At 63.1% G+C, this 57,671-nt stretch carries 54 protein-coding genes (2 of these 54 running past the window's edge); 29 read left to right on the forward strand and 25 right to left on the reverse strand.

Annotated elements, in window-relative coordinates; all coding sequences use genetic code 11:
* Positions 1-486: the 5' portion of an Lrp/AsnC family transcriptional regulator gene (locus tag ABIE52_RS21150; RefSeq protein ID WP_047272740.1), read on the reverse strand. Its footprint begins 549 nt before the window's first position; the window shows 486 of its 1,035 coding nt (coding positions 1-486); it begins with the start codon at positions 484-486; its stop codon lies beyond the left edge, outside the window.
* Positions 487-585: 99 nt separating this feature from the next.
* On the opposite strand from ABIE52_RS21150, the gene ABIE52_RS21155 reads away from it, so the two are divergent.
* From ABIE52_RS21155 to ABIE52_RS21165, 3 genes are read left to right on the forward strand one after another with little or no spacing between them, the layout of a single operon-like run.
* On the forward strand, positions 586-1,794 hold the full coding sequence (locus ABIE52_RS21155; RefSeq protein WP_192712852.1) for an MFS transporter: 1,209 nt from the start codon (positions 586-588) through the stop codon (positions 1,792-1,794).
* A 13-nt stretch (positions 1,795-1,807) separates the two neighbouring features.
* Positions 1,808-3,070 carry an amidohydrolase gene (locus ABIE52_RS21160; RefSeq protein ID WP_054188675.1) on the forward strand — a complete coding sequence of 421 codons (1,263 nt, stop codon included), beginning with the start codon at positions 1,808-1,810 and terminating at the stop codon, positions 3,068-3,070.
* A gap of 33 nt (positions 3,071-3,103) precedes the next feature.
* Positions 3,104-4,555 carry an amidase gene (locus tag ABIE52_RS21165; protein ID WP_192712851.1) on the forward strand — a complete coding sequence of 484 codons (1,452 nt, stop codon included), beginning with the start codon at positions 3,104-3,106 and terminating at the stop codon, positions 4,553-4,555.
* 12 nt (positions 4,556-4,567) lie between these two features.
* On the opposite strand, the gene ABIE52_RS21170 is transcribed toward ABIE52_RS21165, so the two are convergent.
* Both ABIE52_RS21170 and ABIE52_RS21175 read right to left on the reverse strand, forming a co-directional pair.
* Positions 4,568-5,581 carry an ABC transporter substrate-binding protein gene (locus tag ABIE52_RS21170; protein ID WP_047272737.1) on the reverse strand — a complete coding sequence of 338 codons (1,014 nt, stop codon included), beginning with the start codon at positions 5,579-5,581 and terminating at the stop codon, positions 4,568-4,570.
* A complete protein-coding gene (locus tag ABIE52_RS21175) occupies positions 5,578-6,600 on the reverse strand; it encodes an ABC transporter substrate-binding protein (RefSeq protein WP_192712850.1) in 1,023 nt (340 codons plus the stop codon). Before ABIE52_RS21175 ends, ABIE52_RS21170 begins: the two co-directional genes overlap by 4 nt.
* A 166-nt stretch (positions 6,601-6,766) precedes the next feature.
* Here ABIE52_RS21175 and ABIE52_RS21180 point away from each other — a divergent pair, with 166 nt between their 5' ends.
* The 4 genes from ABIE52_RS21180 (at position 6,767) to ABIE52_RS21195 (ending at position 9,942) form a co-directional block, all read left to right on the forward strand.
* On the forward strand, positions 6,767-7,489 hold the full coding sequence (locus ABIE52_RS21180) for a FadR/GntR family transcriptional regulator (protein WP_042920615.1): 723 nt from the start codon (positions 6,767-6,769) through the stop codon (positions 7,487-7,489).
* On the forward strand, positions 7,486-8,136 hold the full coding sequence (locus tag ABIE52_RS21185; RefSeq protein ID WP_192712849.1) for a sterol desaturase family protein: 651 nt from the start codon (positions 7,486-7,488) through the stop codon (positions 8,134-8,136). Before ABIE52_RS21180 ends, ABIE52_RS21185 begins: the two co-directional genes overlap by 4 nt.
* A 144-nt stretch (positions 8,137-8,280) precedes the next feature.
* Positions 8,281-8,439 carry a hypothetical protein gene (locus ABIE52_RS21190; protein ID WP_003944172.1) on the forward strand — a complete coding sequence of 53 codons (159 nt, stop codon included), beginning with the start codon at positions 8,281-8,283 and terminating at the stop codon, positions 8,437-8,439.
* A 90-nt stretch (positions 8,440-8,529) separates the two neighbouring features.
* Positions 8,530-9,942 carry an amidase gene (locus ABIE52_RS21195; RefSeq protein ID WP_192712848.1) on the forward strand — a complete coding sequence of 471 codons (1,413 nt, stop codon included), beginning with the start codon at positions 8,530-8,532 and terminating at the stop codon, positions 9,940-9,942.
* A gap of 20 nt (positions 9,943-9,962) precedes the next feature.
* Here the strand turns inward: ABIE52_RS21195 and ABIE52_RS21200 are convergent, their stop codons facing one another.
* Genes ABIE52_RS21200 through ABIE52_RS21220 form a run of 5 tightly spaced genes read right to left on the reverse strand, consistent with a single transcriptional unit; the run spans position 9,963 to position 15,621 of the window.
* Positions 9,963-12,161: an acyl-CoA dehydrogenase family protein gene (locus ABIE52_RS21200; RefSeq protein ID WP_192712847.1), complete on the reverse strand. Its 2,199-nt coding sequence runs from the start codon at positions 12,159-12,161 to the stop codon at positions 9,963-9,965.
* Positions 12,162-12,165: 4 nt separating this feature from the next.
* The gene (locus tag ABIE52_RS21205) at positions 12,166-13,032 is read right to left on the reverse strand and encodes an SDR family oxidoreductase (protein ID WP_007735961.1); all 867 of its coding nucleotides are present in this window, start codon (positions 13,030-13,032) and stop codon (positions 12,166-12,168) included.
* 41 nt (positions 13,033-13,073) lie between these two features.
* The gene (locus ABIE52_RS21210) at positions 13,074-13,949 is read right to left on the reverse strand and encodes a MaoC/PaaZ C-terminal domain-containing protein (protein WP_030535857.1); all 876 of its coding nucleotides are present in this window, start codon (positions 13,947-13,949) and stop codon (positions 13,074-13,076) included.
* A 7-nt stretch (positions 13,950-13,956) separates the two neighbouring features.
* Positions 13,957-14,388: a type II toxin-antitoxin system Rv0910 family toxin gene (locus tag ABIE52_RS21215; protein ID WP_030535858.1), complete on the reverse strand. Its 432-nt coding sequence runs from the start codon at positions 14,386-14,388 to the stop codon at positions 13,957-13,959.
* 42 nt (positions 14,389-14,430) lie between these two features.
* A complete protein-coding gene (locus tag ABIE52_RS21220; RefSeq protein ID WP_007735955.1) occupies positions 14,431-15,621 on the reverse strand; it encodes a lipid-transfer protein in 1,191 nt (396 codons plus the stop codon).
* Between the two features lie 102 nt (positions 15,622-15,723).
* Here ABIE52_RS21220 and ABIE52_RS21225 point away from each other — a divergent pair, with 102 nt between their 5' ends.
* Both ABIE52_RS21225 and ABIE52_RS21230 read left to right on the forward strand, forming a co-directional pair.
* Positions 15,724-16,407 (forward strand): TetR/AcrR family transcriptional regulator, encoded by a 684-nt coding sequence (locus ABIE52_RS21225; protein WP_007735953.1) that lies wholly within the window; start codon positions 15,724-15,726, stop codon positions 16,405-16,407.
* Positions 16,404-16,970, forward strand: coding sequence for a GNAT family N-acetyltransferase (locus tag ABIE52_RS21230; protein WP_192712846.1), 567 nt, complete (start codon positions 16,404-16,406; stop codon positions 16,968-16,970). The genes ABIE52_RS21225 and ABIE52_RS21230 overlap by 4 nt, the downstream gene beginning before the upstream one ends.
* Here the strand turns inward: ABIE52_RS21230 and ABIE52_RS21235 are convergent.
* From ABIE52_RS21235 to ABIE52_RS21250, 4 genes are read right to left on the reverse strand one after another with little or no spacing between them, the layout of a single operon-like run.
* The gene (locus tag ABIE52_RS21235) at positions 16,933-17,922 is read right to left on the reverse strand and encodes an FAD-dependent monooxygenase (RefSeq protein ID WP_192712845.1); all 990 of its coding nucleotides are present in this window, start codon (positions 17,920-17,922) and stop codon (positions 16,933-16,935) included. The two genes, ABIE52_RS21230 and ABIE52_RS21235, sit on opposite strands and share 38 nt — an antisense overlap.
* 3 nt (positions 17,923-17,925) lie before the next feature.
* The gene (locus tag ABIE52_RS21240; protein WP_192712844.1) at positions 17,926-19,383 is read right to left on the reverse strand and encodes an HNH endonuclease signature motif containing protein; all 1,458 of its coding nucleotides are present in this window, start codon (positions 19,381-19,383) and stop codon (positions 17,926-17,928) included.
* Positions 19,384-19,418: 35 nt separating this feature from the next.
* Positions 19,419-20,069: a DUF6308 family protein gene (locus tag ABIE52_RS21245; protein ID WP_192712843.1), complete on the reverse strand. Its 651-nt coding sequence runs from the start codon at positions 20,067-20,069 to the stop codon at positions 19,419-19,421.
* Positions 20,062-20,652 (reverse strand): hypothetical protein, encoded by a 591-nt coding sequence (locus ABIE52_RS21250; RefSeq protein WP_054188683.1) that lies wholly within the window; start codon positions 20,650-20,652, stop codon positions 20,062-20,064. The genes ABIE52_RS21245 and ABIE52_RS21250 overlap by 8 nt, the downstream gene beginning before the upstream one ends.
* A gap of 158 nt (positions 20,653-20,810) precedes the next feature.
* Here ABIE52_RS21250 and ABIE52_RS21255 point away from each other — a divergent pair, with 158 nt between their 5' ends.
* On the forward strand, positions 20,811-21,578 hold the full coding sequence (locus tag ABIE52_RS21255) for an SDR family NAD(P)-dependent oxidoreductase (RefSeq protein ID WP_003944195.1): 768 nt from the start codon (positions 20,811-20,813) through the stop codon (positions 21,576-21,578).
* 55 nt (positions 21,579-21,633) lie between these two features.
* Here the strand turns inward: ABIE52_RS21255 and ABIE52_RS21260 are convergent, their stop codons facing one another.
* The gene (locus ABIE52_RS21260; protein ID WP_073513189.1) at positions 21,634-23,961 is read right to left on the reverse strand and encodes a putative bifunctional diguanylate cyclase/phosphodiesterase; all 2,328 of its coding nucleotides are present in this window, start codon (positions 23,959-23,961) and stop codon (positions 21,634-21,636) included.
* Between the two features lie 138 nt (positions 23,962-24,099).
* Complete coding sequence (locus ABIE52_RS21265) at positions 24,100-25,656, reverse strand: TM0106 family RecB-like putative nuclease (protein WP_073513208.1); 1,557 nt, start codon at positions 25,654-25,656, stop codon at positions 24,100-24,102.
* Between the two features lie 124 nt (positions 25,657-25,780).
* Between ABIE52_RS21265 and ABIE52_RS21270 the strand changes: the two genes are divergently transcribed.
* The 8 genes from ABIE52_RS21270 (at position 25,781) to cysC (ending at position 32,872) form a co-directional block, all read left to right on the forward strand.
* A complete protein-coding gene (locus ABIE52_RS21270) occupies positions 25,781-26,434 on the forward strand; it encodes a DUF6474 family protein (protein ID WP_003944178.1) in 654 nt (217 codons plus the stop codon).
* 14 nt (positions 26,435-26,448) lie between these two features.
* Entirely contained in the window at positions 26,449-26,964 is a 516-nt protein-coding gene (locus ABIE52_RS21275) for a hypothetical protein (protein ID WP_003944165.1), read from the forward strand.
* Between the two features lie 52 nt (positions 26,965-27,016).
* Entirely contained in the window at positions 27,017-27,685 is a 669-nt protein-coding gene (locus ABIE52_RS21280) for a YcnI family copper-binding membrane protein (protein ID WP_042453253.1), read from the forward strand.
* On the forward strand, positions 27,685-28,203 hold the full coding sequence (locus ABIE52_RS21285) for a copper resistance CopC family protein (RefSeq protein WP_003944137.1): 519 nt from the start codon (positions 27,685-27,687) through the stop codon (positions 28,201-28,203). The genes ABIE52_RS21280 and ABIE52_RS21285 overlap by 1 nt, the downstream gene beginning before the upstream one ends.
* A gap of 4 nt (positions 28,204-28,207) precedes the next feature.
* Positions 28,208-29,149: a CopD family protein gene (locus ABIE52_RS21290; protein ID WP_003944164.1), complete on the forward strand. Its 942-nt coding sequence runs from the start codon at positions 28,208-28,210 to the stop codon at positions 29,147-29,149.
* Between the two features lie 122 nt (positions 29,150-29,271).
* Positions 29,272-30,081: a trehalose 2-sulfotransferase gene (gene stf0 / locus ABIE52_RS21295; RefSeq protein ID WP_007735934.1), complete on the forward strand. Its 810-nt coding sequence runs from the start codon at positions 29,272-29,274 to the stop codon at positions 30,079-30,081.
* Positions 30,078-30,992 (forward strand): sulfate adenylyltransferase subunit CysD, encoded by a 915-nt coding sequence (gene cysD, locus ABIE52_RS21300; protein ID WP_030535867.1) that lies wholly within the window; start codon positions 30,078-30,080, stop codon positions 30,990-30,992. Before stf0 ends, cysD begins: the two co-directional genes overlap by 4 nt.
* Positions 30,992-32,872, forward strand: a complete 1,881-nt coding sequence (cysC, locus tag ABIE52_RS21305; RefSeq protein ID WP_058038087.1) for an adenylyl-sulfate kinase — start codon at positions 30,992-30,994, stop codon at positions 32,870-32,872. Before cysD ends, cysC begins: the two co-directional genes overlap by 1 nt.
* On the opposite strand, the gene ABIE52_RS21310 is transcribed toward cysC, so the two are convergent.
* From ABIE52_RS21310 to ABIE52_RS21325, 4 genes are read right to left on the reverse strand one after another with little or no spacing between them, the layout of a single operon-like run.
* The gene (locus ABIE52_RS21310) at positions 32,869-34,239 is read right to left on the reverse strand and encodes a sulfatase family protein (protein ID WP_003944134.1); all 1,371 of its coding nucleotides are present in this window, start codon (positions 34,237-34,239) and stop codon (positions 32,869-32,871) included. The genes cysC and ABIE52_RS21310 overlap by 4 nt on opposite strands.
* 56 nt (positions 34,240-34,295) lie before the next feature.
* A complete protein-coding gene (locus tag ABIE52_RS21315) occupies positions 34,296-37,493 on the reverse strand; it encodes a carboxyl transferase domain-containing protein (RefSeq protein WP_192712842.1) in 3,198 nt (1,065 codons plus the stop codon).
* The gene (locus ABIE52_RS21320; RefSeq protein WP_192712841.1) at positions 37,490-39,187 is read right to left on the reverse strand and encodes an AMP-binding protein; all 1,698 of its coding nucleotides are present in this window, start codon (positions 39,185-39,187) and stop codon (positions 37,490-37,492) included. Before ABIE52_RS21320 ends, ABIE52_RS21315 begins: the two co-directional genes overlap by 4 nt.
* 24 nt (positions 39,188-39,211) lie before the next feature.
* A complete protein-coding gene (locus ABIE52_RS21325) occupies positions 39,212-39,847 on the reverse strand; it encodes a TetR/AcrR family transcriptional regulator (RefSeq protein WP_054828442.1) in 636 nt (211 codons plus the stop codon).
* A gap of 150 nt (positions 39,848-39,997) precedes the next feature.
* Between ABIE52_RS21325 and ABIE52_RS21330 the strand changes: the two genes are divergently transcribed.
* Both ABIE52_RS21330 and ABIE52_RS21335 read left to right on the forward strand, forming a co-directional pair.
* The gene (locus tag ABIE52_RS21330) at positions 39,998-41,374 is read left to right on the forward strand and encodes a M20/M25/M40 family metallo-hydrolase (RefSeq protein WP_192712840.1); all 1,377 of its coding nucleotides are present in this window, start codon (positions 39,998-40,000) and stop codon (positions 41,372-41,374) included.
* On the forward strand, positions 41,371-42,933 hold the full coding sequence (locus ABIE52_RS21335; RefSeq protein WP_054828443.1) for a YfcC family protein: 1,563 nt from the start codon (positions 41,371-41,373) through the stop codon (positions 42,931-42,933). Before ABIE52_RS21330 ends, ABIE52_RS21335 begins: the two co-directional genes overlap by 4 nt.
* Before the next feature lies 1 nt (position 42,934).
* Here the strand turns inward: ABIE52_RS21335 and ABIE52_RS21340 are convergent, their stop codons facing one another.
* Entirely contained in the window at positions 42,935-43,522 is a 588-nt protein-coding gene (locus ABIE52_RS21340; protein ID WP_192712839.1) for a DinB family protein, read from the reverse strand.
* An 18-nt stretch (positions 43,523-43,540) separates the two neighbouring features.
* Here ABIE52_RS21340 and ABIE52_RS21345 point away from each other — a divergent pair, with 18 nt between their 5' ends.
* The 4 genes from ABIE52_RS21345 to ABIE52_RS21360 all read left to right on the forward strand — a co-directional run bounded on the left by ABIE52_RS21345 (position 43,541) and on the right by ABIE52_RS21360 (position 47,240).
* On the forward strand, positions 43,541-44,788 hold the full coding sequence (locus ABIE52_RS21345; RefSeq protein ID WP_192712838.1) for a hypothetical protein: 1,248 nt from the start codon (positions 43,541-43,543) through the stop codon (positions 44,786-44,788).
* 68 nt (positions 44,789-44,856) lie between these two features.
* Positions 44,857-46,503: an MFS transporter gene (locus tag ABIE52_RS21350; RefSeq protein WP_192712837.1), complete on the forward strand. Its 1,647-nt coding sequence runs from the start codon at positions 44,857-44,859 to the stop codon at positions 46,501-46,503.
* A 3-nt stretch (positions 46,504-46,506) separates the two neighbouring features.
* Positions 46,507-46,959 carry a DUF6325 family protein gene (locus ABIE52_RS21355; RefSeq protein ID WP_007735911.1) on the forward strand — a complete coding sequence of 151 codons (453 nt, stop codon included), beginning with the start codon at positions 46,507-46,509 and terminating at the stop codon, positions 46,957-46,959.
* Positions 46,956-47,240 carry an SHOCT domain-containing protein gene (locus ABIE52_RS21360; protein WP_192712836.1) on the forward strand — a complete coding sequence of 95 codons (285 nt, stop codon included), beginning with the start codon at positions 46,956-46,958 and terminating at the stop codon, positions 47,238-47,240. Before ABIE52_RS21355 ends, ABIE52_RS21360 begins: the two co-directional genes overlap by 4 nt.
* Before the next feature lies 1 nt (position 47,241).
* On the opposite strand, the gene ABIE52_RS21365 is transcribed toward ABIE52_RS21360, so the two are convergent.
* The 5 genes from ABIE52_RS21365 to ABIE52_RS21385 form a co-directional block, all read right to left on the reverse strand.
* Positions 47,242-47,925, reverse strand: a complete 684-nt coding sequence (locus ABIE52_RS21365; protein ID WP_192712835.1) for a SagB family peptide dehydrogenase — start codon at positions 47,923-47,925, stop codon at positions 47,242-47,244.
* Positions 47,922-48,902, reverse strand: a complete 981-nt coding sequence (locus ABIE52_RS21370) for an ABC transporter substrate-binding protein (RefSeq protein ID WP_064073624.1) — start codon at positions 48,900-48,902, stop codon at positions 47,922-47,924. The genes ABIE52_RS21365 and ABIE52_RS21370 overlap by 4 nt, the downstream gene beginning before the upstream one ends.
* Entirely contained in the window at positions 48,899-49,693 is a 795-nt protein-coding gene (locus ABIE52_RS21375; RefSeq protein WP_192712834.1) for an ABC transporter ATP-binding protein, read from the reverse strand. Before ABIE52_RS21375 ends, ABIE52_RS21370 begins: the two co-directional genes overlap by 4 nt.
* Complete coding sequence (locus ABIE52_RS21380) at positions 49,690-50,757, reverse strand: FecCD family ABC transporter permease (protein WP_192712833.1); 1,068 nt, start codon at positions 50,755-50,757, stop codon at positions 49,690-49,692. Before ABIE52_RS21380 ends, ABIE52_RS21375 begins: the two co-directional genes overlap by 4 nt.
* 84 nt (positions 50,758-50,841) lie before the next feature.
* Entirely contained in the window at positions 50,842-52,101 is a 1,260-nt protein-coding gene (locus ABIE52_RS21385; protein WP_042920631.1) for an MFS transporter, read from the reverse strand.
* A gap of 92 nt (positions 52,102-52,193) precedes the next feature.
* Here ABIE52_RS21385 and ABIE52_RS21390 point away from each other — a divergent pair, with 92 nt between their 5' ends.
* From ABIE52_RS21390 to ABIE52_RS21410, 5 genes are all read left to right on the forward strand, one after another.
* Complete coding sequence (locus ABIE52_RS21390; RefSeq protein ID WP_003943543.1) at positions 52,194-52,382, forward strand: streptamidine-related RiPP repeat protein; 189 nt, start codon at positions 52,194-52,196, stop codon at positions 52,380-52,382.
* Between the two features lie 94 nt (positions 52,383-52,476).
* A complete protein-coding gene (locus tag ABIE52_RS21395; RefSeq protein ID WP_192712832.1) occupies positions 52,477-53,289 on the forward strand; it encodes a hypothetical protein in 813 nt (270 codons plus the stop codon).
* Entirely contained in the window at positions 53,286-54,716 is a 1,431-nt protein-coding gene (locus ABIE52_RS21400) for a CocE/NonD family hydrolase (protein ID WP_192712831.1), read from the forward strand. The genes ABIE52_RS21395 and ABIE52_RS21400 overlap by 4 nt, the downstream gene beginning before the upstream one ends.
* Positions 54,709-56,049, forward strand: a complete 1,341-nt coding sequence (locus ABIE52_RS21405; protein WP_192712830.1) for a YcaO-like family protein — start codon at positions 54,709-54,711, stop codon at positions 56,047-56,049. The genes ABIE52_RS21400 and ABIE52_RS21405 overlap by 8 nt, the downstream gene beginning before the upstream one ends.
* Positions 56,046-57,338, forward strand: coding sequence for a YcaO-like family protein (locus ABIE52_RS21410; RefSeq protein ID WP_192712829.1), 1,293 nt, complete (start codon positions 56,046-56,048; stop codon positions 57,336-57,338). Before ABIE52_RS21405 ends, ABIE52_RS21410 begins: the two co-directional genes overlap by 4 nt.
* On the opposite strand, the gene ABIE52_RS21415 is transcribed toward ABIE52_RS21410, so the two are convergent.
* Positions 57,285-57,671, reverse strand: partial view of a saccharopine dehydrogenase family protein gene (locus tag ABIE52_RS21415; RefSeq protein WP_037130941.1) — the 3' end only. Its footprint extends 585 nt past the window's final position; the window shows 387 of its 972 coding nt (coding positions 586-972); the start codon falls outside the window, past its right edge — the gene reads right to left on this strand; the stop codon is at positions 57,285-57,287. The genes ABIE52_RS21410 and ABIE52_RS21415 overlap by 54 nt on opposite strands.

Consider the following 57,671-nt stretch of genomic DNA (forward strand, 5'->3'; position numbering starts at 1 on the left):
CTGAGCCCGACCCGCTTGCCCCAGAGCGCCCGGCTCCCAGCTGAACCCGTCCCGGTACACCTTCACCCCGACCCGGCTTCTGATCGACAGAATTCCAGGGTCGGCGGCAAGGTGCTCACACACCAAAGCGTCCAAACTCTTGTGGTCGGCGGCCACGACTCCGACGAAGTACTCGTACTCGCCTTCCGTCCTGGCCAACAGATAGGCACAGGAGAGTTGACGTAACAGCTCCCCCACGTCGGCAACGGAATCCTGTGTGGTCCTGATCAGGAGATAGCCGAATATGTGGGTTCGACCGATTGCGACCGCGTTGACCCACGAATGACCGTTCGAGACGAGGCGACGCCACCGGCGGGCGATCGTCGTCGAATCCATGTCGAGCACTGACGACAACTGCGTCCACGACGCGCGGGGGTTGAGCTGAAGTGCATTGATGATCTCCAGATCAGATTCCGCGATGACAAATGCGTCGGATTCCGGCTTCATCGGCACAGTATTGCCGGATTACTGCATTCTGGTCGGTGATCCCTGCCTGTTTGCCAAAGATGTGTGAATCACTTCACAGGTTCACCACTTGGAGGCCCAGTGCTTCGCTCCACCAAAGTCACGGTCGCGTTGCTGTTCGTCGCGTACGCGATCGACTACATAGATCGGCTGGCGATCAACCTCGCTCTCCCCTTGCTCGGTGAGGAGTTCGATCTCGACTACTCCCAGCGTGGATTGATCATCTCCACGTTCTTCATTGCATACACGCTGGCCCAACTGCCTGGTGGACTGCTCGCCGATCGATACGGCGCAGTCCGGATGGCTCTGATCGGGTTGGTGGCGTGGAGTGTCTTCACCGGCCTCACTGCCCTTGCCTGGTCGTTCGGGACGCTTCTGGTTGTTCGCTTTCTCTTCGGTCTCGCGCAGGGCGTGTTTCCGGCAGCTGCAGTAAAGCTCGTTGCCGAGCGGAGCATCCCGGAGCAACGTGCCACTGCCACAGGATGGATGAACAGTTCCAACGCCGTCGGTACGCTTCTTGCCATCGTTGTTGCGGCAGCACTTCTCCCGTTGATCGGCTGGCGTGGAATGTTTCTGGCCGTCGCGGCGCTCGGCGTACTCTCGCTTGTCAGCATCAAGTTGTGGCTCCCGCCGGCACTTCCGGCGGAGAACGACCACGGTCCGGATTCCTCCTGGGACAACATGCGCACCGTACTTCGCTCCCGCGCGATGTGGCTCTTCGCCTTGATGTTCTTCGGATACGACTTCGTGATCTGGGGGATGTCGTCGTGGGTTCCGTCCTACCTCCATGACGAACGTGGAATCGCCCTCTCGAGCGCAAGCCTCCTTCTGATTCCGGCTACCGTGGTGGCCGCCGTGACCACCGTCATCGGCGGGCGAATCTCCGATCGGCTGGCTGGCAACAGTCGTGTCGTCGTGGTGCCGTCCATGCTCGCGTGCATCGTGATGCTCGCTTCGATTCCTTTCGTCTCCAACACGGCCTTGTTCGTCGTTCTCGTCACCCTCGGATCTGCCGCTGCCTCTTTCGCTTTCATGCCGTGTTTTGCACTGCCCCTGCGGGCTCTGCCTTCTTCGGTGGTCGGGGCCGCCTCGTCGATGATCATTTTCGGCGGCATGGTCGCCGGAATAGTCGCACCGCTTGTATTCGGATTCATCGTGGACCATCTCTCCTGGTCAGCGGCGTTCGTATCGCTCGCACTCGGGCCCGTCGTGGCGATCGTCGCGGTCATGGCAGCACCACAAACCCGAGAAAAGATGCTGAACCTGGTGCAACTGAAAACCGCCAACTGAAAGAAGATCAACCATGAATCAACTGCTTTCGAATCTCGAGTTCGGAGACCCGTCGCGGTTGCGAACCGTCGAGCCGCACTGGTTCGAGCTCTACCGCGACCTACACGCACACCCCGAGTTGTCCGGCGACGAAACTCGCACCGCCGCAATTGTTGCCGAGGAACTTCGGCGAATCGGCGGCTGGGACGTCACGGTCGGGGTCGGCGGTACGGGTGTCGTCGGTGTTCTCGAAGGGAGCAGCGGTCCGGTGATTCTGCTACGCGCCGACATGGACGCGTTGCCGGTGGCAGAAGACACCGGGCTGTCCTACGCCTCCAGAACTGATGGAGTCATGCATGCGTGTGGCCACGATGTCCACGTAACCGCGCTACTTGCCACGTGCGCAGCACTTTCCGCGGATCCGACATCGATCACCGGGACTGTTGTCGCGGTCTTCCAGCCTGCTGAGGAGACCGGCTCCGGCGCTCGTGCGATGGTCGACGACGGAATCTTCGACCGCTTCCCACGACCGGACCTCTGCCTGGGACAGCACGTGGGCCCGACTCCTGCGGGGATGTTGGTCAGCAAACCCGACATCTTGATGGCAGCATCCGACACGATACGAGTGGTCTTTCACGGCCGTGGTGGACACGCGTCCTCACCGTACGCATGCATCGACCCTTTGTTGATGGCAGCGTCTTTCGCGCTGCGCATTCAAAGTCTGGTCGCTCATGAAGCGGCAACCCCGACAGCACCTGTGCTCACGGTGGGAGCCTTGCACGCCGGCACGGCTGCGAACATCATCGCCGATGAAGCCGAACTACTGCTCAGCCTGAGGACTTTCAGCGCAACGTCACGAGAAAACATGCTCGAATCGGTGCGCCGGATAGCCCGCGCAGAAGCGGACGGAGCCGGCGCCGTCGAGACGCCGGACGTTCATGCGTACAACGGCTTTCCGGCCACGGTCAACACTCCGGACGCCACGTCCACAGTGATGTCCGACCTGCGACAGGCCGGCTTGGGAATGCACACTCTGTCACAACCACTTTCAGGTAGCGAGGACTTCGGAATCTTCGGCACCGCCGCCCAATGCCCCTCCGTGTTCTGGCATTTCGGCGGAACGGCACTGCAGAGTTTCGACGGAACCGCCCTTGCCGCGCTCGCTGAGGGACGGATACCACCCGGCACGCCGTCCAATCATTCACCGCGCTTCGCCCCCGATCCCGCCGCTGCCCTACCCGAAGGTGTCACGGCCATGACCGCAGCTGCACTGGGAGCCCTTGCGCGGAGCGCGTGATTCTCACACAGACTTACCCAGGGAGATAACGTCATGTCAGACGAACTGCACTACCTCAGCGCCACCGAAGCCATTGCTCACTTTCGCGCGCGAGAATTGTCTCCGGTCGAACTGCTACAGGCAATCATCGACCGGACACAGAATTTCGAACCTCACATCAATGCCTTCACCGAAGAGATGTTCGACGAGGCCCTCGCTGGCGCACGGGAAGCCGAGAGCCGATACCTCGGCCACGGACCCGAACCTCGACCGTTGGAGGGAATTCCGGTAGCTGCCAAGGAAAAACATGCCATTGCGGGAAAGTCTCTGACCGAAGGTTCGCTGGCGGGACGCGGCAACATCGCCCGCGAGAACGCACCGGTGATCGACCGAGTTCTGGCAGCAGGCGGCCTGATTCACGCACGCACGACGACACCGGAATTCTGCGTCGCGGCGTTCACACACTCTCCTTTGTGGGGCGTGACCCGCAATCCCTGGAACCTCGATTACAGTCCCGGCGGCTCCTCCGGCGGAGCCGGCGCCGCACTGGCCGCCGGAACTACTACTCTGGCAACAGCATCCGACATCGGCGGGTCGACACGAGGCCCGGCAGGCTTTACCGGCACCGTCGGTCTCAAGGCCTCGTACGGGCGTATCGCCGGGGTCGCCCCGCTGTCCATGGATTCCTACCGTGGCGACGGTCCGATGGCCCGAACTGTCGACGACGCAATTCTTTTGGCCAACGTTCTGATCGGGCCGGATCCGCGTGACCATTCTTCCCTGAGGCCGGCGATCACGCTGCCACACGAGTACCCGTCGGTCGAGGGAATGCGAATTGCCCTGTGCCTGCGGCTCGGTGACTTCCCCATCGAGCCTGACATCGAGGCGAACACCCGGGCTCTCGCACAGTCGTTGGTCGATGCCGGCGCGATCGTCGAGGAGATCGAACTGCCGTGGACTCGTGATTCGATGGCAGCAGCGGTGAAAGTCCATTTCGGAACGATCATGGGTGCATCCGTCGCGGAAGTTGCTCGCGTCCACGGTGATCTTCTTGCCGACTACACGCTCGACAACGTCGCGATCACGTCGAAGGGCGCTGCGGAAATGTCATTTCTGGACGGCCTTCGCAAGGAAACCCAAATGCAACGAGAGCTCGCCGAGGCGATGACTCCCTTCGATGCGCTGATCTGCCCGACTTCGGGCACCATCGCCTTCCCGGCAGGCGAGTCTTTGCTCGACGGCCTCACTGTGGCGGGTCAGCACGTGAACACCACCGCCGAAGCACTTCTCACATTGCCGTTCAACGTCGCCAATCGGTGCCCCGTATTGGCGGTGCCGAGTGGACACGCACACGACGGTGTTCCCACGGGCGTCCAGATCGTCGGCCATACGTACGACGAACCGACCGTGTTCCGGATCGGCAAAGCACTGGAGAAGATCCGCCCGTGGGCATACACCGACCAGCATCAACCGAAGCTGAATGTGGTGGCGCCGGCTTCCTCGTGATCGCTGAGGAGATCAGAGCTTGGCCCTGATCTCCTCAGCGATCGGCTGGAACTGCTCGAGGAATGTCAGGGCCCAACCGAAGGACGCGACGCCCTCGTAGTCGAACGAGTACACCTGATCATTCTTGACGGCGCGCAGACGCTGGAAGATGGTGTCGTTCGCCAACTTCTCGTTGATGGGGCCCTTGCCACTGTTGGTGATGATGACGTCGGCCTCGTCGAGTAGCTCCAACTGCTCCTTCGGGAACCACTCGTTGCTGCCGGCGGGAATTGCGAGCGAACGGTCGTTGAACTGGAACCCGGCCTCGCTGATGACCGTCGTCTGATACTTGGTCGGCGAGTACAGCGAGAAACCACTCTCCTCGAAGTACGTGGTGTAGACGACCTTCACCTTGCTCAGCACATCAGCGTTGTCGCTGCGGAACTTGGCGATCCGCGCCTCGTACCGATCTGCCAACTCTTGAACCTTCGCGCTCTGGTTCAGCGCGTCCGCGACTCCGAAGGCGCGCTCCTTCCATGCGTACTGCCCGTCTTCGGCAAAAACCGCGGTCGGTGCGATCGACCGGATCTGCTCGTAAAGATCCGGGTTGTTCTCCGACAGCAGGTTGGTCATCACGATCAGGTCGGGAGACAAAGCCGCTATCGCCTCGGCGTTGGGCTCGTACCAGCGTCCCACCTTCGGGAGAGACCGCAGAGCGGACGCATAGGGTTCCGGGACGCCGTCGGCGTTCTCGTAGTCGACCGGCAATCCGACCGGTGTGAACCCGGCGTCGAACATCGCGGGGCCCGTGTAGTAATCGGCGCTGACCACCCGTTGCGGGTTGGTGGGCACTTCCACCTGCCCCAGAGCCGTGTTGATGGTGCGCATCGAACCCTCGGCCGATTCACCGGAGCTGGTTCCACAGGCCGTGAGCAATCCGATCCCCGCCAAGGCACCGGCTCCGAGGAAACCGCGTCGGGTAAGTGCTGCGGTGATGCGAGCGAATTCGGCATCGGTGTCAGCGCTGGGCAATAGAAGTGATGTCATGAAAGTGCCTCCAAAGCGCCGGTTTCGAGTTCGTTGAGCCAATTGATTGCAGTGCCGTAGTCGGTGACCTGAGTGCTGATTCCGAATACCCGGCCCGAAGCTGCTGCCGGAATGCGGCTCCACAGCGGGCTGGCGAAGACGGATTTCATTCCTGCAGAATCAGTTCCGTTCGGCTGCTTCGGGTAGATGACGACGGTGACGTCCCGCAGCATTTCGAGTTGTTCGAGCGGGAAGGCTTCGAAGCCGGTGGCTGGGCGCAGGTCCGGGATGAATTCGCCGCGGGTCACGTTCAGGTCGGCGAGCATCGCGCCGGTCACTCCGGTTGGATACAGGATGGAGAAGAGCCCTTCCGAACCACCGATAGCAACCTGGGCCCACCGATTCTCGCCAAGCTGCGCGGCGTATTCGGTGCGGATTCGCTCTTGCATCGCCTGATACTTCTCGCGATTCGACGTCAATGCCGAACCCTTGTTGACCGCGTCTGCGACACCCTCGGCGACAGCGCGCCAATCCGATCGGTTCGTGCCCGAATACACCGCTGTCGGAGCAATTTTCGAGAGCTCGCGGAACATGTCCTCGTCGATCTCGTACGCATCGCCAACAATGAGATCAGGCGCGGCAGCCACGACGGCTTCGCGGTTGACCTCGAGGAAAACCCCCACCGTGGACAAGCCGTCGATGAACTTCTGCTGTGTCGGGATGAACTGGTCGATGTACGCGCTGTAGTCGAGCGTCGCGACGGGTCGGGCGCCGACGGCTTGCAACTGCCACGGGGTGTTGTATGAGACGGCGACGATGCGCTGCGGATCGACGGGAACATCCACGGATCCGTAGTGCGTCTGCACAGTACGAGTTGCGCCGTCCGCACCGTCACCGCCCTCCCCACTACTGCATCCGACGAGAGCAAGTGTGGACAGCGCGGCGGCACTTCCGCCGAGAAAGCCGCGTCGAGTCAGGGCAGCGGTGATGCGAGCGAACTCTGCATCGGTATCTGGAGTCGGTAACAGGAGTGATGTCATGGGTTTCCTGACGGTTATCCGAATTAGGGCTACCTAAAATTACTCTCACCTGCGTCGTTACGGTGAAGCCTCTTGGCCAAGACGTATCTCTTTCGCGCCAAGCCGCCAATCGTTGAACTGGTATTACCACTTGACCTCTTACCGATAAGCGCGTTACGGTCGGTACATGTTTCAACCCGTTGCACGTACCTCGGCCTCCGGCGCAGTCTTCGACCAGATTTCGGTGAAAGTGCTGGCCGGAGAGCTGGCTGCGGGTGAGGCACTACCCAGCGAGCGCAAGCTCGCCGAGGCATTCGGCGTCTCGCGGCCCGCAGTCCGCGAGGCAATTCAGAAGCTCGCCCAGGCCGGGCTCGTCGAGGTCCGCCAGGGCGAGTCCACGTCGGTGCGCGATTTTCGACGCCAGGCCGGACCCGAACTTCTCCCCCAGCTGCTGGTGCGCGACGGCGTCCCCGACCTGAGCGTGGTGCGCAGCGTGCTGGAAACTCGCGAGTTGATGGGACCGCAGATCGCTGTGCTGGCCGCCCGTCGCATCTCCGCGGAATCCGCCCGAGAACTCGACACGGCCGTTGATCAACTAGGCGCCACCGAAGATCCAGTGGAGTTGCAAGACCGCGCTCTGGCGTTCTGGGACGTCGTCGTCGACAGCGCAGATTCCATTGCCTTCCGTTTGATCTTCAACAGCCTTCGGGCTGCATACGAGCCGGCTATGACTGCACTTGCATCCGTCATGGTCGCCGAAGTCGGCCAGACCGACCTGTATCGAAAACTGGCCTCCGCCATCACTTCACACGACGAGCCAACTGCCGAGACGTCAGCCGCACAGCTCCTTCACACCGGCACGACGGCAATCGGCGACGCTCTCACCTTCCTGGAAGGACTGAAACCATGAGCAAGCCTCTCACTCTCGCCGATGCCGCACGGACGTTCCGCAAGTCACCGACGCCGTGGATGATCGGCACCATGCTGCTGGCCGCCGCGGCGGCGCGCATCGCAGTGGGCAACTGGCAGATCACCGACGCCCTCGTTCCGCTCGTGATGCTTGCCGCATTCCCCTTCGTGGAGTGGATCATTCACGTCTTCATTCTTCATTGGAAGCCACGAACCATTGCCGGCGTCACACTCGATTCACGGCTGGCGCGCAGCCATCGGGAACACCACTTTGCGCCGCGAACCGTCTCACTCATCTTCATCCCGTGGCAGACGCTCCTGATCGTGATTCCCGTTCTGACAGCCGTCGCCCTCCTGGCATTTCCCCGCGTCGAACTCGGTCTGACGTTCCTGACCTGCATTTCCGTGCTCGGCCTCGGTTACGAGTGGACACATTTCCTCATCCACAGTGACTACAAGCCGAAAACTGCTCTCTACCGGTCAGTTTGGCGCAACCACCGCAACCACCACTTCAAGAACGAGCACTACTGGTTCACCGTCACCACCGCGGGAACTGCCGATCGAGTACTGGGCACGTACCCCGATCCCAAATCCGTCGAGACCTCCCCGACAGCCAAGAACCTGCACGGCGCAGCGTCCAAGCTGTGAAGGAAGGCCGATTTCTGGCCCCCAGCTGGCAATGAACTTGAACTTGGCTGTGTATCAGCAATTTTCGTTGAAACTCGTCAGAACCGTGCTTAGTGTCGATGGAGTCAGAAGTTCGAAAAACGCTGTAACCGAAGGACACAACACATGTTCAACGATGTATTCAACAACGTCATCCACCCGATGGTCACGAACTTCCAGCAGTTGGGCCCCCAGCAGTTCATTCCGCAGCAGTTCATCCCACAGGGAGTGTTCCAGCAGGCGCCGCAGGCAGCAGAGCAGGCAGTGACGATCTTCGGTAGCTGATACCGCAATCCACAGATAGCGCCACTCAGGGGTCGTCCGTCCAATATGCTGGACGGACGACCTGAGTGCCTCCGCCTGACAAGGATCCCCATGACCGCGAACACCCCCATCCACGCTTTCACCGACGACGCCCTGGGCGACCTCGACGCCACCGGCGTCGCCGCCCGGATCGAATCAGGCGAGGTGACCGCACGGGAAGTCATGGAGGCATCGATCGCCCGCGCCGAGGCAGTGCAGGGGCAATTGAACGGTCTGGCCTGCACTGATTTCGATCGTGCCCTCGCCAGGAGCAACCGGCCCGCCAAGGGCGTCTTTGCCGGTGTCCCCACCGCGATCAAGGACAACACCGACAGCGCCGGCCTTCCCACCCAGCAGGGCAGTACCGCCTTCACCGCGATCCCCGCCAAAGCCGACAGCGATTTCGCGAAGCAGTTCCTCTCCACCGGGGCCATTTCGATCGGCAAGACCCGACTGCCCGAGTTCGGGTTCAGTGCGTCCACCGAATACATGACGGAAGAACCCGTCCACAACCCGTGGAATACGGCGTACTCGTCGGGCGCTTCCTCGGGAGGCGCAGCCGCGCTTGTTGCTGCCGGCGTACTCCCGATCGCGCACGCCAACGACGGCGGTGGATCGATTCGCATTCCCGCCGCTGCCTGCGGACTCGTCGGACTCAAACCCACTCGCGGACGCACCATCGCCGATCCGGCCGACAAGTCGATGCCGATCCGGTTGATCGCCCAGGGCGCCGTTACTCGCACTGTTCGCGACACTGCACGATGGATGTCTGCGGCTGAGAACTACTACCGCAATCCGCGACTCGCACCGGTTCGCTTGATCGAAGGACCCAGCTCAACCCGCCTGCGCGTCGGCGTGATCGCCGATTCCGTCACCGTCACCAAGACGGACGACGAGACGCGCAAGTCCGTCGAAGCTACGGCCGAACTCCTTGCAAGCCTTGGCCATCATGTCGAGGACGCAGCACTGCCCGTCGGCCCCGAATTCATCGACGACTTCAGCATTTACTGGGGCTTTCTGTCGTTTGCCATCTCCACCGGTGGCAAACAAATGCTCGGACCCGACTTCGACAAGTCCGGCACCGACAATCTCACCAAGGGCCTCTACACGCTGTACCGGAAGAACCTGGTGAAGACGCCGCGCGTGCTCTACCGTCTGCGACGGCTCCAGCAGCAGTACAGCGCCATGTTCTTGAAGTACGACGTCGTGCTCTCGCCGGCTCTGGGGCACACCACCCCCGAGCTCGGATACCTCTCTCCCGCTCAGCCTTTCGAGGAGCTTTTCGACAAGTTGATCGCGTACACGTCGTTCACGCCGCTGAACAACATCTCCGGAGGTCCCGCGATTTCGCTACCGATGCATCAGACCAGCAGTGGTTTGCCGTTGGCTTCGCATTTCTCCGCCGATCTCGGCGACGAGCGCACGCTCCTCGAATTGGCCTTCGAACTGGAAGAGGCTCAGCCCTGGAGAAGAATCCAGGACTGAGCCCCACCCGATAAATACCCTCAGTCTCGCGGCAATCCGAGCATGCGCTCACCGATCACGTTGAGTTGCACCTCGGTTGTGCCGCCGTAGATGGTGGTGGCACGGCCCGAAATGAGCTGCTCCATCGCCTTGTCGCTTGGCTGACCTGGGATGCTGACCGCTCCGGCAGCACCCAGTTCGGCGACGACGAACTCGGCGATCGACTGGCTGATCTTCATCGCCAACAGCTTGCCGACGCTCGACGTCGTACTCACGTCGATCCCCGAAAGTTGCTTGAGCACAACGCGGGAGCCGATGAGGTCGATCGCCTGACTCTCCGCAACCAGCTCGCCGACACGGTAGCGTCCGATCGGGCTCAGGTCTGCCGACTTCGCGAACTTCAGCAGATCGGAGTCCGAGGCGTACGCCTCCATCTTCTGGCTGAGCGCGACGCGCTCGCCGGCCAGCGTCGTCCGGGCGACGTTCCAACCGTCGTTGACCTCACCGACCACGTTCTCGTCGGGGATGAACACGTCGTCGAGGAACACCTCGTTGAACAACGCCGAGCCCGTCATCTCACGCAGCGGGCGGACGGTGATGCCCGGTGTCGACATATCGAGCACGAAGTAGGTGATGCCCTGATGCTTCGGCTTGGTGGCGTCCGTGCGGGCGATCAGCATAGCCCAGTCGGAGAACTGAGCAACCGTGGTCCAGATCTTCTGACCGGTGATCTTCCAACCGCCGTCGACCTTTTCGGCCTTCGTCGACAGTGATGCGAGGTCGGAACCAGCACCGGGCTCACTGAAGAGCTGGCACCACACCAGCTCACCCTGCAGGGTCGGTACGGCCAGCTCTTGCTTCTGCTTGTCCGAACCATGCGCTACGACGGCCTGCACGGCCCAAGTGCCCATCAGGAGCTGCGGCATCGAGATACCCGCAGCCTTGATCTCCTGGGAGATGACGATCTGCTCGAGCGGAGCGGCGCCGCGCCCGTACGGCTTCGGCAGGTGCGGCTGAACCCAGCCGCCGTCGCCGAGTGCGATCAGTTGGTCGTCCTCGTCGAGATCGACCAACTTGGCCAGCTCGGTCGCGATGTCGCCGCGGATCTCCTCCGCCTCGGGCGGTAGTTCGAGAACCGAAGCCCGGCTGACACCGTCAAGTGCTTGCTGCGCAACACGATTGGCTCGATCCTCGCGGGTGCCGAGAATGCCGCGGATCGAGAGCGCGCGGCGGTAGTACAGGTGTGCGTCGTGCTCCCACGTGAATCCGATGCCGCCGTGAACCTGCACGCAGTCCTGCGCTACCTGCACTGCGGCGTCCGGCACGATGACTGCGGCGATGTCGGCGGCAAAATCTGCCGTGTCGTCGCCCTTGTCCAATGCGCTTGCCGCATCCCACACAACGGCGCGTGCCTGCTCGAGCGCAATGCCCATCTGCGCACACTTGTGCTTGACGCCCTGGAACTGGCCGATGGGTCGCCCGAACTGCACGCGTGTCTTGGCGTACTCCGACGCAGTGGAAACACACCAGGACATGACGCCGACGTCTTCGGCGCCGAGAACGACTGCGGCAATGGACCGTACCCGCGCCTCGGTGAGACCGTCGAGTATCCGTTCGGCGCTGATCTGAACATTGTCAGCTTCGATCCGCGCACTACCGCGCAGCACGTCGATGCTGTCCTGAACGGTGATCGCGACTGCGCTGCTCTCGAGCACCGCGTAGCGAACGCCCTCGGGCAACTGGATCGGAACCAGCAGTACGTCGGCGTGCTCACCACCGAGCACACCGTCGAGTGCGCCCGTGATCTTGTACCCACCGTCCGACGACTCGGCCGCCAACGGTGCACCCAAGGCGACTGCTGCCGTACGACTTCCGTCGATCAGACCGGGCAGGAACTCGGGTCCCGCCTTGGAATCGGCGGCGCCGAGAACGGCGCTTGCCAATACCGTCGGAACGAACGGTCCGGGAGAGACTGTGCGGCCCAATGCTTCCAGTGCCACCGCCAAGGTCAGCAGGCCGGCGCCGTGACCACCTTGCTCTTCCGGAACCGCGAGCCCGAGAAGGTCCTGCCCGACGAGTGCCGTCCAGAACTGGGGGAACTTGTCCTCGGTCCGTGACTCCACGGCCGCGCGCACCTGCTCGGTGGTGATGGTGCGCTCGGCGAAGGAGCGCACCGAATCTGCAAGCGCGGTGTGCTCCTCACTCAGCCCGAGACCGAGTTCGTATGCGTTGCGTGCCATGCGCTTACAGTCGTTCTGCGAGGTCGGCGGTGGTCCAGGGACCCTCGCTCTCGATGGTGTTCACACCGTGCCAGCCGGCGAGTTCCGTGATGGCCCCACCCTGAACGGCATACACCTTGCCGGTGAGCTTGCAGTCCGCCGCCGCGAGATAAGCCACGAGCGGCGAGATGTTTGACGGCGCAAACGCATCGAACTCACCCTCGGGGACCTCGGCCGCGAAGAGCGCACCCATACCGGGTGTCGCCAGCGTCAGTCGAGTACGCGCGATCGGCGCAATTGCGTTGACGCGCACGCCGTATCGATCGAGCTCGTCAGCGGCCACCAAAGTCAGAGCTGCGATGCCCGCCTTGGCGGCACCGTAGTTGCCCTGGCCCGCATTGGGCATGAAAGTACCCGAAGCCGAAGCAGTGTTGATGACCGAAGCGTTGACGGTCTCGCCTGCCTTGCTCTGGTCCTTCCAGTATGCGGCAGCGTGGTGCAGTGTCGCGGCGTGCCCTTTGAGGTGCACGGCAATGACTGCGTCCCACTGGCTCTCGTCCATACCCGCGATGAAGGCGTCACGAAGAATGCCGGCGTTGTTGACCAGGACGTCGAGTCGGCCGAACTCACTGACGGCCTGCTTGACGAGGCCCTCGGCACCGTCCCAGGTGGCGATGTTGTCGGTGTTGGCAACAGCCTTGCCGCCTGCAGCGACGATCTCGTCGACTACCTGCTGCGCGGGGCCGGCATCTGCACCGGAACCGTCGTTTGCTCCGCCGAGATCGTTGACCACGACGCTCGCACCCTCACGAGCGAAGAGCAGCGCATGCTCACGGCCGATGCCGCGTCCTGCTCCGGTGATGATCGCTACGCGACCGTCGAGACTTCCCATCAGTTCAGATTCCCATCAGTTCAGTTGTCGGACATGAAGACTCATTTGTCGGCGATGACCGCCAGGCCGTCCTTGATCACGAGGTCGCCGACCGCGCTGGTTTCGTACGAGTACGACGTGGCTCCGTCTGCCGAACCCGACTTGTAGAACACCGTCTCGATGTCCTGGGTCGGGAGTACGGGTTTCGCGAATCGCACTGCGAGACGGCGCAACCGCTCGGTCTCGCCGCCTGCCAGTTCGGTCAGGGCTCCCCACGACGTGAACGCCATCGTGCACAGTCCATGGTTGATGATTCCGGGGAGACCGGACATCCGAGCGATCTCCTCGTCGAGGTGAATCGGCATCGGATCGCCGGAAGCCGGTGAGTACCGGAATGTCTGGTCCTCGTCGATGTGCTGGTTCACCACCGCTGCGGGTCTACCAGCGCGAAGAGCGTCGTCGAATCGGTGTTCGGGAGCCTTCTCGCCAAGTCCGGGGCCCGCGTCGACCTTGCGGAAGAAGGCCGTCATCCACTGCTCGTTGACCAATTCACCCTTGTCGGTTTTGGTTTCGACGTAGATGACGACGGTGGATCCGTTGTCCCGGCCCTCGAATCCGATGGGCTTGGCACGAGCGACAAGGTGGTCACCGGGGTAGATCGGACGGTGGAACAGGAAGTCCTGCTCACCGTGAACGAGCTTCATCAGCAGTTCGACCGGCGCCACCGACAGCGCAGCGGGTGCCATCGACATGAAGACGGGTACCACCGCGAAGACCGGCGGAGCGATCTCGCCTTTCAGGTGTCGCTCGATGGGGTCGTTTGTGGCAGCGGCATATTCGGCGATGCGCTCGGCTGTCACCTCGAAGTGCTCCGGATCGGTCCATACGTCCAGCCCGGACGTATCGAATTCGACCGCGTTGGTCTTCGGTGTCGTCATCGAGCCGTTACCCGACCAGCTCGGCGAACTTGGCCAGCGAGGCCTCGAGATCAGCCTTGGCGTTCTTGGCAACTGCCTTGCCGATCGGCCCGACGATCATGGTGCCCTTGAAGCTGGCGTCGACGGTTGCCTTCGAACCCGCACCGTCGGCCTCGACCGAGAGGATGAATTCGACGGTGACGCCGGCCATTCCGGTTCCGGCAATCTTGACCATCTTCGGAACCTCGACCTCTTCGACGGTCCACTCGATCTTGTTGGCCATACCCATCACGGAGACGACCTCGGTGAACTTGGCGCCCAACGCGACCTCGGTGGGGAGTTCACTCTTCCAGCCCTGGTGAATGGTGAGCCACTCTTCCCAGCGAGACAGATCGGAGAGCGCATCCCAGGTCTTCTCGGGGGATGCGGGCAGTACGGCGGAGACGGAAACGGAAGCCATGATGAAACTCCTAGTGGGTAGCTGGCGGGTTGAGGGTGTGATTCAGCGTGCGTAGGGCTTGTATGCGGTCACGACAACTGCACCGCCGAGTCCGATGTTGTGCTGGAGGGCGACCTTCGCGCCGTCGACCTGACGCTTGTCCGCGGTTCCGCGGAGCTGCCAGGTGAGTTCGGCGCACTGCGCGAGGCCTGTTGCTCCGAGGGGGTGGCCCTTCGAGATGAGGCCGCCGGACGGGTTGACCACCCAGCGTCCGCCGTAGGTGGTGTCGTCGGCGTCGACGAGCTTGCCGCCGTCACCTTCGGCGCACAGTCCAAGTGCCTCGTAGGTCAGCAACTCGTTGGTGGAGAAGCAGTCGTGGAGTTCGATGACGTCGACGTCGTCGGCGGTGATCCCGGCCTGGGCGTATACCTTCTCGGCGGCCTTGCGGGTCATGTCTGCGCCGACGAGGCTGATGGCGCTCTTGTCCTCGAAAGTGCTGTTCATGTCGGTGACCATGGCCTGTCCGACGATCTCGATCGCCTGAGCAGCGAGCCCGTGCTTTTCGACGAATGCTTCGCTGGCGATGATCGCCGCGCCGGATCCGTCCGAGGTGGGCGAGCACTGGAGCTTGGTGAGCGGCCCGTGGATCTGGCGTGCTTCGAGGATCTGCTCGAGGGTGTACTCGTCCTGGAACTGCGCGTACGGGTTGTTCAGTGAGTGCTTGTGGTTCTTGACGGCGATCTTCGCGAACTGCTCTGCAGTGGTTCCGAAGCGTTCCATGTGCTCGACGCCGGCCGCGCCGAACATGTACGGAGCGGGCGGCATCGCGAACTCCTGCAGCTCGGCGAGAGCGAGGAGGTGCCGCATGAGGGGCTGTTCGCGGTCGTCGTAGGTGGATCCGAGGGACCCGGACTGCATCTTCTCGAAGCCCAGCGCGAGTGCGCAGTCGGCCTGACCACTCTTGACCGCCTGCGTGGCGAGGTAGAGCGCGGTCGATCCCGTCGAACAGTTGTTGTTGACGTTGACGATGGGGATACCCGTCAGACCGAGCTCGTAGACAGCGCGCTGACCTGCGGTGGACTCGCCGTAGACGTAGCCGACGTATGCCTGCTCGACCTCGGTGTAGTCGATACCCGCGTCTTCGAGCGCCTTGGTACCCGACTCGCGTGCCATGTCGGGGTAGTCCCACTCGCGGGCTCCCGGCTTCTCGAACTTCGTCATGCCGACGCCGACGACAAAAACCCTGTTACTCATTGCCACTCCTGAAGAGAACGGTATCTGTGTGTGACACGCTGTCCCACCAAAGTATGTGAGACATCTTGTCCAGTCAATGGCGGGGTGAGTATCGTTCGATTTATGACAAAAACAGCCGAGTCGGCGCAGCCCGACGGGCGCAGCACTCGCTGGAACGATCACAAGGAGCAGCGCAAAGCGCGGATCCTCGACGCAGCACTCGATGCAGTCAACGAAGGTGGCGCCGACGTCGGCGTCCAGCAGATCGCCGAGCGCGCCGACGTCCCCCGTTCCGTTGTCTACCGGATCTTCAAGGATCGAGCCGACCTCGACGAGCAGCTGCGAGTCCGCATCCTCGAGATGATGATGACCGACCTGACCCCCACCCTCACGCCACAAGGCACCGTCGGCGAGGCCATCTCACGGGCCGTCGAGACCTACCTCCAGTGGATTGTGAAATATCCACGACTGCACCACTTTTTAGGCAAGGGCTCGCCGAGTACGCGGGCCACCGGTTCGAAAGTGGTGACCGGAACCAAGACGGCAATCGCCGTCCAATTGGGAAATTTGTTGGGCACGATCCTCACCAGCCGTGGCAAACCGTCGAAGATGGCTGAACCCTTGGCTTTCGGCGTCATCGGATTGGTCGACGTCAGCGTCAACCGTTGGCTCAGCCAGCCGGGTTCCGATGTGACCAGTGCGGAATTGGCCGAATTCCTCGAACGCTCCATCTGGCAAGTCCTCGACGGCAATCTCCGGAGCATCGGTGTCGACATAACGCTGTCGACACCGATCGCCGACCTGTGACAGTCACCGAACTACCCTGGACACTCGGCGGACGTGGACTTCAACTGGTCCAGGTTCCATCACTCGCCCTCCACGCACTGGGTGAAGACAACGCTAATCTTGCAATGGAACTCGCACCCGACCTCCTGACCCCGTATCTCCTCGGCGAAGAATGCCAGGGCTTGTGGCGCTACCGTAGCAAGCAGATAGCAGAGAATCCCCTCGACAGCGCGTGGATCACCCGCATCGCAGTCGATGCCCGCACCTCGACGCCGGTGGGGTTGGCCGGATTCCACGGTCGCCCCGATGCGCGCGGGATGGTGGAGGTCGGATATCGCATCGACCCGGCGTTCCGGCGCCAGGGCTACGCACGGGCCGCCCTCGAGATACTTCTCGACGTCGCGAGTCGCGAATCCGAAGTACACATCGTTCGCGCGACCATCAGCCCGGACAATGCCGCATCTCGAAACCTGATCAGCCAGTACAATTTTTGCGAAGTCGGTGAGCAGTGGGACGAGGAAGACGGTCTGGAAACCATCTTCGAAGTCAGTGCCTCTCGATCGGCTTCGGCCGCCAACGGTTGATCACACCGAATACCGACAAGGCAAGAATGTCGGGAGTCAACCGCACAACGACGTCACGCACCGCCGCCAGCAGGCGAGTAACGGCGTCCTCGATCGCCAAAGCCGCACCTAGCCCGAGGTGAGGGCGCATGGCATGAGCGGCGTCGCCAATCAACGCAACTTTGCCGCGTGTCAACAACTTCGGGGTCCGAATCTCGAGCAGTTCGTTCTCGATGATGCGGGTCGGGTCAGCGTTCGCGACGAGCTGCGACACAGGTTCGGGCCAGTCCGCAAAATGCGCAAGACTCTCGCCGCGTTGCGCACCCGCGAAAGCGTAGGTGCGGTTGCCCGCCAACGGGAGAATCCCGAACTCCCCTCGAATCCCCCATACCTGTCCGACAAAATCGGGCGGTGGACCATCGACGATCCAGCGCCAAGCGGACACGCCAGTCCGTTCCACGGTTCCCTCGCCGTCCCAGATCTGCTGTCGCACAACACTGTGCACACCGTCCGCAGCAACGACAAGGTCGTATCGAGCGGTATCACCATCGGTGACGATCTCGCCGCGGCCATGATTTCCGCAGCCAACACCCGTCACCCTGGTTCCGGTGCGTAGGCACTCAGCGGGGATTGCGCGAACCAACACGTCGATCAGATCGGCGCGGTGGATTGTCACCAGATCGCGACCGCCGGCGAGGTCACCAATTTTGCGCGTCACCAGATTTTGCCCGCGCAGATTCCTGATCGCGCCCGAGCTGTACGGAAGGGAATTCGCCCTGACCTGTTCGCCTACACCGATTTCGTCCAACGCTGCCAGAGCGTTGGGAAACAACACGACGGCGGCGCCTACCTCCGTAAACTCGGACGAACGCTCGTACACGGTGACATCCCAGCCTGCTTTGCGGAGCGCGATGGCAGCCGTCAGCCCGCCAATTCCCCCGCCGACGATTCCCGCGCACTGTCCTTCCGGCACAGGTCAGATCCTCTCCGGAACCGTGACAGCCGTCAACCCGCTGGTTTTATCGGTCCAGTGAATGGCACGGTCCTCCAGCATCACCGGCGTCCACAACCTGTATGTCTTCACCTGATGGTGATGACGACACAGGCATTGGAGGTTGCTCGCAATGGTCCACCCACCACGTCTCGGATCGGAAGGATCGAACTCGGTGATGTGGTCGAGTTGGCACCTGTTCGCGGCCACCGAACAACCAGGGAACCGGCAGTGACCGTCGACGGCCCGCACCAATGCGGCCAGAGCCGCTCCCGGAGCATAGGTCAGCGCGCCGGGAGGCGGATCGGGTTGGGTGCCATGCCCATCCGATCTTCGAACGATGTCCGGGGATCGCGCGACCAACCGTTGCATCGCCCGAATCCGATCCCCGCAGCCGTTCGGTTCGCGACTTGGGCGATCACGTCGGGTGACAAGCGGCAGGACAGTCGGAGCATGCTGCCGACGCGGTCGGTTCCCCGCGGCCTGGGCGCGGAAATCGACGAACAAGGCCTGCCAGGTGGAATCAGCGGCGAGCTCGCGAGCAAAATCAGGATCGATCGGCCCGTATCCGTCGATGCTCGCGGGATCTGACATCAATCCGAGGAGCGTCGCCAGATCACACACGATGTGCAACAACGGCTTCCGACGTGAGGATGCAGTCGATCGAGCTGCTGTGGATGCTGCCTCGCACGTTTCGCTGCCACACTGACATGTCAGCCCCTGTTCGCCGTGCAGCAGAGCGACCAGTGCGTCGGCCCTACGGGTCGAGACATTTCGTGGATCGTGGTTGCAGACGCTTCCGGCGGCCTCGTTGATCAGGCCAAGCGCTTCGACGGCCTCGGTCGCGCTGAGTGTTGCCTGCAACTGGGCGAGTCCGTGACGGTCTGCTCGCGTGCGAACATCGCGGTGTTCCAGCATCTTCCGGCGACGTTCGGCGGCAGCATCCGGATCGTAGGCAAAGAGCTGGCGCTCGATGTCGCGCTCCAGTTGCCCGGGCGGAAGACGGTGCGCCGAGGCAAGTACCCGGCGCTCGAGTGCTGCGATCGCCTCGGGGTCGACCCCGGTGAGTCCGTCGACAATCTTGCGCACACGCACATAGTCCAGCTCGCCGGCAGCGAAGGCGACCTTGGTGAGCGGAAGGAACTCCCGTAGGGCATCACCGATCTCGATGTGGACTTCGGCAGTACGACGCGAGCACGTGAGCATGACCGCGATCTCGTTGCATGCGATCCGCCACGCCTTGTCGACATCACCGGACACGTCGAGTTCGGCGTTGAATCTCGACTCCGACAACATGGATGCACCGAGCACCTTTTGCGCGGCTAGCATGTTCTCGCTCTGCGCCGTCGCAAAGAGCATGTCCGGCAACACGAGTGGGTCGACGACAGGACAGCCGTCATCGACGGATGTGCCCACACCGCCCGTCGATCCCTTATCGAACATACATTCGACAATAAACCCACCCACCGACAAGAAAGCTAGAGTGCCGGTTTGTATCCCTTACCCTGCATCCACGCCAGCACGTCCAACACCCTGATGACCGGAACGGATTCGTCGAGACCTGCTCGTGCACGTAGATCGAGGAGTCGACTCTGCAACTCGTCTTCCCGCATGGCTACGCGAACGGGTTCCAGGTGGGCCGACTTCGTTCCCAACTCCCGCCCGACGACGTCGTCGTAGATCGGGAAGAGTCGCGGACGCTTGCGCGCGATCAGTTTGGACGCCATGGTTCGCCCGACACCGTGAATCTCTCGAAGCGCCGTCTCCAACCGCCACACCGGAGATTCCGGAGTGAAGGGATCGGGTTCGTTCGACAGATCGCGATCCGGGCCCACGTCCGCCAGGAGTCGGTTCAGTTCGGCATTGTTCTCCCCGAGCAGGAAGAAGGCTCCTTGCGCCGGAACCTGAACCGACAGAAGCGTCACCGCAACAAGATCTTCCGCGGTGAAGATGTTCGCATCACGATCGCGATTGCCACTGGGATCCCAGGAATCCCACAACGCACCGGTTCGGAGATAACCGGTCTTTCGGAGCGGCCTCGTGAAATATTCCTGCAGCACGTCGACCGCGCCGTCATCGTCCCCGTTTCGCAGCACACGCGGGAGTCGGATGGGCAACTGATCAAGCATGGTCGAGCGACCTTTCCAGTACATATTTGGCGAACCCGGCGTTGTGATACTGCCGAAATGGGCCCTTGCCCTTGGCAACAAGATGCTCCGCGAGCGGACGAACCGTCGTCATGTCGACGGGCAGTTGAGCAAACTGTTCCAACGCATCCGAGTCCTCGAGACTGCAGTCGATCACGGTCCCGTCGCCGTCGGCGGACGCCAACTCGGTGCGTCTGATGGCGACCAGATCGTGCTTGGCGTCGAGTTCTTCGATGCTGCATCCGGTTCGCGATTCCAGTGCCGAACTGGATACGTACACGGACATGACGTGCTCGATCGGCTTACCGCCGACCAGATGGCACTCGACGCTCAGAATCTCCATCGGACCGATATTGAGCGTGAACAAGCGATGGCGCTCCGCGGATCGGTTGGTCGACGGCAGGCAGCTGATCGTCCACTGTTCGATCTCGACGGCGGCCGGAGCGTCGAACGCGTAGGAGAGAACCTCGGCAATCAGTTCGGCGAGATCTTCGAAGAGAGGGTCGCGCTGCAACCGCTCGAAATTCTCGACAGAAGCGGCGGGACGCACAGGCGCCTTGCTCACGCAGGTCCCCTCTCGTCCGGTGCTTTGCTCTCAGACCTCGCGTCCAAGGTACCCAGCCCTACGCGGGTCTCGCGCGTTCGCCCTCACATACACCCTCGCGTTATGGTTCTCGACACGTACCACCGCCTTACCGATCGCTAACTCGAGGAGCACACGAAGTGGAAATCAAGGGAACCGCAGCACTGGTCACCGGAGCGGCATCAGGCCTCGGCGCCGCAACAGCCAAGCGCCTCGCCGACGCCGGCGCTACCGTCTTCGGCCTGGATCTGCCCGCGTCGATCGAGCGCGCAGGCGACAACGTCCCCGCCGGCGTCACCCTCATCCCCACCGACGTGACCAGCGGCGAAGAGGTCGAAGCAGCGATCAACCAGATCGTCGAGTCGGGCTCCCCGCTGCGCATCGTCGTCAACTGTGCCGGTGTCGGCTGGGCCGGACGCATCCTGTCCAAGAAGGGTCCGCACGACCTCGAGCTGTTCCGCACGGTCATCACCGTCAACCTGCTCGGCACCTTCAACGTCATGCGCCTGGCCGCCGACGCCATCGCCAAGACCGAGGCCGTCGACGAGTCGGGCCAGCGCGGCGTTGTCATCAACACCGCTTCCGTTGCTGCCTTCGAAGGCCAGATCGGCCAGATCGCGTACTCCGCCTCCAAGGGCGGCGTGCACGGCATGACGGTTCCGGCTGCCCGTGACCTTGCGCAGTTCGGCATCCGCGTCAACACGATCGCTCCCGGCATCATCGACACCCCGATGCTCGCAGGCGTCACCGACGAGTACCGCAAGGGCCTCGAGGCCGGCGTTCCGTTCCCGTCGCGCCTGGGCCAGCCGTCCGAGTACGCGCAGCTCGCGCAGATGATCGTCGAGCACGACTACCTCAACGGCGAGACCATCCGCATGGACGGCGCACTGCGCATGGCGCCGCGCTAACCTCCCTGCTGTGCGCCTTTATTAACCGCCCGCGGTTAATAAAGGCGCACAGTTGTCAGAACGAATGAAAATACCCACCGTTGGAGTGGGCAGTTGCGCTGAGGTACTCGGCTACTTCCTTCGCCGGCATCGGTCGGCTGATGTAGTAACCCTGAACCAATTCGCAACCGGCGGTAAGCAAGAGCCTCAGCTGGTCGGCCGTCTCCACGCCTTCCGCCAATGACTGCATACCGAGCGCCTTCGCCACCTCGACCACCGAAGTGACAACTGCCGAATCACCCTCGCTCAGTTCGGTGATGAACGACCGGTCGATTTTCAGAATGTCCAACGGCAGTTTCTTCAAACTCTCGAAAGACGAATAGCCGGTTCCGAAGTCGTCCAAGGCAATCGCAATCCCGGTGGCACGTAGGCGATCCAACTCGGCGACGGCAAGCTCCTCCACTGCTCCCGTCTCTGTGATTTCCAGCTGAAGCCGTTTGCCGGACAGACCGCTTGCCTCCAGCGCATCGTTCACGGCTGATCCGAAGCCGGACGACATCAGTTGCACCGGAGAGACGTTCACCGTCACGTACGTGTCGTCGGGCCACGTCGCGGCTTCGGCGCACGCCATGTGCAGTACCTGGAGTCCCAGAGGGACTATCAAGCCGGTCTCCTCCGCGACATCGATGAAAATGTGCGGTGCAAGCACGCCCCGCACCGGGTGATTCCAGCGAAGCAGTGCCTCGAAACCCTCGACGCGGCCGGTGTCCGCACGAACCTGCGGTTGGTAGTACAGCTCGAACTGCCGAGACTCGATCGCAAGCCCAAGTTCTTGCAGGGCCGATGCTCGCTCCCTGGCCCGCGCCCGCAGCACCGGTGAGTATCTTCCTACCCGGTTCTTGCCGGCGGATTTTGCCGCATACAGCGCCAGGTCGGCGGACATGACAAGCGTGTCCGCGTCTTCGGAATCTGCGGGTGCGCCGGCATAGCCGATCGATGCACGAACCTCGATGCGATTCCCCCGCACGCAAAACGGCTCACGCAATGCATCCAGATAGCGAGCGAACACCTCTCCGCCGTCCCCTGTTCCCCGCAAGACGACGCCGAATTCGTCACCACCGATTCGCGCACACATGGCGCCGTCGACCACCCGATTGAGCCGTGCAGCAACGGAAATCAACAATTTGTCACCGACAGGGTGCCCTAACGTGTCGTTCACCGACTTGAAATTGTCCAGGTCGAGGATTCCGACAAGGACTTCCTCGCCGGTTCGGACGGTGCCGAGCGCGTCGGACAGCTCCGAGCCGAACGTCCGGCGATTCGGGAGCCCGGTCAGTCCGTCGGTTGCAGCAAGCCACAAAATTCGCCGCTCGTAGTTGTACTTCTCGGTGATGTCCGAGCCCACGCCTCGCCAACCCACGAACTCCGTGGCCTCGGATAGCCTGGGATGACCCGACAGAGACCACCATCGGTCGACGCCGTCGACACGAACGGGAATGACGACCTCTCGAAACGGCATGAGGCGGTCGAGGTGATCTCCGATGACCTGGACCGCGGCTCGGCCACTCTTCGTCGAACCCACGTCGAGCCGATCCAACAATCCGCGCAGCGACAGGGTTCGCAGGTCGGAGACGGGAACTCCCGAGATCTGCGACAGCCGAGCGGAGGTGTGCGACAACGTCCCGGTGGTGTCGACTTCCCACAGCCAGTCGCGTGACCCACCCTCGAAATCGTCGAGAAGCAAACTGACCGTCTGGCGCTCGGCAGCAGCCTCGAACTCGGCAAGACAACGACTTCGGAACGACGCCCAGAGGTACACGACGCCGATAATCAGTGTCACCGAGTACACGACCAACTGGAACGAGAGGACAGCGTATTCCGTAGTTCTCTTGGGCAGGATAACGACGAGCAATCCGATGCTGTGCACCAGAATCCACGCTACCGCTATCGACCGAACCGTCGACAATGCTACGGCGCCGGCGCCCATGACTCCGGCGAATGTCGCTAGAAGCACAAGCTTTCGCGAGTTGTCCGTCACGGGAAGCATCGCGGCGGCGAGAACGACAAGCAGAAGCCCGAGCAGGATCACCTCGAGCATGAGCGCCCAGTAGTCGTACTTCGTCGTATGTTTGGGCGTGTACCGGCCCTTCAGGACGACTCGCGGTATCCAGACGCGCACCGAATTGAGGACGACCAAGAAGGCCGCAGAACCCCAGATCACCCGAAACTCGTTGTGACCGGGGGGTACGACATACACAAGCAAAGCGCACACGCTGAGTACATTGACCATGTTGGCCAGTGGCGCGACCGTCGTCACCTGCAGTATCTGGCGTGCGAAGAGGTCGCGCCGCTCGACGTCAGACAGTTCGGCGTCGCTCGCACTCGAAGTCAGCCTGCTCAGCATGCAACACCCTCCATCGTGGAGCCGACCAGATGAAGGTAGCGCGGATGCGGGTTCCGGACACACGATGACGAGAAACTACGAGTTGAAACATACTGTTAAATAGGATGTTTCAGACAATCACGACAGAACGGATCAGCGCTACAACTCGGAAGCCAGCGGAATTTCCTTCTCCGCGCGGTCCGTCATCCACTCACGGAGGACCTTGGTGGCAATGACGTCGTCCTCGTTGTACTGCAGGATGCGTGTCCGCTGCGTCTCGTCCGGCTCACCGTCGTAGCCAACCGCCTCGCGGTACCACGCCATCGACGCTTCACCCCCGGCCTCGGCGTCACGCCAGTTGAAGCCGGCGACGGGCGCAATCTTCTTGAGCCCCTTTCCGTTCGGGCAGATGAACTGATCACTCACTGCTTGATAGATGTCGACCCACTGCGGACTGTCGATGAACTCGCGGATCTCGTCCTTACTCGGAATCCCGGGTTCACCGGCAAACCTGCGCGCCGAGTCCAACAACCACTTGTCCTCGGCTGAACGCGAATAACAGTATGCGGCAAAGGTTTTACCCGAAGCAGCGGCCGCGGCACGCTCCGCCATCAGCCAGCCCCAGAACTCTGCGAACGACCGCGCCTCGTCACGCGTCGGCAGCGGATCCCACGTCGCAAATCCTCGATACATCGAGAAGCCGCCGACATTGAGCAACGTCCCCCACAGGTACGCGCCGTGCTCCTGATAGCTCTCCATGTCGACGTCGATCTCGATGTCCGCCCGAGTCACCGAGATCTTCTCGAACCGCCGCACCAACGGAGCATCTGCCAACCACGCCTTGGCGATCACGACTGCGTCGTCGAAATTTCCGTGCGGCCAATCCTCGAGCGGCTCACCGTCCCAGGCGGCCAGCTGATCGATCGTGTTGCAGCCGACGTCGCGCAGAAGCTCGGCCCGCGATCCGACAGCCACCAGGCTGACGTCGCGGTTGCGGACCAATTCCTGCTTGCATTCGGTCCACCACGGGCACGACTTGCACTCGCTCACCTGTGACGGAGACGTCAGCACCTCACCGCGGGCCACAGCGATACGGTCGGCGAAACGCTCGTCGTAATCGTCGAGAATCGCGCTGAGGTCGTGGACGAGGATGCAGTCTCCGTTGTATCCGATCGCGCCTGCCGTCAGCGACGGGCTCGCCAGCCCACGACGCTCGAGCATCCGATAAACCTGCGCGACGCGCATCTGATCGCGGACCTGACTGCGGACCTTGCGTTTGGGATCGACCGCGGGCTCCCATTCGAAGAGCCCCGAGGTGATCGCGCCCTGACCCGGATCGGTCACCTTGTGATTGACGACAATGACGGGGATGTACCCGCCGCCCTCGTCGTCACGGATGAGCATTTCGCAGCGGCCCTTGCGTCCGGTGTCGCGCTCGACCGGCAAGACCGCGCCCCAGATCCGGTCCGCGCCGGCCTCACAGGCAGCCAAGGTGTCGCGAGCCTGAGCCGACGCCGATTGGTCGGGGTTGATCTTCACCCAACGCTCGGGAGCAGCACCGATCACGAGTTCGGCGATCTCCGCGCGCTTCGCGATCGCGGCATCCTGGCGCTGCTTGACGCCGGTGTCGACGGGTTCCGAAGCCGATTTCCCGGGAAACAACCCGTCCAGACGCACCCGATGACGGCATCGGGTCAACGCCCCCGAATCGATGATCGGGAGCTGGGGCGCGGGGTTGTTAACGGAACACACGATGACGAAGATTATGTGCTCCCCTAGGCTGAAGCCGAAGCGCAGGTACCTGGCAACACACAAACACCTGGAAACGGGGTCCTTTTCGATGGGGTTGTTCAAGAAGCGAAAGTCTCGTGCCACCCGCAAGGCGGAGGCAAAGGCTCTCAAGCACAAGGCTGAGGTCGAGGCGAAGCTCAACGCCAAGAGCCAGCGTAAGCGCGACAAGGTCGAGACCAAGTCGCTCAAGAAGCTGGAGAAAGCCGAGATCGAGTCACAGCACAAGATCGAAAAGGCGCAGATCGCGACCCTGAAGGCGCAGGAGAAGGCCGCTGCGAATCAGGGCCTGACCGTCGCCAAGGTGCGTAAGTACCTGGGAGTGGCACGTCTGCTTGCCCCCGTTCTCCTGCCGATCGCCTACCGCGCAGCCACGGCGGTGCGCGCCCAGCTCGACACCACGCGTGCACAGAAGATGGGCATCGCCGTCGACCAGCTCGGTGACTACACCGGTCACGGCGCGAAGTTGAGCGCTCGTATCGCCGGCGCCGAGAGCTCGGTCACCGAGATCCTCAGCCGCAAGCCCGACGACGCGGAGACGCAGCGTTTCGCCGCCGCCATCCGTGAGCGCCTCGGCGACCTCAGCACGGCAGTTCGCGCTGCCGAGCAGATGCCGCAGGCTCGCCGTAAAGCAGCTCACCAGGCGATTTCTTCCGAACTCGACGGCGTCGAAGCAGATCTGCTCGCACGTCTCGGCGTGCGCTAGACCTGAGAACGCCAGTGAGAGCAGCCGAGCAGACCGCGACCCTCCGGGGGACAGCTGTCGGTTCCGCTTCGGCTGCTCTCGCTGTCGCCGCGCACGGGATCGGCGGAGGCGAGCTGCCACAGTCGTCGTCGCTGACCCTGTTGCTCGCCGTCTGCGCAACCGTCGGCGCCGTGACGGCCACCCTTCCCGCCCTCTCTCGGGGGCCCGCTGCCTTGATCGTTGCTCTGGGTCTGGGTCAGCTCGCCGCGCACACCACCATGACGCTCTCCGAGCACGCTCATTCGCCCGCTCCGGGATTGGTGATGCTCGGTGCTCACGCCGGTGCCACCGTCGCTTGTGCGGTGGCGGTCCTGGCCGCCGAGCGCCTCTACCGCGTTGTCACCCACGCTCTCCACGTCGTCCTGGCGTCTCTGGCTCCCGCCGCTGTCACTTCCCGCGGCCACACCGTCTCGACCGGAATCCATCACGGACCTGTCGACGCTCTACTTCGCGCCAGCATCTCGCGGCGCGGTCCTCCTGCCCTGGTCTGAAGATTCGTAGAACGCCCCACCCCTTCACCAGACCAAGAGGACACTTCCCGACATGAAGAACACCCTGATTTCGCGCGCGGTTGTCACGACCGTCGCTACCGGCAGCGCCGTGCTGCTGGCCGCCGGAATTGCTTCAGCGCACGTCAGCGTCGTCGCACCAGGAGCTGCGCAGGGCGGATACTCCGTTCTCACGTTCCGCGTGCCCACCGAATCCGACACCGCTTCGACCACCAAGCTGACGGTGGCGCTCCCCGACCTCAAGTCGGCACGCACCGAACCGATGCCCGGCTGGACCGCCGTCGTGGAGAAGGACCCCACCTCGTTGGTCGCCAAGTCCGTGACGTGGACCGCCGACCCCGGCGTCGGAATCGCCCCCGGCCAGTTCCAGCAGTTCGTCCTTTCCGCCGGCCCGCTGCCCGAGCAGGAAGAGGTCGAGTTCAAGGCCGTGCAGACGTACAGCGACGGCAACGTCGTCAACTGGGATCAGGAAGAGCTTGCCGACGGCAGCGAGCCGGACAAGCCCGCGCCGACGCTGACTCTCGCCGCATCCACCGGCGATGCCCACGGAGCCCCCTCTGCCGATAACACTGCCGAGACGTCCGCTGCTTCCGAATCTTCTTCGTCAGACAACACCGCGCGCTGGCTCGGCGGCGTCGGCCTGGTGCTCGGCGCGTTGGGCGCTGCACTCGGCCTCGGCGCACTGGTCAGGAGCAAGCGCTGATGAGTACCCGGATCAAGGTCATCGCCGTCGGCATGCTCGCGATGCTGGCCACGATGCTCGGAATGGGCACGGCCAGTGCACACTCCGCGGTCGTCGGCTCCAACCCGGAAAACGGTGCGTCCATTCAGGTTGCGCCTGACACGGTTTCGGTCACGTTCAACGAGGCTCTGCAGGCACAGTTCGCGGCGCTGACGGTCACCGGCCCGGACGGCAACCTCTGGACCAAGAGCGATCCGTCCGTCGAAGGACCCACTGTCAGTGCAGACCTCGGCGATCTCGGGCCGACCGGCGTCTACACCATCGCGTACCGCGTCACCTCCGCTGACGGTCACCCCGTCAACGGAACCCTGACGTTCACCCTCACCGAGGCGGGGTCGGGCACTCCCGGCGCTGCCGCCGCGTCGAGTACGGGTGAGTCGGAGTCCGGCAGCATGCCGGTGTGGATCTTCATCGTCGCCGGCGTCGTCGTGTTCGGCGGTGCGCTGTTCTTCGTGCTCCGTAAGCCGAAGTCGAGCTGATCGCGTGACGGGTACGGCAAACAGGTGGTGGTTGCTGTTTGCCGTACCCACAGCTCTGCTGGGAGTCCTGATCGCCTGGGGCCTCGCCAGCCCGTCGGGACCCGAATCGTCGAGCACGGTCCGCGTTCTCGCGATCGGATGTGGTTCGTTGACCCTCGGCATCGCGACGCTCGCCTGGATGGGCCGCAGTGAACGCCGCCCGGCGACAACCCCCGCCGTCATGTGGACTCAGCTCACCGCGGTGGCAGCAGTGTGGCTCGTCGCCGAGATCACGCTCCTCGTGCTCAATGCCGCAGCGGCCGACGGCGCCCCGGTCACCTCGCTGACCATCGGGCACTTCGGCGCATTCGTCTCCGAGGTCAACGTCGGCCGCGTCGGCGTCGCGATCATCGCGTGCGCGTTTGCCGTCGTCTGTTACGGCATCTACGGATTCACCAATCCCGAGACGGTGCCCGTCGCACCGGCATTGGTCGTCTCCGCGTTGGCGCTCGCTGCCCGCCCGATCACCGGGCACATGGCGCAGCAGAGCTTCGGATCGATCCTCGACGCCGTTCACGTCCTCGCTGCGGCCTTGTGGTTCGGCGTGCTCGCCGCACTCGCGCTTGCCGTACCGTCGCGCGGTGCCTGGGCGATCTGGTTGCCCAAGTACTCCGCTCTCGCCTGGCGATGCGTCCTCGCGCTGGTCGTCACCGGTATCGTCAACGCCGTCGTGCGACTCGACTCACTCTCCGCCTTCTACGACACCGCATACGGCCGGGTGATCCTCGCCAAGATCGTGGCGATCGGACTGCTCGTCGCCCTGGGATGGTGGTGGCGCCGGACATGGGTGGTCGCGAGCGCTGCACACCGCATGAGTTCGGACGGATCCCTGCGTCGCGCCATCGGTGAAGTTGTCTTCATGGCCATCGCATTCGGGCTTGCCGCGGCCCTTGCGACAACTGCGTAAGACGTGCCTCAGCGCGACATTTCGTGACCCGCACATTTAACGTTTCACGTCGAGATTTAACCTCTGCGTGAGTTTATTTTCCCAGCTTGCGGCGGTTTCCGGCCCCCCTTAGCGTTGCTCGCATGACGGAGGCCCAACGCTCGTTTCTCGTCTGCGCTTCGCAGCGCAGCGGCAGTACTTTGCTGGTCGAATCCCTGCGAGCAACCGGGGTTGCGGGTGAGCCGGAAGAGTTCTTCCAGTACCTCCCCGAGACCTCGCGATCGCCGCAACCGAGGCAGTGGTTCGAAGACGTCACGGACGAGTCCGTCCTGGGTCTGCTCGCCCCGTTCCACCCGGGCACGCCGGACACTCGCACCTCCGAACAGTGGCGCACACAACTTCTCGAACTCGGCCGAACCCCCAACGGAGTCTGGGGTGGCAAGCTGATGTGGAACCAGACGCCGCTCCTACTCGATCGCGCGGCCGGATTGCCCTGGCGCAGTGGGACGGACCTACGTTCAGCACTCCACGACACCCTCGATCACGACCTGCAGTTCATCCACGTCTATCGAGAAGATGTCGTCGCTCAAGCTGTGTCGATGTGGCGCGCCGTGCAGACACAGGTTTGGCGCGACGACGCGACTCCACCGAATCTCTCGGACGGTGCGCAGTACAACGCAGTCGGAATCGCGCACCTGGTGACGATTCTCGGTGAGCAGGAACGCCAATGGAAGCGCTGGTTCGAAGAAGAGGACATCTCTCCCATCGAAGTCGGGTTCCGCGATCTCACCGAAGACCCGCAGTCCGTGGTCGCAAAAACCCTCATCTCCCTCGGCCTCGACGGACAACTGGCCCCGCCACCGCCGCTGCGTCGTCAGAGCGACGGACGATCCCGCGAATGGGTGCAGCGTTATCGCATCGACGCCGAACAGAACGGATATCCCGTCACATGAGCACCGTCACCGATGTCGTCGACGAACTCCGAGTTCTCGAATCCGAAGCGGTTCACATCATTCGAGAGGTGGTGGCAGAACTCGAAAGACCGGTACTGCTCTTCTCGGCCGGCAAGGACTCGATAGTCCTGCTTCGTCTGGCCGAGAAGGCGTTTCGGCCCTCCCCACTCCCTTTCCCGGTCCTGCACGTCGACACCGGTCACAATTTCGCGGAGGTCATCGAATTTCGCGACCGTCGAATCAAGGAGGGCGGGCACACACTTCTGGTTGCTTCCGTTCAGGATTCGATCGACCAGGGCAGAGTGCAGGAGTCGACCGAGACCAGCGGATCGCGAAACCGCCTGCAGACCAGAACCCTGCTCGACGCTCTCGAAGCTGGAAGGTTCGACGCCGCGTTCGGTGGCGCCCGCCGGGACGAGGAACGTGCGCGCGCCAAGGAAAGAGTCCTCAGCTTCCGGGACGAGTTCGGCCAGTGGGACCCGCGAGCGCAACGGGCCGAACCGTGGTCGCTCTACAACGGTCGGATCAGACGCGGCGAGTCCGTTCGTGTCTTCCCGCTGAGCAACTGGACCGAACTCGACATCTGGCGCTACATAGCCCAGGAGGAACTGGAACTGCCGTCCATCTATTTCGCGCACCAGCGGAGGGTATTCGAGCGCGACGGAATGCTCCTCGCTGCTTCCGAATTCAGCACCGACGCCGAGAACGCCGCGGCAACGACCGAGTGGGTGCGATATCGAACCGTCGGCGATCTGACCATCACCGGTGCCGTTCGATCTCATGCCACCACCATCGACGACGTCGTCACCGAAATCTCGGCCGCGACGGTTTCCGAACGAGGCGAGACTCGCGCAGACGACCGAACGTCGGTCGCCGCGATGGAAGACCGAAAGCGTGAGGGCTACTTCTGATGACGACCACCATCACTCGCCAACTCCTGCGGCTGGCAACGGCGGGTAGCGTCGACGACGGCAAGAGCACGCTGATCGGACGACTGTTGCACGACACCGACAGCCTGCCAACCGATCACCTCGATTCCGTGACCGACGAGCACGGTGTCGCCGACCTGGCTGCACTCTCCGACGGACTACGTGCCGAGCGTGAACAGGGCATCACGATCGACGTCGCGTACCGATTCTTCTCCACCCCGACAAGAAGTTACGTACTCGCCGACACCCCGGGGCACGAACGCTACACGCGCAACATGTTCACCGGAGCATCCAACGCTCACGTAGCGGTCCTGCTGGTCGACGCGAGGACCGGCGTGTTGCGTCAGACGCGCCGGCACGCCAGAATCGCCGCACTGCTCGGTGTTCCGAACCTTGTAGCCGTGGTGAACAAGATCGATCTGGTGGACTTCGACGAAGCGAGATTCGCTCAGGTGCAGGAAGAATTGCGGGCCTTGGCACGGCAAGTCGGACGCGAGGACGTACTCGCCATACCGGTCTCCGCGAAAGCCGGCGACAATGTCGTGACGCGGTCCGAGAACACCGCGTGGTACGAGGGGCCGACGCTCCTCGAGTACCTCGAAGGCGTCGAACTCCATGCGCCCGCGACGCACATCGAGGAGCTTCGGCTTCCCGTGCAATGGGTTTCGCGCCCCGATCCGCAGAATCGTCGCCGGTACACCGGCCGGATTTCGGCAGGCACACTGAGCGTCGGAGACGAGGTAGTGGTCCTGCCGTCCGGATCGAAGAGCACCGTGATCAGTCTGGACACTCTCGACGACAACCGCAGTACTGCCGTTGCACCACTGTCGGTTTCGGTGGAACTGGCCGACGACATCGACGTCGGACGTGGCGACGTTCTGGTCAGCGGCGGTGCGCAGGCTCATTTGCCGGTTCTGGCCCGAGAACTCGAAGCCACGATCTGCTGGTTGTCCAACACACCGTTGCGCGCGGGCGATCGGATAGCGCTCAAACACACGTCCCGGACCGTGCGAGCGACCGTCCAAGAACTGCACACCCGTCTCGATCCTGAAACGCTCGACGAGCAGGACAGCCCTGTCGAACTGGGACTCAACGATATCGGAACGGTCACGCTCCGAACCAGTTCCGTGGTGGTCGCCGACACCTACGACCACAATCGGGACTCTGGCGCCTTCATCCTGATCGACGAGCAGAGCAACGACACCGTCGGCGCAGGCACCATTCTCGAACCACGCGTCGTCGTTCCCGGCGAGCAGACCCGCAACGACATCAAGTGGCATCCGTCCTCACTCGAACGTCAACGGCGATGGGCGTCTACCACCCAGAGGGGCGCGACGATCTGGCTGACCGGCCTTCCTGCCTCCGGAAAATCCACCGTCGCAGTCGCTGTCGAACGTGCGCTCGTCGACGCGGGACGCACCGCGTATCTGCTGGACGGTGACAACGTCCGCCACGGTATCTCCGACGATCTCGGGTTCTCGCCGGGAGACCGAGCCGAGAACATCCGACGCGTCGGGCATCTCACTCGACTGTTCGCCGACGCCGGCGTCGTGGCGATCGCGTCGATGGTTTCGCCGCTGCGTTCGGATCGAGCAATTGCGCGCGCTCTCAACGAAGCTGCCGGACTCACCTTCCTCGAAGTTGCCGTCACCACTCCCGTCGAAGAATGCGAACGTCGAGATCCCAAGGGCCTGTACGCTCGTGCGCGGGCGGGTGAACTGAAGGGGCTCACCGGAATCGACGCGCCTTACGAGACGCCGGAGGACCCGGACCTGGCATTCGACACAACCGGCGCTGACATCAACGAGCTGGTCGAGCGGGTCATCGCATTGCTGGAAGAGCGCGAAGCCGCAAGGCCCTAGGGATTTTCGGTGTCCGACTCGAGGTAACCGCGGTCCGCACTGTAGGCGGACCGCACGTTGGGTCGGACACCGATCTTCTCGAGGTACGCCGCCATGCGGTGCACCGCCATCGCGCTTCCCAATGCCTCGTCCGGGAGACGATCGTCGGTTTCGGCGCGCCACGTGTGAAGCTGCGAGGACAATTCCGCCTGTATTGCCGAGACTTCCGGTCGATCGATCAGATTGATCTTCTCGTCCGGGTCGGCACGGAGGTCGTACAGCTCCCGGGGTGCGCGTACCGCAAGATGCTCGGTGCCGAGCGCTTTTCCGGAAAGACTGTCCTCGATGTCGAGCGGTAGATCCAGAGCCGGGCGGACGGCGTAGTTCTCGATGTAGCTGTAGTCCTTGGTTCGCACCGCACGAATGGGATCGAAGCTGTCGTGAAAGGTCTTCTCCGTGAACAGGGAAGTACGAACGGGTTCGGACGGTTCAGTTCCGCGGTCGACGAGGGCATCGGCGTGCGAGCGCCCTTCCACCTCGGTGGGGACGTCGATTCCGAGCAGATCGAGAATGGTCGGAACGAGGTCCACACCGCTGAACAGTGTCTCGTATTCCTTTCCGCCACTGCGATACCGCGCGGGAGGCCGAGCGATCAAGGCAATACCGGTGCCCGGGGCGTAGAGCGTCGACTTGGCGCGCGGGAACGCCGCGCCGTGATCAGTGAGGAAGAAGACCCAGGTGTTCTCGTCGAGCCCCTCTTCCTCGAGGGTCGCGAGCAGTTCCCCCACCGCGGCGTCGGCCACCTCTACGCTGCCGTGGAATTCGGCCAGATCCTCGCGCACCTGTGGCACGTCCGGAAGGTATCCGGGGACCTCCAGGGCTGCGGTGTCCGCCGGGGTATAGCGATCGGCGGGGTACGGGCGATGCGTTTCGAAGAATCCCGTGGTGAGCAGGAACGGCTCGGGCGGGAAGCGTCGTAGCCAGTTCTGGGCACGCGGAACCACGTAGTCGCAGAACGAGTTGGTGACGTCGTACTCGTGGTAGCCCAGTCGCTTCGGATACGCAGTCTCGTGCTGCATGCCGAAGAGCGAGGTGTACCAACCGTTGTCGGAGAGGATCTGCGGGAGCGTCTGCACCTCAGCGTGGTACTCCCAGCCGTGGTGCGCCAACCCGATCAGACCGTTGTTGTGTGGATACCTGCCCGAGAAGAGCGATCCGCGCGAAGGCGAGCACAGCGGCGCCGTCGCGTGTGCGTCGGTGAACCGGATGCCTTCTGCCGCCAGCCGGTCGAGATGGGGGCTGTTGACCCCGGCGACACCGTAACTCGCGAGGTGCCGCCCCAGGTCGTGCCAATGAATGATCAGGACGTTATCTCGCGCAGCCGACACGTGGGCAAGGCTAGTTGCCCCGCCCACCTGCGGCAACAGCTCGAATCAGCAGGATCTCAACTGTTTCTGCCGAGTTGTCTGATCCATCCGCGGGTATCGGCCGGATCGATGACGTCGTCCAGTTCGAACGTGGTCGCCGCCATCAGCGCCTTGCCCTGTGCGTAGGCCAGTTCTACGAACTGACCGAACAGCGTTTCCCGAGCCACCGGATCTTCGACGGACTCGAGTTCCTTGCGGAAACCGAGACGCACAGCACCTTCCAGACCCATCGGCCCGATCTCGCCCGTCGGCCACGCGACCGTGAACTCGGGGGCGTGGAAGGAACCACCGGCCATTGCCATGGCGCCCAACCCGTAACCCTTGCGCAGGATGATCGTTCCGAACGGCACGGTGAGGCGAGCACCGGCAACGAAGAACCTGCCGAACCTTCGAACCGTCGCCTCCTCCTCCGAATCCGGGCCCACCATGAATCCCGGTGTGTCGCACAGCGTCACCAGAGGGATGCGGTGCGCTTCGAGCAGTTCCAGGAAATCCGAAGCCTTGTCCGAGGCTTCCGCGTCGATCGCGCCGCCGAGATGCTCGCTGCTGTTCGCCAGCACACCGTACGGAACTCCTTCGACACGAACGAGTGCGGTTACTACACCGCGTCCGTAGTCTCGACGCAGTTCCAGGACGCTGTCGACGTCCGCGATTGCGTCGATCGCTCCACGAACGTCGTACGAGCGCAGGCGATTCTCCGGCACCACATGCCGCGAGAGCCGCGGATCCGGAGCGGTCCACTCTCCGCTCGCACCCTGGAAGTAGCCGAGGTACTGCTTGGCCAGCGCCACCGCATGAGCGTCGTCGTCAGCCACCAGGTGTACGACGCCGTTGCGGCGCTGCACGTCGATGGGGCCGATGTCCTCGGGGCGAAAGTTTCCGAGCCCGCCGCCCTCGACCATGGCAGGACCACCCATCCCGATGTTGGCGTCCGGTGTCGCGATCAGGACGTCGCACGCGCCGGCCAGGGCCGCGTTGCCTGCGAAACAGCGCCCGGACACGACGGCGACCATGGGCACCCGCCCGCTCAGCGCCGCCATGGCGCGGAAGGTTCCCAGCTCGAGGCCTGCCCCGGCGCCGGCGTCGGTGTCACCGGGGCGACCACCGCCGCCTTCCGCGAACAGCACTACCGGAACTCGCTTGCGATCGGCGATCTCGAGCAGGCGGTCGGTCTTGGCGTGATTGCGCATGCCCTGGGTACCGGCCAGCACCGAGTAGTCGTACGAGATCACGACGCTCTCGCCGCCGCTGATGGTCGCTACTCCGCCGATCAGTCCGTCGGCGGGTGTGTTGGCGATAAGGTCTTCCTCGCTTCGCCGACTGCGCTGCGCTGCCAACGCGAGAGCGCCGTACTCGACCAGGCTGTCGTCGTCGACCAGGTCGTAGACGTTCTCGCGAGCAGTCCGCCGCCCCAGCTTGTGGCGTTTCGCCACTGCCGCGGGCCGCGCCGCGTCCAGGGTCACCTCGTGGCGAGCGATGATTTCGGCGAGGTCGGGACGTACGTCGTCGAGGTCCACCTCGTCGACCTCGGCGAGCTTCGATCCCGCGCTCGCGCTACGGACGACGAGCAACGGTTCGCCCGCACTCACCGATCTCCCCGGTGACGACAGGACCCGGACGACTTCGAGGTCACCGGGCGCCGAGAGAACATGCTGCATTTTCATCGCTTCGAGGACGGCAACCTGGCCACCCGCATGGACGCCGTCACCGACTGCGGCAAGTTCGACGACGATTCCCGCCATCTGTGCACGGACCACGTCCTCGTCCGGCGCGATGTCCACACTCGCGGAGGGTGTTTGTGGGCCCGCTTCGGGAACGAGGTCCGCCAATCGAGAACCCAACCAGTCGACGTCGACCAGACCGTCGCGGAAGTCCTTGTCGGACAGTATTGCCTGCAGAAATTCGAGGTTGGTCGCCACACCGTCGATGGCGAACTCACTCAGAGCAGCAATCGACTTACGCACCGCGGCAGGGAAATCCGATCGACGCGTGTGGGTGATCACCTTTGCCAAGAGCGAATCGTAACGCGCACTCGGCGAGAGCCCGACCATGCCGAAGGTGTCCACGCGCACGCCGGGTCCGCCCGGAGGAGTGAAGTTGTCGAGCGTGCCCGACGAGGGCAACGCATTGCCGTCCGGCGTCATGGATTCCATGTTGACGCGGGTCTGGATCGCGATTCCCGAAGCGTTTGCCACGGATCCGACTGTCTCCGAGCCCTTCTCGACAGCGATGATCCCTGTTGGCAAGTCCAAGTTCTCGAACGGAACTCCGTCCGCGATCGCGAGCTGCACGGCGACGAGATCGATTCCGGTGACCTCTTCGGTCACCGTGTGCTCCACCTGAATTCGGGGATTGACTTCGAGGAAGACGAACCCGCGTTCCTCGACCAGGAACTCGACCGTCGCGATGCCTCGATAGCCGACCTCGGCGCACAGCCTCGCCGCCGCAGCGTGAAGACGCTCGCGCAGGGCCCCCGACAGCCCCTGCGCGGGCGCAACCTCGATCAACTTCTGATGGCGACGTTGGACGCTGCAATCGCGGTCACCCAGAGCGAGCGCGTGGGTTCCACCTTGCCCCGGTGCCGCCACGATCTGCACTTCGATGTGCCGAGCGTGCTCACTGAGTACCTCGGCGAACAGTGCCGAACTGCCGAATCCCGACTGGGCTTCGGCCGCACACACACGGTACGCGTCGTCGAGCGCTTTCGGGTCGCGCACCGCGCGCATGCCGCGGCCACCGCCGCCGCTGAGCGCCTTGATCATGATGCCGCGGGAGTTGCGCTCGAAGAATTCACGCACCTCGTCGAGGTCGGCGTTCGCCGATGTCGACGGCAGGACCGGCACTCCTGAGTCGACCGCCGCAGTGCGGGCGCTGGCCTTGTCGCCGAAAGTCCGGAGAACCTGGGCGTCCGGGCCGACGAAGACGATGCCCGCCTCGGTACACGCCTGCGCGAATTCGGCATTCTCACTGAGGAATCCGTAGCCCGGGTGCACGTGCGTGGCGCCCGTTTCGGCCGCGATCTTCAGCAGTGCGCTCTGATCCAGGTACGCGGATGCGCCCGACGCTCCGAGCGGCACCGACTCCGTGGCCGCCGCGACGTGCGGACTGGACGCGTCGTCCTCGGCGTACACCGACACCGTCTCGATCCCGAGTTCACGGGCAGTTCGAATGATCCGCAGCGCAATTTCGCCGCGGTTCGCAATCAGCAGTCTCACTTGTCCCCCTGAGTGCGCTCGAACAGATCGCCCTTGCGCACCTTTCCTGTCGCTGTCATCGGAAGCGCCTCGAGCACTTCCACTTCGGGCACCTTGTACGTGGCCATGTTCTCCTTCGCCCACGAGACGATCTCGTCGGCCACAGTGTCGGAACCCTCGACCAGTTGGACAAACGCAAAAGCCACCTGCCCCTTGTCCGGGTCCGGTTTCGGCACCACCGCAGCCTTTTCGATCGCCGGGTGCAGCATGAGCAGCGCTTCCACCTCGGAGGGAAAGACACTCATGCCGTTGGTCTTGATCATTTCCTTGTTCCGCGCCAAATAGTGCAAACCGCCACGCTCACTGAACTTTCCGACGTCACCGGTCTGCAGCCAGCCGTCACGGATGGCGTCGGCGGTGGCCGCCTCATTGCGGTAGTACGCGGAAAGGATGGACGGGCTGCGCACGATGATCTGCCCGTGCTCGCCGACGGGAACCGGCCTGCCGTCGTGATCGACGATCAGAACGTCGGTGCCGGGCACCGGAATTCCGCAGAACACCGGCTCGCTTTTCAGGTCGTAGTCGCCGTCCTGGAAGCCGAGGGTGATCGTGTCCGCGGTGTGGGTTTCGGTCATGCCGTAGCTCGCTTCGCGCAGAACGCCGCCTGTAGCCTCGCGCCACCGCTGGCGCGTGGCCGGATCGAGTTTGAGAACGAACGAAACTGCCATGACGTTCTGGAGTGTCGAGAGATTTCGCTCCGCGAATCCTGGCGTGTCCATCAGTTCGACGTAATTGTCGACAGTTCCGACCAGCGAGGTCACGCCGTAAGCCTCGACAGCGTCGAGCGTGGTCTCCGCATCCCAACGATTCAGCAGGACCACGGTTCCGCCGTTGACGAGCGGAACCAGGATGCCGAAGTCCTCACCTGCGATCCAGAAGATCGGCAGAAACACCAGGGACACCGGCGGATTGGCACCCACCTGGTCACCGCCCGCAAGCGTCGCGGTGGCCGCGGTGTAAACCATGTGGCGCTGAGTGTGCTCACAGCCCTTGGGCATTCCCGTCGTTCCGCCCGTGTAGTTCAGGGCGGCGAGGGAATCGAGTTCGGTGGCGACAGGAGTCGCCCGCTCACTGGTGATGATCGACTGCCAGTCGCTCAGGCGCGGATCGTCGACCTCGAAGGGCAGTTCGACGGTCGGGATCGCCGTCAGCATGTCCGACACTGCAGTCTTCGCGACGTGTTCGAGTGGAGTCTGTGAGCGAACCTTCTTCACCAACTTCGAGAAGGTGTTCTGCGTCAGTAGGACCTTGACGCCGGCATCGTTGAGTTCGTGAATCAATTCATGTTCACGGAAGAGTGGATTGATCGGCACGTGAACCGCACCGACCTTGAGAATGCCGAGCATCGCGATATGGAACTGAGGGCAATTGACCAGGTGAACGCCGACGCGATCGCCGCGTTCGACTCCGAGTGACAGCAGCCATCCGGCAAAACGATCCGAAAGCTCGTCGTATTCGGAATACGTGATGACCCGGCCGTAGAAGACGATGGCAGGAGTATCCGGCCGCTCGATCGCCCAATGCCGCAAGTAATCGACAAGTCCCCCACCTTCGAGCGGATACTCGACGGCGCGGGGAATGCCGGCGGGCCAATTCGCTTGTTGCAGCGCAGAGATCTCCGCCAGAGCCGCTTCGAGCACGTCTTGTTCTGCCACCGATCACTCCATTCGTAAAAAAATCTATTTCGACTCTTCGAACCCGATCAACCGCTCGGACATCGTCGTCATATCTGCAATGAACTGGTTCTGCTCTTCGACACTCGCCTTACTCAGTCGTGCTCCACCGGCCATCTGTGCGTCCGAGATCATCTGAACGAGCACCGGGGGCGAAACACAGGGATCTACGTCGTGAACCCGTCGAATCCGTTCGACAAACCGGACGTAGCGGCTCACGAGCTTTTCGCGAACCGCCGACCAACTGCGCTCGACCTCGGAATCCACCCGCGCCCGATGCTCGATCACCGCGAGCAGGTCACCGTAGGTGTACACGGCCGTGATGAACGCCGACGTGGTCGTTCGGAGAACTTCGCGTAGATCCTCGGCCGCCGGGCCCTCCATGTGCTGAGCGTCGAGGAAGCGTCGGCACATCATCTCGGCGACGGCGCGGAAGACCTCGTCCTTCGACGAGAAGTACGCGTAGAAGGTCGCCCGGGACACATCGGCCCTGGTCGTGATCGTCTCGACCGTCACGGCGTCGTATCCGAGTTCGCCGAAGCAGAGGGCAGCGGTGTCGAGCAGTCCGGCACGGCGTGGACCGTCGCCGAGTTTGCGGGCTGTCCGCGCTCGCTCCTGCGTTTCGCTGGTGGTCACCGTCACAGTGTGTGTTGACGTTGACGTCAATGTCAAGAATCGCGGGCCCGACGCCCCACTTCGGCTTTTTGTTCGGGTCACCCTTTCACACCCCGCATATCGGGTGTAAGACTCTGCCTCTAATGTTTTTCGCCTTTCCCAGAAGGAGTCAATTCCGTGCCGGAAGAATCCGCCTCGCCCTCCTATTCCACAATCAAGGAAACAGTTGCAGCTTTGATGCCGGCACTGGAGTCGGAACTCGTCGAACTTGTTCGTATTCCGTCGATAGCAACAGAAGGTTTCCCCAGCGAGCCCCTGTTCGAGGCTCACGACCTGATCGTTTCTCTATTGGAGAAGTCCGGAGTCACGAAGATAGAGAAACTCGAAATAACAGGTAAAACTGCGCCGGTCATCATTGCAACAGTTCCCGGTCCAGAGGGAGCCCCGACCGTATTGATGTATTCGCATTACGACGTCGTTCCCGCCGACGACGTCGAACTCTGGGATTCACCGCCTTTCGAACCGAGCAAGCGTGACGGCGCGATTTACGGCCGCGGTACGGCAGATTCGAAGGCAAACGTCATCGGCATGATCGGCGCGCTTCGCGTCTTCGACGGAAAGCCGCCAGTGACGGTCAAGCTCGTCATCGAAGGCCAGGAAGAATTCGGCAGCCCCTTCGACAACTATCCGCCGGAAGCCCCCGAATTGTTTGCGGCCGACGCAATGGTCATCGCCGACGTCGGGAGCGTTCGACCCGGATCACCGACCCTGACCGTCGCACTGCGCGGATCGGCCCAGGTGATCGTCGAACTCACCACTCTCGGAGCCGACAAGCACAACGGCCTCTACGGCGGCGCCGCACCGGACGCCCGCCTCGCGCTCATCCGCGCACTGGCGTCGCTGCACGACGACAACGGTGACGTGGCGGTCGACGGCCTCATGCGCGAACCGTGGACCGGCAGTTCATACACCGAGGACGAGTTCCGCACCCTCGCCGAGATCCGTGACGGGCTTCCGCTGCTCGGAACCGGCGGCATCGGCGAACGCATCTGGTCGGGCCCGGCCATCACCGTGACGGGAATCGACGCTCCCCCTGTGGACGGTGCGGTCAACGCCGTCGCAAGCACGGCCCGCGCCGTGATCAATCTGCGCGTACACCCGCGCCAACCTGCCATCGAGGCGCAGGCTGCTCTGGTCCGGCACCTGGAAGCCCTGCGCTCCTTCGGTTTACAACTGACTGTCACCGCGGGAGAAACCGGCGACGGGTTTGCGGCAGCCGAAGGTGGACCGGCCTTCGACGCGGCATTGTCTGCATTATCGCAGTCGTGGGGTGAGCCGGCCGGGCTGATGGCAGGCGGCGGCTCGATCCCCCTCGTGATGGCCTTGGATACAGCAGTGCCCACCGCCGAGAAGCTGTTGTTCGGCGCCACCGACGGTTACGCGAACATCCACGGCCCCAACGAACGCGTCCTGCTCGACGAGCTCGAGAAGGCCGTCGTCGCCAAAGCACTGTTCTTCCAGGAGTACGCACACACCTTCGAGGGGAAGAAATGAGCACCGAGACCGATACGGGATCCGCGCAAACGCCCGCCAAGAAGAAGTTCGAGTTTCCCGGTGCGGTCACGATGCTCGCGATCGTCACCATTCTGGTCTGGGTTGCGGCACTGTTCATTCCGGCCGGACGCTTCGGCATCGACGTGGACGGCTCACCCGTTCCCGGCAGCTTCGAGACCGTCACGTCTCCGCTCTCGTTCTGGGAACGAATCCAGCAACTGATCCTCTCCCCCGTGAACGGCCTCTACGGCGTCCAGGATTCGATCACCGGGTTCGTCGACACCGACAACATCGGACGGCTCTTCGGTTCGGTCGGCGTAGTCCTCTTCATCATGGCGCTCGGTGCGTTCATCTCGGTCAGCTTTGCCACCCGCAGCCTGGAAACCGCTGTCTCCCAACTCGCTACCAAGCTCAGCGACAAGGGCTGGTTGCTCATCACCGTCATCATGGTGCTGTTCTCGCTGCTCGGTTCGACAATGGGCTTCTCGGTCGAGACGTTCGGCTTCTACGCCCTGCTCATCCCGCTGATGACGGCACTGGGTTACGACCGCATGGTCGCGGCCACCATGATCATCCTCGGCGCTCTGGTCGGAAACATGGCGTCGACCGTCAATCCGTTCTCGATCGGCGTCGCCTCCGGTGAGGCAGGCGTCTCCATCGGTGACGGCATCGTGCTGCGCGTGATCCTGTGGATCGTATTGACCGCTGTGGCAGTGGTATTCGTTCTCCGCTACGCCGCAAAGGTGAAGAAGGATCCGTCCAAGTCGCTTGTCGGTTTCGACATCGCGGACGACGAAGACGAAGAGCCGGCCGAGCCGGTGGACATCGACGGCAAGCTCACCGGAACTCAGAAGCTGGTACTGCTCATCACCGGACTCACCTTCGGACTGATGATCTTCTCCGTCATCCCGTGGTCGAGCATCTTCGGCGCCACTACCGGTCCGGCCGAGTACGACGCGTACCACGTCACGGCAACCGAGCCCTACTGGTTCGAGTTGAACTGGTGGTTCCCGCAATTGGCGATGCTGTTCATCCTCGCCGCCGTTCTCGTCGGCATAGTCGCGAAGATGGGTGAGAAGAAGATCGTCTCCCTGATCACGCGTGGAGCCGGCGACATGGTCGGACCGGCGATCGTCATCCTGCTCGCTCGCGGCGTCTCGGTGATCATGACCAACACCGAAACCCTCGACACCATCCTCAACGCGATGGAGCAATTGGTCAGCGGCGCTTCGGCGGGGGTCTTCGCGATCCTGGTGATGCTCGTCAACATCCCGCTGGCGTTCCTGATCCCGTCCAGTTCCGGTCACGCCACCCTGGCGATGCCGCTGCTCGCACCGCTGGGCGACTTTGCCGGAGTCAGCCGAGCACTCGTCATCACCGCCTTCCAGATGGGCCACGGCCTGATGCTGATGGTTGCCCCGACCAACGTCGTCGTTGTCGGAGGGTTGGCCATGGCGAAGGTCGGCTACGACAAGTTCCTGCGCTTCGTCTGGCCACTGCTACTGATCAACTTCGTGATCGTTGTCGTGGTGATCGGCGCGGCAGCGGTATTCGAGTAGTTCAAGCGTGGTGGGCCTCGCGTGCCGCCGTCTCCAGACGGTCGGTGTACTCGGCCCACCACGCCTCATCGCCGGGAGCCAGATTGTTGTCGCCCGCCTTCATCCCAGCGGCGCCGTCGATCAGCTCCCGCACGATGTCCGCGTGGCCGGCGTGCCGATGGATCTCGGTGACAACGTGAACGAGTATCCGGTGCAGTGTGACGTCGCGACGATCCTCCGGCCAGTGCTTCACGAAGCCGGGGGCGTCCAGATCGTGCTCCTCGATCGTGGCGTCGGCGAAAGCCCAGGTGCGGCGATAGGTTTCGACGATGTCGGCAGTGGACTCGTCGGCGCGGGCCCACATGTCGACGTTGAGTTCCTCCGAACGCAACCACGCGGGGAGATCGGGAACCCGACGGCCGAACGTAGGACCGAAATACCCGAGCTCGACGCCAATCATGTGTTTGACCAGACCCAACAAGTTGGTCCCTGTCCGGGTCATCGGGCGCCGAATGTCATACTCCGACAGCCCGTCGAGCTTCCAGACGAGCACGTCGCGCGCTGCCTGCAGGTACCGCTGGAGATCTTCCTTTTCCGAGTTGGTGGTCATGAAACCAACCTAAACCGAGTGGAGCAGACATTGACAGCGGTCGAGGATCTGACCGAGGTTGCCTCCCGGGCCGTCGCCGCCGAGCGTGACGCCCGGTCGGTGCGCTGGCACAACCCGGCAGCCGTCCGCAAGGCTGCCGCGGCCGTCCGTGATTCGCTCGACGACGAACGATCAGCGCTGAGCCGACCGTCGTACAGCGGGTTGTCGCCGTCGCCGCACATGGCGCGCCAACTCGAACTGATCACGACGTTGCAGCCGCCACTGCCCGCCGACGCCGGCATCGGCACCGCCGCGCAGGCCGAGGCCGACGCCGTCGCCGCGGTGACCACCGCACGGATAGCCTTGCGCGCCGCCCACCTTGCGGTTCTCGAAGCACGCGTCGCCGCGCTCGATGCCGGTGACACCGATACCGTCGCCGCCGCGATCCGCGGTTACGTCCCGCTGAACTCTGGCAACCCCGTCGTCCGCCACGTGCAGGATCTCGGCTCCCGGATCCGTGAGGAAGCACGGCACGTGGTGAGTGGTAAGCCTCGGTCGATCGCTTTTCGGCTGGGGCTGAGCCTCGGAATGGGCTTGGCGTACCTGGCATTCATTCGCCTCTTCCAGTGGGACGCCAAGGAAGATCGACTGCCTTATCTTGCGCTGTACGCACTCTCGGGTGTGGTCGGAAGCGTCGTGTGCACCAATGCGCTCAGCTTCGACGCCGGCCGCGTCCGTGCTGCGTTGTCAGGTGGAACCAGACTCTGGCACGTACTGGTCGCGAAAAACGCGGTGATGCTGCTTCTCGTCGGCAGCGCCGGGTTCCTGCTCAGCGCCGTCCTCGCGTGGCGCTCCGGAAGCAGTGCCGACCTGGTGAAGGCGTGCGGCCAGGTGCTGACCATGATCCTGCTCTGGTTGGGGGTCGCGAACGTGATGTCGGTGAGCTTGCCGCTGCGAGCAGAACCGATGACGGCGCGGCGCCACGACGGCACGTGGAAGCAGTTCCTGCTGTCCTTCGTCATCTCGTACGGTGTCGGACTGATCGTCAATCTGATGCTCTACTGGCGCGTCTGGGCAAAGACGACGCTGCTCGAGCAGATGGGCGGTCCGTGGATTCCGGTCCTGCTGCTCCTCGCGAGCGCGGCCGCGACGTGGCTGTTGCTGACCGTGCTGGCCGTACTCCTGGCCGAGCAACCGCGCTTCCGTCGCGCCTTGCACCGGGAGATGGTGGTCTACCGCGAAGAAACCAACCACTTGCAGGCGACCACTCAGCACAATTCCGGCTAATGTAGCCGTGCGTGGCTGATCCGGGCACGTCGCGAGTACACGCAGTGTCGAGGAAGGCGTGACCCATCATGTCCGTAAAGCCTGGCGCGGCCGCCACAACGGCCGCCGTGAGCACCGCCTCCTGGCTACCACTCATCGTGGTGGTCCTCACCCAGATTCAGGCGTCGTTCGCCGTCAACGCCCTGACCGTCTCGATGGCCGGCATCACCACCGATCTCGACACGCCCGCAACAAGTGTCGGCACCGCGATCACCGCGGGCACCTTCGCCATGGCTGCCTTCATTCTGTTGGGGGCCAAGATCGGCGCCCGTTACGGAACGCGTCTGGTCTTCCAGATTGCCGTCGCGATTCACGGCCTCGCAATGGCCGCGGTCGCCCTGAGTCAGAGCCCGGCAATGCTGTTCGTGGCGCAAGCTGCATCCGGCGCCGTGATCGCCCTCATCGCTCCCGCGTTGACGGTCTTCATCGCCACGAACTTCAGTGGCGATCAGCAGGCAAAGGCCATCGGTTACCTGGCAGCAGCAATCCCGGCGGCCGGTGTGCTGGCGCTGCTCATCGCCGGTTCCTTCGCGACGACGATCGGGTGGCGATACTCGTTCGCCCTCGTCGTGGCTCTCGCGGTGGTCAACCTGATCCTGAGCTTCCGGGTCAAACCTGTTCCCCCGCAGAAGGACATCACCATCGACTGGGCCGGCGCCGCCATTGCTGCCGTTGCCGTCATCCTGCTCAGCTTCGGTTTCAGCGGCCTGAACTCGTGGGGCGTCATCCTGGCCACCGACGCTGCGCCGTTCTCGGTCATCGGTGTCTCACCCGCGGCCATCCTGATCGTCCTCGGCACCATCTGCGCGCAGGGATTCTTCCAGTGGACGCGAAGCCGCAAGGCGCAGAACAAGCCTCAGCTCTTCAACCTCGACGTCCTCAAGACCGGCGCCGAGCGCGCCACCACGATTTGCATGGCGACGATGATGTTCGTGGGAACCGCGGCCAACTTCCTCATTCCGCTGTACATGCAGATCATCCAGGGCCGCAGCAGCTTGCAGACGTCGTTCTCGATCATCCCGTACACACTTTCGATCTTCATCGCGAGTACCGTCGTCGCGCGTCTGTACAAGACGTACTCCCCGCGTCTGATCGCACGAGCCGGGTTCGTCGTCGTTGCCGCTGGACTCATCTTGTTGGCCTTCACCATTCGTGGCGACTGGCATCAGATCTTTGTCATCATCGGACTGATCACCCTCGGCCTCGGGCAGGGCGCCATCGTTGCGCTGGTGTTCAACACCCTCCTCACCGCAGCCCCCAAGGAACTGGCCGGCGACGTCGGTGCCTGGCGGGGACTGGTACACAACATGTCCGGCAGCGTCGGCATCGCGGTGGCCAGCGTCTTCGCCGTCGGAATCCTCGGTACCCTCGTCAGCTCGCAGCTGATCGACAACCCCACCATCCCGGCATCACTCAAGGTCGAGTCCGGGATCAATCTCGACCAGGTCAACTTCGTCCCCAACGATCAACTCGTCGTGACGCTCGAAAACACCTCGGCGACACAAGCACAGATCGACGAAGCCATCCGGATCAACACCGAAGCGCGCTTGCGCGCCCTGCGAACCTCGCTACTCGTCCTCGCCGGACTCTCCCTGCTCGCCATCATTCCGGCCGGCCGCATGCCCGACGAAGTACCTGCTCTGGAAGAACCGCAACCCACGAAGGGCAAGAAGTAACCGATGTCCAACCAAGACCAATTCGGTCCGATCGAATACGTTGCCGTCGAGTTTCCCGGCGGTGCACCGACCTCCGCAGGATTCGAGCAGCTGCTCACTCTCGTCGACTCCGGCGTGATCCGCATCCTCGACCTCGAGTTCGTCACCAAAGCCGCCGATGGATCAGTGGCCGTCGTACCGGCATCGACCTTCGAACTCGCAGATTTCGATCTGGCGCAGTTCGACGGCGCAGCCTCCGGACTGCTCGACGCCGGCGACATCGCCGCCGTTGGTGACGAGTTGGCCACCGGTAGTGTTGCCGCCGTGCTTGTTTACGAGGAACTGGCCATACTGCCAGTGATCGACGCGTGGACACGCAGCGGCGCAAAGATTGTCACCGAAGGTCACCTGAGCTTGGACGAACTTGCCACCGCACTCGACAACACCGCACCAGGCAATACGGAGAAGGACGCATGAGTTTCTTGAGGCGAGCCGGCCGGGTAGCCGTCGCAAGCTCCATTCACGGCAATGTTCAGCGCCGTCAGCGGACCCGTTGGGCCGCCGAAGATCAGGCTCGCGCAGCGCAGGCCCAGCCGGTGCCTCCGATTCCCGATCTACCACCCCTGCCACCGCAGGCAGCTCCGGCAGCATCGATGGACTTGAAGCTCGAAGAGCTCACCAAGCTGGGCGAACTCAAGAATGCGGGAGTATTGACCGAGGCCGAGTTCGAGACCCAGAAGGCGCGCATCCTCGCCTGACCTAGCTGCGCCTCCCGAGGGCAAAAGCCATGACGGGAAGCTGCGTCGTCGCGAGATTCAACAGAGATGCCACTCGCGCATCCGTGAATCCTGCGATGGCGCAGCCCACAAGTCCCATCGCCTCGGTCACGAGGTACAGATTCTGAACCAGCACACCGGCATCCACGTGCATCGTGCGGTAGTGCCGCATCGCGTACTTCTCGAGCGGCGCTTCCACGTCGGCGACCACAAACAAAAGAACCGGGAACACGTCGACGAACTCGGGTTGGAGAAGGCTCGCTCGAAGGTGCTCTCGCACGTCGCCTGGCCGGACAGCTTCGGCGCGGCCTCGGGCATATCGGTATACCCCGGCTCCGAGCTCGTCTCCGGGTCGGCTGAGAACAAACGACAGCGTCAGTTCGCACATCCCGCCCGCCGTCGGGCTGCTGACAACACTGTGGTGCAACATGTTTGACAGCTCGCCTGCTCGGAGTGCCGTCTGTGCGGGGTCGTAGCGGCTCCGTCGTGCCTGCAAGACGTCCGCGAACCCGCAGGCCGGCAGTGGCGTCGCGGCCGGCAGTTCCACGGATTCACACGTCACCGGCGGCAGTGCGTGCTCGTCGAACGGTAGCTCCGACGGACTCACCGTCCGGTCCAACACTGCATGCAGCGATACGACGGCCTCGATTCGCTCGAGTGCGGTCACGAACCCGGGTGCAGCAGGCGAGACACCTCGCCGGCCCCGTCGATCGAGACCAACTCGCCGGCGAACCACGCCTCCGGAACGGCAAAGATCGCATTCGATGTCGCGGCGGGGGTTCCGGCAAATGCCGTCCGCGCAGCATCCAGGGTGGATTCCCGAGCCGACTCGGTGGAGTAGACGACGAGGACAGCCTTCGGCGACTTCGCGAGCACCGATTCCGTGGCTACCTGGCCGAAGTACTTTCCGTCGGGAAGGTCGTTCTCGAAAAGATTGCTTCCCCCGGCGGCCTCGAGCACACTGCTGTAGAGGCCCCTGGCCAGAGCATAGGACTGTCCCTCCGAAACCTGAACCATCACAGTGGGAACCGGCTCCTGCCCGGCGACAGATGCCTCGGTTGCTGCGAGGGACTTCTTGCCGTCGGCCAGGAGGGTTGCTGCCGCCTCACTTGTTCCGGTCAAGGCGCCGAGACCGTCGAGGTCGGACCAGACGTCGTCGATCCGCCCCTCGGTGACGGCCTTGTGGCAGTAGCCGCTGTTCACGAAGATCGGGATGCCGAGGTCACGCAATTCGTCCATGGTCTGCAATCGGTCACCGTCGAACCAGTATTCCCCGTCGGAGACGATCAGATCCGGACGGGCGTCGAGCAATGCTTCTTTCGCGGGAACTCCGGTGCTCAGTACCGGCACGGCCGCGAACTGATCAGCGAGTTCGGGGCTGGGAGGAGAGAGGTCGGTATTCGATTGTCCGACAATGCGGTCGGCGGCGCCGAGCTGAATGAGAAGTTCCGTCATCGACGGATACAGCGAGACAATCCGCTCCGCCGTCTTGGGCACCGTGACCTCGCGATCACAATTGGTGACGGTGATCTTCTCGGACGACGACGCCGCCGAATCCGCCGTGGAGTTTCCGCATGCGGTCAGTACTGCGGTGGCGGTAACGGCCGAGCACAACAGCGCGGCAGTACGTATCGAGGATTTCAAGACACTGCTTCTTTCGTGTGTAGGAGCGGAGGGGCGAACGAGAGCAGGGGGCGCCCGGTCAACGGATGAGTGCCGAGATGCACCTGAACCCCGAATACTTCGGACAGCAGGTCCTCGGTGAGGACCTCGGCCGTTGGTCCTGTCGCGACAACTACCCCGCCGGAGAGCAGACAGACGTAGTCGCAATACGCTGCGGCCAAGGCGAGTTCATGGATCGCGACAATCGTCGTGGTACCGAGTTCGGCGACCAATTCCATCAATTCGAGTTGAGCACGGATGTCGAGGTGGTTGGTGGGCTCGTCCAGGACCAGCACTGACGGTTGTTGAGCGATCGCCCGGGCCAACATCACACGCTGCTTTTCTCCGCCGGACAGTTCGGCGAAGAGACGTGATCCAAAGCCCTGCATACCGGTTCGCATCAGTGCTGCGCTGACGATGTCTCGGTCGATCTCGCCGAGTCGAGAGAACGCGCTGTGATGCGGCGTCCGACCCGTTGCAACCACCTCGCGGACCCTGAACGAGAAATCGGATGAATGCTCCTGCCCCACAACACCGATGATGCGTGCCGCCGATCGAGGCGAGAGATCGTCCCAAACATTCACCTCGTCCACCTTCACGATTCCGCTTCGAGGCTTCATCGAGCGATACAACGCGCGAAGGAGGGAGGACTTTCCACTGCCGTTCGGTCCGACGAGTCCGACCACGCTTCCCTCGGGCGCTTCGAGGTCTACACCCGAAACCACGAGGCGTCCGCCCCGAACGACGTGAATTCCGCTGGCCGACAATCTCATGACTGCGCACCGCCGTCCCGTCGAAGCAACCAGAGGAAGAACGGTGCACCCAATCCGGCGGTGATGATCCCGAGTGGTAATTCGTTGGGCGCATCCAACATCCGAGCCGCAAGATCGACGATCACCAGGAAGGTGGCACCAACCAACGCGGTCGCGGGGAGCAGCTTGCCGTGATCGGAACCGACCAGAAGTCGTACGGCGTGCGGCACGAGCAGCCCCACGAAACCGATTCCCCCGGCGACGGATACGACAACCGCGGTCAGCAACGACGCGATCACCAGTAGTAGCAACCTGGTACGGCGCACGTCCACGCCGACCGATTGCGCGCTCTCGTCTCCCATGGCCAACGCGTTGAGTTGGCGCGATTGTGTCAACAGAATTGCCGCACAGACGGTGATCACCGCGGCGGGCACACCGAGATCCGACCAACTGGCCCCGCTCACCGAGCCCAGCAACCAGAAGAGCACTCCCGAAAGCTGACTCGGATCGGCGCGCAACTGCACAAAACTTGTTGCAGCCGAGAGTAGATAGCCGATGGCAACTCCGGCCAGGACCATGCGCAGCGGGACGAGCATTCCCTCTCGCCGACCCAGTACGAGAACCGCGATCAGGGAGACCATGGCCCCCAGGAAGGCTGCCACCGGGACACCGATCGACAGGCCGGTGCCGATGCCGGTCGTCATGATCAGTACTGCACCGAAGGATGCTCCGGAACCCACGCCCAGAATGTACGGATCGGCAATCGGGTTGCGCACCAACGCTTGCAGCACGGCGCCGGCCAGCGACAGCCCGGCGCCCGCCAATGCCGCAATCAGAATGCGCGGTACCCGCAATCCCCACACGATCCGATCGAGCAACGGGTCGACCGGCGGACCGCCGACTTGTGCGTACAACACCGCGAACACGTCGGCAAAGGACACCGACGCGGCACCCGACCACACCGCGACGGTGGAGACCGCGACAAGCACAACCGCCGTGGCCAACAGAAACGGGACGTACCCGCGCTCGCCGACGGGATGTGGACGCGACGGCACTCGTGGTGCTGCCTCGCTGGTCAGCGTCATCGCACTCCTGAGTCGGTGGGGTTCGCAGTCATGAACAGGTGGATCTAACCATAACGACAGTCGTTTTCATTAATAGTCACATGCTCATTTGTGCGGATAAGGGTCGGTCCGCAGCGCGCTCGCCCACGCGAAGAGCGCCCCGACCAGCGCAAAGATGCACGCAACGAGGTAGGCGGTGCCGATGTCCCAGCGTCCTGCGATTGCCCCGGCAATCAAGGCGCCGACCGGCGAACCACCCCAGGCGACCATCCTCGCCGTGGTGTTCACGCGCCCCTGCAGACGATCCGGAGTCAGGCGCTGACGTGCACCGATGCCATTGAGGATGGTGACGGTCGCACAGCCGGAGTAGACGACGAGCGCCGTGATCGCGGCGCCGGTGTTGCCGGTTGTCGCAACGACGAACAGCACCACCGGGGCGATGGTCAGCGCCCCGACAGTGATCGCCCCGACCGGCCACTGCGCCGGTAGGCGTGGAAGCACGAGCGCCCCGACCACTCCACCCACGGAGACGGCCGTCCACACGGCGCCGATCATCGGACTCGACGTCGAAATCCCAAGCCTCTCGGATGCGTACACCACCAGGAGCGCCGTAACCGCACCCTGCGTCAGGGAATTGACGAAGCCGACGCCGGTCAAGGCTCGCAGAAGCGGCGACCGCCAGAGGAAGCTGAGGCCCTCGCGTATGTCACGCGCAATTCCGGTTCCCGACTTCTTCGGCGCCGCAGGAGTAATCGAAAACGAGGCTCCGATCGAGGCCATGGCCAGCCCGGCCAGTACGTAAGCCAGTGCATCAGCACCCAATGCGTAGGCCGGGCCGATCGAGGCCACAAGCACGCCGGCTATCGCCGGAAAGACAACATCGATCAGCGTGCTGGACGTCCACAGCGCGCTGTTGGCCGCCGGTATCCTCTGCCGTCCGACCAGAGCAGGCAGCGCTCCGAAAGCAGCGGCGTCGAACCACACGAAACACGTTCCGATGCACATCGATACGCCGACGGCATGCCACGCCGTCAATACGCCGAGTGCCTGCGCTGCCGGAATACTCGCCAAAGCAAGTGCAGCTACGGCCTGCGCACACAGGATGACCGTCCGCCGGTTGACTCGGTCTGCCACGGCGCCGGCGAACAAGCCGAACACGAGATACGGCAGAACCGTCCCCGCAGCCGCGAGCGAGGTGAGAAACGGAGACCGGCTGATGTCGAACACCAGGATCGGCATGGCCACTCCGGTGACCGCCGCACCGGCTACGGCAATCGTACGAGCCGTGAAGAACAATCGAAACGATCTGTCCCGAAAGACATGTGGTTGCGCTTCGACGGATCCCGTCGTCGGGGTCTCGCTCATGTATGCACTCTCTTGTACCTGTTGCTCTCCGTGGCGATCTTTCGTACGGTGGCATCGTAATGGAAATGGTTTCCATTACGGAAGGGATGACAATGAGCAACATTTCGTTCGACAGCGTCTCCAACTCGGCTCCGGCCAATGCACTCCAGGGCGTCGGCACCAACGCTCTCGTCGACAACCCGTTCACCTTCGAGCCGGTTGCCGAGGCAACGTCCGCACACGCCCTGCAGGGTGTGGGCACCAACGCCCTCGTCGACAACCCGTTCAGCTTCCAGAGCTGAAACCTCCCCTGATCCAGACTGTTTCGACAGCCTGATCAGCCGATGACCCCGCCCGCATCCGACTCGTCGGGTGCGGGCACCGACAAGGAGATCCGTGTACGCCCTCGCCGACGGACACCAGCTGTATCCGACCCCGGACGGCACTTGGCATTACCTGACACCGGACGAGAACGCGGTCACGATCGGCGCGCCGGCCGAAGACCTCGCGGAACTCGACAACTTTCTCAGGCGCTCTGGTTCGGTGCTCGGCCCGGGAGCTATCGAGATCGCCGACGCCCTCGTCTCTCGCGGCGTGCTGGCTGTTCCAGGTCAAGTGCCAGAGATTCCGCGCCCACAGCGTGTGCTGATGGACGGGATCGGGCCCGTTGCCGATGCTTGCATCGCCCTGCTCTCCAAGGCTCTTCCGCATCTCGAGGTCGTATCCAACACTGCGCCAATCGAAGACGATGTTGCGTCGTCGGACCTCGTACTGTCGGTTGCCGACGCTCCTCCTCACGACGCGTGGTCGGAACTCGATACCTGGTGCCGCCACAGCCGAACTCCGTGGCAACGCGTCCACACGGAGCTGGGTGAGATCTGCATCGGTCCCTTCTTCGACGGCATCGACAGCGCAAGCTACCGGGACGTCTGCGGTCGACGGCTTGCTGCGTCGCGCGTCCCGGATCATCTGCAGGCACTGTGGAATCACCTCGCCGGCAGCGAACCTCGCCCGCTCGAACTTTCACCCACCGCAGCCGCAATGGCCAGTGCGCTTGCATGTTCGGACGTCGTGGCTGGTGTGCATGGCGCACCGCCATCACACCTTCACCACCAGATCCGGATGAATCCGCGAACCCTCATGATGACTCGCCATCCCGTGCTACCACTGCCCGGCGGCGTTCTCGAACCCGCGCCGACGCTCCGGTGATCTCACTCGGCGTGAAGATCCCGGCAGCAGACGGTTCTTCGTTGGCTACGGATGTGCTTCTCCCACCGAATTCTTCACCGCGGGGACTGATCGTGATCCGCACCCCGTACGGGCGTGGATGGCATCTGGCGGAGGGGCTCGAATGGCGATCACGAGGAATTGCCTTCATCTGTCAGGACGTACGTGGACGGCACGATTCCACCGGATCTTGGGTACCGTACGTCCACGAGCGCGAGGACAGCGCCGCCCTTGCCGAGTGGCTGCAGGATCAGCCGTGGACACCGGAGTGCGTCATCGCAAGCGGGGCTTCGTATGCGGCCGGAACCGCCTGGGCATTTGCTGCCGAGACCAACAGCGCCGATCGGTCATTTCGTGTAGACGGCGTCGTCTCCAAGGTGCCGACCATCGGAAGCGACCGCGTCAAACGTGATCCCTCGGGGATACTTCTCCTCGCCGAGCATCTGGCGTGGTGGGGCGAGCACGGAGATTCGTCTTCCCCTCGTGAGGGTTTCATCCCTGCCCTGATGCGCTCGGATTCGTCTTTGCTGGAACATCTCCCGGTGCAGTCGATGATCGAGGAGGTTGGTCTGACCTCCGATTCACCGGGCTGGTTGACGCCGATCCTTCGCGCTCGTAAACGCGAAGACTTCGGTGGCGATGATCTGGTGTCCGCGGACGAACTCTCCGAACTCGACATCGCCGGGCTGCACATCGGCGGTTGGGACGATGCGATGATTCGGGAGACACTGCGGCACTTCACGTCCGTGGGGCGCGGGCCGCAGAGTTTGATCGTGGGCCCCTGGGCGCACGACCTCCGCCCTGGAAGGGTCGGCGAGACAAGTTTCGGCCGCCTTCAGGTCGAGTGGATGGAATCGGTATTCGCTGCGCGGCCCCTGACCATCAATCGGGTATTCGACCGGGGTGTCGGCGAATGGTCGACCGAACCGTTTGTCACGGGTGCGAATCGCGTTCATCTCGAACCAGATCGGAAGGATGCGGCCTACAGCTTCCTGTATGACGCCTCACGGGACCGAAACAACTGTGTTGTCTTGACTTTCGATATCAAGCACGACTCCGTACTCTCCGGAACACCATCGGTGGAGCTGAAAGTGCATTCACCCGAGGGCGAAGCCGATTGGATCGCCGAACTGAGCGTCGTAGATCCCGCTGGAGTTACCAGATCGATCGCACGTGGCGCGGGTGTCAGCCTGCAGCCGACGATGGTGACCATCGATCTGGATCCCGTGTTGCACACTGTGCGCGCGGGTGATGTCTTGTCGCTGCGGATCGCCGGATCGGACTTCCCCCGCCTCGCACGCAATCTCGGAGACGGTGATCGCTATCGAGGAACACGCAGTACCGCACTGCACCAATCATTTTCCGGGTCGTTGACCCTGCCGATACTCGGAGGAACTGACGGTGGATGACTTGCTGGTCGACGCCCGGAGCGGCGTGCTGACCTCACTGGAACCACACATTCGCTCGGACATGCCGACGGGCTGGGTCGGTTGGGCCGCGAGGGTGGCCGACACCAGAAACTTCGGCGGCAGCGGTTCACTGTTTCGCGCGGACCCTTACGGATTCGGGGCTTCGATACGCAACGATGCAGCGGCCCGCGGGGCGGCAACCGGTGAGGCCGTCGAAAGATATTGCGGCAACGTGGTCCCCGAAGATCTGGTCCGCAGCAGTGCATCAGCGCTGGAACTGGCCGGCTCACGGGTCGTCGATCCGGCGAAATTTGCGTTGTACAGCGAGGATCAGTACCGCCTTCCCGGATTCCCCTTTGTTCCCTTCACCTCTGATCTGAACATTCGCTGGGCATTGGGTCACACCATGGACGAGAAAGTGCCCACCTACGTGCCTGCGGCCCTGACTTATCTCGGGTACTACACAGGCACCCGTCGCTGCGAGCCACCGATCGCGTCGTTGCAGTACGCCGGAATCGCAGCGGGACGCTCACGCGACGAGGCCGAGATGTCAGCTCTGCTGGAACTTCTCGAACGCGATGCCACCGCGCTGTGGTGGTGCGGGGACCGGTCACAGCCGGCGATCGAGCTTTCCGACTGGGAGCGGTTGCCTGCGCACCGCCAACTCGGGGATCTGGAGAGCCAGACCCGGAGCGTTCGAGTGCTGCTGCTTCCCTCCCCCTTCGGCATTCCCGTCGCCGCAGCGTGGATCCGCGATGACCGACGTGGACTGGTCGCGCTGGGCACAGCTTGTCGACCGACGGTGGAGGCGGCAGTCTCGAAGGCACTGGTCGAGGCGTACGCGGTACTTGCCATCACGATCGACCTCGCCGACCCCGACGGGCCGACCTGGCGCAGCGTGGCGGACGGAACGCTGCCGGCGCACCTGTACAAACCCTTTCGGGCCGACCGTCGTTACCGGGACGAGTTCGATCCGCAATGGAAAGACGTCGTCGATCTGCCGACCGTTGCCCAACTTTATCTTGATCCCACGATGGCCCTGGCCGCGGAGGAACATCTCTTCGACTACACCGAAACACTCTCGGTATCAGAGATTCCCGTCGAAGCGCCGGTGGATCTGGCTTCTCTCGTAGCGCTTCTGACCTCACGGGGGCACCAGCCGATTTCCGTCGATCTCACCACCGGCGACATCTCGATTGCCGGGTTGCACGTCGTCCGCGTCCTGACTCCGGGCCTGTACAACAATGCCCCGGCAGCCTTTCCCCTTCTTGGAGGTAGCAGATTGACCAGCGCATCGACCACCCATCTGCATCTGCCGGTCCCCCTCGCATGACATCTTCGCTCGTCGACCGCCGAACTGGGATCATTCGAGAGCTGGTCGACGCCGTTGTTCCCCAGCACTTTCCGCCCGAGTTCAAGCTGATTCACTCGTATGTCAGTGATTCAGCACGCTTTACACCCTGGTCCAGCGACTCGGCGGGCGCCGGATATTGCTTCGATCTGGGTGACCGTGCGCGGCCTACCGCAGCTGCGATAGGCGAAGCGGTGGAACGGTATTGCGGCAACATCGTCGCCAAACCGATCGTCCGCGGGTCCGCCGAAGCGTTGATCGGAGCAAGCATCGAGCTGTCACAACTCGCGCGTTTCGACGCTGCCCAGTACGCGCGGCCACAGTTCCCGTTCGTCGAACCAACCGACGATCTGGAGATGGACTGGACTCGCGGAGCCGACCTGATCACGGGTTCGGATATCTGGGTACCGGCCGAACTCGTCTGGGGTTCGTATCCTCATTTCGTCGCCCGGACGGGTCCGGCGATCTCTCCGGTGGCTCAGGCGGGTCTCGCCGCCGGTCCCACGACGGAATTCGCGATACGGAATGCACTGCGCGAGATAGTCGAGCGCGACGCGATGACGTTGTCCTGGAACGGAAGACGCGGCGTTCGGATCGTCACCGGCATTCCCGAGGTGCTTCGGCGACTGGGGAATCACGGCACCCTCTCGACCAGGTGGTTGTCATTCGACAGCGATTTCGGGATCCCGGTGCTCGGCGCCCTCGTCCACGACGGACTCACCGGATACTCGACCATCGGTACCGCCTGCCACGAAGAAGCCCAGACGGCTGCGTTCAAGTCACTCGGCGAAGCGCTTCAGCTGCAGCTGCTTTCCGCCGACTACGACAACCCGCAGAGCGGCATCGGTCGAGCCGCGGCCTCCCCGACCAGTCCGCTTGCGCCTTGGCGAGCTGACCGAAGCTATGCAGGCGCCTACCGATCGGATTTTGCCGACGTGATGGACTACGGATGCCACTTGCAACTTCACCTGGACCCGGAGATCCAAGCACGATTCGAGAGTGAGCTGGTCGGTGCCGTCGTCGGCGAGGTGGGACTCGACTCTCTGACATCAGCCGCCGGCACCGAAAGCGCTCTGACGGCAGCCGGTTTCCGGCCGGCATGGGTCGATCTCACCACAACTGATGTTCTCCACGCCGGCCTGCACGTCGTCCGCGTCGTCGTACCCGGTTGTCTCACCAATGCGGCCGCCGGATTGCCGTTTCTCGGCTCGCCCCGACTAGTGGACAGTCTTGCCGGACGATCGGCTCGCACCATCCCATTGCCGCACTGACAGTTCGGGAACCGCCGCTTGCAACGACTCGGTGGTTTCCACCGCGTGGAACCACGTCGGCTTCGAGATCGCGGCATCCCGAATCACCTGCACGGCGCGCGCGGCGATAGCTGCCGTCGCGACCGACTGGCTACGCCCCGAAACCCACAGCGCCGGGCCGGTATCCGCTCGGGCCATCGCTACCCAACGATCCGAGCCCCACAGCTTCTTCGGCACGACCTTCTGTAGAGCGGGTGCCCACGTCATGGCCGCAAGTCCGAGCGTCGCGGTGGACGTGTCCAATCGCAGGTACGTCCTGACCGGAACACCGAGGTCTCGCGTCAACGCATGCTG

The organism is Rhodococcus sp. OAS809 (genome assembly GCF_040546695.1).
GTDB classification, from domain to species: domain Bacteria; phylum Actinomycetota; class Actinomycetes; order Mycobacteriales; family Mycobacteriaceae; genus Rhodococcus_F; species Rhodococcus_F qingshengii.

Bases quoted from the DNA above. Each gene is read 5' to 3' on its own strand.
- cysC (WP_058038087.1), top strand. From the start codon at position 30,992: ATGACGACCACCATCACTCGCCAACTCCTGCGGCTGGCAACGGCGGGT.
- ABIE52_RS21200 (WP_192712847.1), bottom strand. From the start codon at position 12,161: ATGGCACGCAACGCATACGAACTCGGTCTCGGGCTGAGTGAGGAGCAC.
- ABIE52_RS21280 (WP_042453253.1), top strand. From the start codon at position 27,017: ATGAAGAACACCCTGATTTCGCGCGCGGTTGTCACGACCGTCGCTACC.
- ABIE52_RS21355 (WP_007735911.1), top strand. From the start codon at position 46,507: ATGTCCAACCAAGACCAATTCGGTCCGATCGAATACGTTGCCGTCGAG.
- ABIE52_RS21220 (WP_007735955.1), bottom strand. From the start codon at position 15,621: ATGAGTAACAGGGTTTTTGTCGTCGGCGTCGGCATGACGAAGTTCGAG.
- ABIE52_RS21160 (WP_054188675.1), top strand. From the start codon at position 1,808: ATGAATCAACTGCTTTCGAATCTCGAGTTCGGAGACCCGTCGCGGTTG.
- ABIE52_RS21360 (WP_192712836.1), top strand. From the start codon at position 46,956: ATGAGTTTCTTGAGGCGAGCCGGCCGGGTAGCCGTCGCAAGCTCCATT.
- ABIE52_RS21270 (WP_003944178.1), top strand. From the start codon at position 25,781: ATGGGGTTGTTCAAGAAGCGAAAGTCTCGTGCCACCCGCAAGGCGGAG.
- ABIE52_RS21195 (WP_192712848.1), top strand. From the start codon at position 8,530: ATGACCGCGAACACCCCCATCCACGCTTTCACCGACGACGCCCTGGGC.
- ABIE52_RS21225 (WP_007735953.1), top strand. From the start codon at position 15,724: ATGACAAAAACAGCCGAGTCGGCGCAGCCCGACGGGCGCAGCACTCGC.
- ABIE52_RS21350 (WP_192712837.1), top strand. From the start codon at position 44,857: ATGTCCGTAAAGCCTGGCGCGGCCGCCACAACGGCCGCCGTGAGCACC.
- ABIE52_RS21375 (WP_192712834.1), bottom strand. From the start codon at position 49,693: ATGAGATTGTCGGCCAGCGGAATTCACGTCGTTCGGGGCGGACGCCTC.
- ABIE52_RS21215 (WP_030535858.1), bottom strand. From the start codon at position 14,388: ATGGCTTCCGTTTCCGTCTCCGCCGTACTGCCCGCATCCCCCGAGAAG.
- ABIE52_RS21165 (WP_192712851.1), top strand. From the start codon at position 3,104: ATGTCAGACGAACTGCACTACCTCAGCGCCACCGAAGCCATTGCTCAC.
- ABIE52_RS21180 (WP_042920615.1), top strand. From the start codon at position 6,767: ATGTTTCAACCCGTTGCACGTACCTCGGCCTCCGGCGCAGTCTTCGAC.
- ABIE52_RS21385 (WP_042920631.1), bottom strand. From the start codon at position 52,101: ATGAGCGAGACCCCGACGACGGGATCCGTCGAAGCGCAACCACATGTC.
- ABIE52_RS21410 (WP_192712829.1), top strand. From the start codon at position 56,046: ATGACATCTTCGCTCGTCGACCGCCGAACTGGGATCATTCGAGAGCTG.
- ABIE52_RS21335 (WP_054828443.1), top strand. From the start codon at position 41,371: ATGAGCACCGAGACCGATACGGGATCCGCGCAAACGCCCGCCAAGAAG.
- ABIE52_RS21210 (WP_030535857.1), bottom strand. From the start codon at position 13,949: ATGACGACACCGAAGACCAACGCGGTCGAATTCGATACGTCCGGGCTG.
- ABIE52_RS21190 (WP_003944172.1), top strand. From the start codon at position 8,281: ATGTTCAACGATGTATTCAACAACGTCATCCACCCGATGGTCACGAAC.
- ABIE52_RS21390 (WP_003943543.1), top strand. From the start codon at position 52,194: ATGAGCAACATTTCGTTCGACAGCGTCTCCAACTCGGCTCCGGCCAAT.
- ABIE52_RS21185 (WP_192712849.1), top strand. From the start codon at position 7,486: ATGAGCAAGCCTCTCACTCTCGCCGATGCCGCACGGACGTTCCGCAAG.
- ABIE52_RS21205 (WP_007735961.1), bottom strand. From the start codon at position 13,032: ATGGGAAGTCTCGACGGTCGCGTAGCGATCATCACCGGAGCAGGACGC.
- ABIE52_RS21240 (WP_192712844.1), bottom strand. From the start codon at position 19,383: ATGTTCGATAAGGGATCGACGGGCGGTGTGGGCACATCCGTCGATGAC.
- cysD (WP_030535867.1), top strand. From the start codon at position 30,078: ATGAGCACCGTCACCGATGTCGTCGACGAACTCCGAGTTCTCGAATCC.
- ABIE52_RS21340 (WP_192712839.1), bottom strand. From the start codon at position 43,522: ATGACCACCAACTCGGAAAAGGAAGATCTCCAGCGGTACCTGCAGGCA.
- ABIE52_RS21175 (WP_192712850.1), bottom strand. From the start codon at position 6,600: ATGACATCACTCCTGTTACCGACTCCAGATACCGATGCAGAGTTCGCT.
- ABIE52_RS21380 (WP_192712833.1), bottom strand. From the start codon at position 50,757: ATGACGCTGACCAGCGAGGCAGCACCACGAGTGCCGTCGCGTCCACAT.
- stf0 (WP_007735934.1), top strand. From the start codon at position 29,272: ATGACGGAGGCCCAACGCTCGTTTCTCGTCTGCGCTTCGCAGCGCAGC.
- ABIE52_RS21260 (WP_073513189.1), bottom strand. From the start codon at position 23,961: ATGCTGAGCAGGCTGACTTCGAGTGCGAGCGACGCCGAACTGTCTGAC.
- ABIE52_RS21170 (WP_047272737.1), bottom strand. From the start codon at position 5,581: ATGACATCACTTCTATTGCCCAGCGCTGACACCGATGCCGAATTCGCT.
- ABIE52_RS21245 (WP_192712843.1), bottom strand. From the start codon at position 20,069: ATGCTTGATCAGTTGCCCATCCGACTCCCGCGTGTGCTGCGAAACGGG.
- ABIE52_RS21285 (WP_003944137.1), top strand. From the start codon at position 27,685: ATGAGTACCCGGATCAAGGTCATCGCCGTCGGCATGCTCGCGATGCTG.